Origin of the sequence: Aquimarina sp. MMG015, assembly GCF_018100855.1 — a bacterium.
Classification (GTDB): Bacteria; Bacteroidota; Bacteroidia; order Flavobacteriales; family Flavobacteriaceae; genus Aquimarina; species Aquimarina latercula.
The window spans coordinates 691,478-749,148 of sequence record NZ_JAGJEB010000001.1; the positions used below are offsets into that span (position 1 = coordinate 691,478).

Genomic DNA, 57,671 nt, shown 5'->3' on the forward strand with positions numbered 1-57,671 from the left:
CTGGAGAGGAATGTTGCATGATGCCATGCCTGGAACAGAAGAATACCTAATGGAACAGATGAGAGCTGCATATGTTGGGTTTGATCCCACTGCAGATTCTTTGCATATTGGGAATTTAGTTCCAATTATGTTGTTAGCACACTATCAACGAGCGGGTCATAAACCATTTGCTTTAGTTGGAGGTGCTACTGGAATGATCGGAGATCCATCTGGTAAATCTGCAGAGCGTAATCTCTTAGACGAAAAAACATTACGCCATAATCAAGAGTCAATAAAAGGACAGCTAGCACAGTTTTTAGATTTTGAAAGCAATGCCGCTAATGCTGCCGTTTTAGTAAATAACTATGATTGGATGAAAGACTTTTCATTCCTTGACTTTATTAGGGATGTAGGTAAACATATCACGGTAAACTACATGATGGCTAAGGATTCTGTAAAGAATAGAATTTCTTCGGAGTCTTCTGATGGAATGTCTTTTACAGAATTTACATATCAATTGGTACAAGGATATGATTTTTTACATTTGTATAAAGAACATGATTGTACACTACAGATGGGAGGTAGCGATCAATGGGGTAATATCACTACAGGTACCGAATTAATTAGACGTATCGGTAGTGGAAAAGGATATGCTTTGACCTGTCCATTAATTACAAAATCGGATGGATCTAAATTTGGTAAATCTGAAGGAGGAAATGTTTGGTTAGATGCTAAAAGGACATCTCCTTATAAGTTTTACCAATATTGGCTAAATACCAGTGATGAGGATGCAGAGAAGTACATTAAAATTTTTACATTTTTGACTAAAGATGAAATTGAAAATTTGGTTACTGAACATGCCGAAGCACCACACCAAAGAATTCTTCAGAAGAAATTAGCTGACGAAATTACAATTATGGTGCATTCTCAGGAAGATCTTGATAATGCTATTAAAGCTTCTAATATTTTATTTGGAAGATCTACTTCTGAAGATTTAAAAGGGTTAGATGAAGCCACATTTCTAGACGTTTTTGAAGGAGTTCCACAAGCTGAAATTTCTAAGAGTATGATTGCTGATGGATTGGATGTAATTGGTGCGCTAGCTGAGCATACGGGTTTTTTAAAATCTAATGGAGAAGCTAGAAGAGCGCTTAAGGAGAACTCTATTTCCGTAAATAAAGAAAAAATCAAAGAAGGGTATTCAATAGCTACTGAAGATCTCATTAATGATCAATTTGTATTATTACAAAGAGGAAAGAAAAACTATTTTGTGATTAGAGCAGTATAAGCTTTTTGAACTCATATTAAATAACATAAAAAACAAAGCCTACCAGAATTTCTTCTTAGTAGGCTTTGTCAACTAACCAATCAATTATTGAAAAAAACTTAGCGTTCTATATTGTTTATCGAAACTTATTCGATTATTTTTTCGTTTTTATTTTTTGCCAATTCACATCGGCTTTTTCTTTTAATACCACAGCACCTTCTTCATTCCATTTTGTCAATGTATTTATTCCCCAAGAATTGTAGAATAAGTACAGTTTACCATCTCTAATTTCATAGGTTTCAGGATCAATGTCTACTTTTTCTGCTTTTGCTCCAACCGCATAAGCGCAGTATCCTCCGTATTGTGGGATAAACTTTTCTGGATTGCTTTTAAATTTCTCCAGATTGGATTGACTTACAAATTTATATTTTGCATTATCATAGGTTGCCGTATATTTACTATCACCCTTTGTCGCTTTATTATTAAAGTATTCGGTAACATCATATCCTTCGGCTACAAATCCCTTTTTTACATTATAATCAACTTGCTGTGCTGAGACCGTTGTAGCTAATCCTAAAAACAATAAGACTATGAACTTTTTCATTTTATGCAATGTTTTTTTGTTGTTACATCCATTCAGTCGTTAAAAAAACAGAACATTACAATTTTAACATAATTATAAGTTTTTTAGTATAGTTGAATACAAGTTCTATGTATTCTCAATCTAAAATTTCTTTCACTTATAAATACGTTTCATAAAAGTGAAAGTTGCATAAAAAACAAAAGTTTTTTAAAAATTGTTCTTTGTGATTTTTTAAGTAAATAGATGATCTATAAAAGAAACCAGGTTATAGCGCCATTAAGTTGCAACCTCTAATATCACTGTTGTCAAATCGACCGAGAATTTCAAAACTTCCGTCATCATAGGTTTTTCCGAGGTCTTGTGTAGCAATAAACGAACATGAATTTATGTTTGCCAAGTCAATAATATTAATTCCTCCTGTTTTATTCGTTTCTAGGGGAGTAAGTGCGTCCTCAGGATCTCGTGTAGAAATGTTCATCCATGGTGGACAACGAAAAAGACCATCACCTTTAGAATATGCTTGAGATAATAACTCTGTCATGCCGTATTCACTATGGATTTTAGAAATACCAAATCCTTTTTTTAGAATTTGATGCAGTTCTTCACGAATGATCTCTTTTCGTCGACCTTTCATTCCTCCCGTTTCCATAACAATAGTATTCTCATTAAGTTGAATATCGTTACTTTCGATAAGATCTAATAAAGCAAAAGAAACACCAATCAATATAATTTTTTTATGTTCTTTAGTAAGTTCTTTAAGGGTCGTGATAAGCTTTTTAGTTTCATCAAGGTAAAAACCACTATTCGTTTGTTTACTATCCTTAATTAATTTATCCGCCATATATACTAGAGAGGAACCTTCGCGTTCTAGATATGATGGTAATAGTGCCAATATTGTATAGTCTGTTATATCTCCATAAAAGTGTTTGAATCCTTTAGAGAAGCTGTTTTCATAAATACCTAAATTGGTTACATAGTGTTTACTTGTAATACTACCAGTTGTTCCACTACTAGTAAAAACTTGTTGAACGTTAGAAGGTGAGCTAGTAATTTTTTCTTGTTTAAAAAACTCTACAGGTAGGAATGGGATTTCTTTACTTGTGGTAACAGCGCTTTTGGTAATTCCAAGAAGATTACAAAAACGTTGGTATACCTGACAATTAATATATTGATGTTGAAATACTCTTATCGCCATTTTTTCAAAATCCTCATTATTTCGAATCGTAAAAATTGTCTCAGAGAGCATATAGGCGTATGGAGGTTATTTTAAAACAAAGGTATAAAAAAACACACTACATAAAATAGCGTGTTTGTATGTTATAAAAACTGGCTTTATTAAATATTTTTATTACTACTAATAAAATATTACCAATTATTGTCTAATTAATTTTTTAGAAAAATCTTCTTCTCCGATCTTAATTTTTAAAACATAAACACCAGGAGGTAGTGATGAAATATCTAACTGCTCTTTAGTTGTGATTACCTTAAATAATACGGTTCTACCTAAAACACTATAAACTCTACAAGTCATTGATTTCCCAGATTTAGAGGTAATATTAAGAATATTACCAGAAACCGGATTTGGAAATACTTGAACTTCTTCTTGATCGTCTGTTTTTATAGTGGATTGTGCACTAACTCCTGTAGAAAAGGAGAGTACAAAAAGGCCAGTAAGTATGAGTAGTAAGTAGATTTTTTTCATAAAACTTTATTTTGGGACTATAAAAGTACAATATTTTATTAATAATTGAGTTAGGGTTGTCGTTTTTAAATGTTAAATCTCTACAAAAAAACCATTTTATTTTCATAATTACGGTTTTACCATTTTTAAATCCTTGTTTTGATTTTTGTAGTTTCATAAAAAAAGTAGATATTTGTTTATTATGAAGTTATAAAGAATTATGTACGTCTTTTTGGAAATATCGGTCTCGATATTATATAGCTAGAGAAATCTTCTTTAGCCAGTTTCCATTTATATCTTTTTTTCAACGTAATTCTTTTATTCATGACACAAAATAAACTTACTCCCACCAAACTGTTCTCATATTTTAAACTAGCCGTTAGCGGCAAAGAACAACAATTTACGTCCGGAAGTATCCGTAAGGCGGTTTTTATGCTTGCAATTCCTATGATCTTAGAGATGATGATGGAATCTATTTTTGCTTTAGTTGATGCATACTGGGTTTCTAACTTAGGTGCAAATGCAATTGCTACTGTAGGTTTAACAGAATCCGTGATTACTTTAATTTATGCAGTGGCAATTGGACTCAGTATGGGTGTTACAGCTATCGTTGCTCGAAGAGTGGGAGAAAAGGATATTGAAGGAGCTTCACAAGCGGCAGTTCAATCTATCTTTTTAGGAATTTCTGTAGCGGTAATTATTAGTATAATAGGGGTGCTTTATCCGAAAGAAATTTTAGCTCTTATGGGTGCTGAGGCAGATTTAATAGCTGATGGATATGGGTATACTCAAGTTTTATTAGGAGGAAATATAACAATTATGTTATTGTTTTTGATTAATGCGGTTTTCCGAGGAGCAGGAGATGCTTCTGTTGCTATGAAAGTTCTAATAGTTTCTAATTTGTTAAATATTATTCTGGACCCACTTTTTATTTTTGGTTTTGGACCAATACCAAGTTTTGGTGTGCAGGGAGCTGCTATTGCAACAACAATTGGTAGAGGTAGTGCAGTATTATTACAACTTGCAATTCTTTTCTTTGGGTGGAGTAAAATTAAAGTAACTTTTAAGGATGTTGTTCTTAGATCGAAAGTGATGATTAATTTAATTAAGGTGTCTCTTGGCGGGATTGGTCAGTTCATTATAGGTACTTCTAGTTGGGTATTTTTAATGCGCATTATGGCGGAGTTTGGGAGCGAGGTACTTGCAGGGTATACTATTGCAATCAGAGTATTGATGTTTACATTAATGCCATCATGGGGAATGAGTAATGCGGCTGCAACATTAGTAGGGCAAAATCTAGGAGCGGCTAAGCCAGATCGAGCAGAACAATCAGTATGGAAAACTGGGAAATACAATGCTTATTTTATGATTGTTGTATCTGTACTATATTTAATTTTTGCAGAGGTAATTATCAAAATTTTTAGCAGTGAGCCTGAAGTGGTAAAATATGGAGCTTTAAGTTTACGAGTAATTGCAGCAGGTTATGTGTTTTATGCATATGGTATGGTGATTATTCAATCTTTTAATGGAGCAGGAGATACCAAAACACCAACTATTATTAATTTCTTTTGCTTTTGGGTGTTTCAATTACCATTCGCCTATTTGGCTGCAATAGTATTGGATTGGGGAGCTATGGGAGTTTTCTTAGCAATTACATTTGCAGAAGTGTTAATTGCTGTTGTTGGAATTATATGGTTTAGGAAGGGCACTTGGAAATCAGTAAAAGTATAAACAAAAAACACCCTCAAATTTGAGGGTGTTTTCTATATAAGATGAGATTTTATCTCTTTCTTTTATAATTTAGTTCTATAAAGAAGTTGCCCAAGCAAAATCAGCTGCTACTGTCGTAGAAGTACTATATGTTGTAGCTTCTGCTGCATCAGCACCATCAGCTTGTAGGTTAGAAGCTGGCGCGCTATCTCTAAAATCAAACTGAGTATCAAATCCAGTTAATGAAAGACCAGTAATAGTTGCTCCAGAGTTGTTTTTGATTTGTATCCCTGTTCCTCCCATTGTAGAAACTGCAGTAAAGTTAACCAGTGTTGGGTTGTTATTTACACCATCAGCTTCGATGGCAGTAGAGAAATCAGCGATGGTGATGTTTACGAATGTGTTCGTAAGTGTACCGTTCCATCCTTCAGTCCAGTCTACAGCATCATCTTCAAGATTTTCTGCATAGAAATTAGTCATGTTTACAGTTCCTCCGAAGAATTCAACTCCGTCATCAGAACCTCCGATAACAGCAACGTTAGTAATTGTAGTTCCACTACCTACTGCATAAAGAGTTAAACCATTGAACTGAGAATCAGCATTGATCTGAGCACCTGTATTTTTAAGAACTAAGTAATTAATAGTACCAGAATTATCTGTATCGTTAGTACCACCATAAACAAGACCACCTACTTCAGCAATAGCGTTTACTCCTTCAGTAGTAGTAGCGTCACCACAAATAAGCAATCCACCCCAAGCTTGACCGTCATTTGACTCCATTACTACTGGATTAGCCATTGTTCCCTGGATATCTATAGAAGCTCCTTTTAATACAGCTAAGTAGTTTGCAGTTCCAGACTCAGAAGTAATTGTAGTTCCAGCTGGAATTGTTAAAGTAGCACCATTACTTACTAAAACAGGTCCACTTATTTCGTATGCTACAGAAGCATCAAGCGTAAGATCGCTAGAAATAGTAGCAGGAAGTACATTACCAGAACCAGTTCCTGCATCAATTACCCAAGCAAATAAACTAGCGTTTGTAGAAGATGTACTAAATACAGCGTCATCAGCAGTATCTGCATCAGCTCCGTCAATTTGTAAGTTAGAAGCTGGAGCGCTATCTCTAAAATCGAAAGATGTATCAAATCCAGTTAAAGTTAAACCGTTGATAGTAGCACCAGAATCATTTTTGATTTGGATTGCGGTTCCTCCAGTAGAAGAGATTGCAGTAAAATTAATAAGTGTTGGGTTATTATTTGCACCGTCTGCTTCGATAGCAGTGGAGAAATTTGAGATAGTGTTTAGAACATATCCGTTAGTAAGTGTTCCATTCCAACCTTCTGTCCAGTCTACAGCATCATCTTCATTGTTTTGTAAGTATAAGTTATTTACATTTACGGTTCCTCCAAAAAATTCAACACCATCATCCGTACCATTGATGATACCTACGTTGTCGATAGTAGTTCCAGAACCTACAGCATATAATGTAAGGCCATTGAATTGTGAAGTTGTAGTAATTTGTGCACCAGCATCTCTAATGATTAAATAATCGATATTACCAGAACTATCAGTGTCATTATTTCCTCCATAAATAAGACCTCCAACTTCCGCTATTGCATCTGCTCCTTCTGTAGTCGTAGCATCACCACAGATTAATAAACCACCCCAAGCTCCTGCTGTACCATTAGAACGCATAATTACTGGATTAGCTGCTGTTCCTTGAACATCAATATCAGCTCCTTTCAATATTGCCAGATAATTATCTACTCCTGGTTCTGATACGATTTCAGTACCTGCAGGTATAGTAAGAGTAACTCCTGATGCAACAGTTACAGTTCCTGTAATTGAATATTCAATACTAGCGTCTAATGTGCGATCTTCACTGATAAGGCCATTTAGGATAGAATCATCAGTTGGAATTATTGGTCCACCATTGTCATCATCACTACCACAGGAAACTGAAAGTAATCCTGTGATTAGTGCAAAGCTTAATAATTTACTTAACGTTTTCATCATTGTTTATATTTAATTAAAATAAAGTTTTAAAATTTATAACTAACACTTAAAGAAGTGTTTACTCCTGTAGAATATGATAAGATGGTATCTTCAAATTGATCCCCACTTACAACTTCCTGAATAAATTGTGTTCTTTCTATTGTAGGATTTAATAAGTTTTTAGCAGTTAATCCAATGCTCCAATTGTCATTTATCTGTTTGTTAGCGATAAAGTCTAACGTAACAAACCCTTTTTCTATAATTTCACCATTGAAGAAAACATCTGGTTGCTGTTGGTTTCTAGGAGCTCCTAAAGCAAAAATCTTATCCGATGTATAGTTTCCTGTAAGTGTAAGTTCATATGGGAATTCTTCACCAGAGTTAAAAGTTAAGGATAGGTTAGAGATCCAATCAGAAGCTCCTTCTAATCCAATTTCCGTTCTGTTCCCATACTTAAAGGTCTGTTCAAGAGTTCCGTCTTCTCTAATAACATCTTTTAAATCCTGCACGTGATCTAAATAAGATATGTTTCCACTAAGTCTTAAATTAGGATTTGATTCTCGTTTCTTAATTATATATACTCTTCCTTCTAGTTCGAATCCTAAAATACGAGCTCTATCACCTGTATTGAAGTAAGAGAAAATATCCTCTCCTCCTCTTTGTAATCCACGGTTTATAGGGTCTTCTATTCTCTTATAGAAGGCACTGAAGGATATTAACTCATCATTTTCTGGAAAAAATTCTACTTTAAAATCTACGTTATAGTTCTGAGATCTTTCTACATTAGGATTTCCTTGAAATACCTGACCAACTTGAGATACGTACTGGAAAGGTGCAATTTCTTTAAATTCAGGTAATGTTTGTCCTAAACTTCCTGAAAGACGTAATGCTAATTTTTCGTTTACGGAATACTTTAAGTTCAAGTATGGGTAGAAATTATCGTATTCTTTATTTGAAGATCCAATTCTTGCTTGTCCTGTAAGAGGATTTACAAAGTTTCCTACATCAAAGTTAACATCGATTTCATCTTTCTGATAACGAACACCAACTTGTGCCGTGAACTTGTTAAATGTTCCTGTAAAGTTTGCGTTTCCAGAGTAAGAAAGAAGTTCTGCGTCATAAGTATCTATTGGCTGCGTATTAAGTTGTAGTGCACCAGTGTCAAAATTTTGTTGAGTGAAGATATCACCTAAAGCATCTATTGAGGTAGGGTTGATTTCTACATTACCTTCTTCAACTCCGAAAAATTGAGATAAGAAATCTCTGGTTTTATTTCTAAAATCTCCACCTACATTTAAGACAAAAATGTCTTCTTCATCCTCATTTTGCTTAAGAACCCATTTATCAGAGATTCTAGCATTAATTTCTTGATCGGTAATTTCTTGAACAGATTTTCTTTGCTGAAACCCTCCGGTAAATCCAAGTTCTATAATCCCATCTTCGTTCTCAGGTGTATTTGGGTTGTCATTAAGAATATTTACCTCATTACGAATTCTATTAGGTTCATTAGCTACTAAATAATTAAATCCCGCTGCCCATTCTAAGTTATTCTTTTCAGAAAGTCTATGTTCTCCAATAAGCTGCGTTGCGGAAAGAAAAGTATTCTTTATATTTTGATCTCTAAGAAACTGAGATCCTTCTTCAATATTATCTAGTTCTTCGAAAAACTCTGTAGTACGTTCACGCCCAGCTTCTAAGGTTTCTTCAAAAACTTTGTTAATGACAAAACTGTTAAAAGATAGTTTATGATCATCACTAATCTTATATTGACTGTGTAACATTGCTGTGGAGTTAACAGTACGTAACCAACGTCTTAAATCATCTTCTGGTACGATATCTCTTAAGTTCCCTTGATCATATTCTCTAAACAAACCTTCTCTATATTCGTGATCAACGGATTGACCTCCACTGAAATAAAGTTTAAGATTTCTAGCTTCACCTAATATTCCTCCAATATTAAATCCAAATCCATAGTTAATAGGTGCAGTTGATTCTGTTGTGTTCCAAGACTGTTGGGTTAAAGCGTTTACAAGATTATTAGCTTCAAATTCACGGCTATATATTCCTAAAGAAATATCATTGTTATTAGCTGTTGTCTTAAAATTGCTAAAAATATCACTATCTGCAGCATTCGAATTAACTCCTGCACTAACACTTACACCAATATCTTTGGTTTTTGTAACCTGTTTAGAAACGATGTCGATATTTCCAGAAGCAAGATCCGCCGAATTAGAAGGAGCAAAGGTTTTACTTATGGAAACATTTCCAATAAATCTTGTTGGGAATAATTCTAAGTCTATATTTTTTTTGTCGATATTGTCGGAAGGTATCGGTAATCCATTAAGAGTAGTGCTTAGATAACGATCACCTAAACCACGTACATAAATATCTCCAGATCCTTCTGCTTTAGATACACCAGATATTTTGGTGGTAGCTGCGGAGGCGTTAGATACTCCAAGTCGTGTTAGTTGTTCTGCTCCTATACTCTCTTTTATTTGAACTGCATTTTTTTGTTCTAATAATAAAGCTTCTTCTCTTTCTCTACTTGTTTGCACTTTTATCACGACTTCTTCAAGCGCTGCTGCAGTAGCGCCAAGAGCAGTGTCAATTACAGTTACCTTATTAGGCTCTATAACTACATCAGGAATACGTAACGTTTCATATCCTGTAAAACTAAATTCTAAGGTGTATGTTCCTGGAGTGATGTTAGTGATTTCATATTTTCCATCAAAATCCGAGGATGTACCTTGAGTTGTACCTACAATAACAATATTGGCAAATGGTAATGGTTGGTTGTTTACTTCTTTATCTAGAAGTGTTCCGGCAATGGATCCGGTTTCTTGTGCAAAATTTAATCCAAGATAAAACAGTGCGATAACTGTGAAAAATTTTCTCATTTCGTGTCCTTAAAAAATCTGATACAAATAAATACGGTTTTACAGTAAGAAATTTTATCCTACTATTATCCTTAGTTTAAGGGATTGTAATTTGGTATAAATGAGAGAAAAGTTGTTTTTAGTACTCTTTTTTGTTTTGTTTTACCGATTAAATATTAAAAATAAAATACTTATAATCAAGTAGTTAAAATATATTTCGCTTTACCTGCTAAAATTGATTTTGTTTTTTGAAAATCACAGGAGCAGATTACGTTAATTTGTATAAAACTTTACAAAAAGATTATCTTAGTGTTAAATGGGGGCTATTTTAGATTTTTGGGTTAACAATCAGATAAACTCGTGCTAACTATACTTAATATATTTTTGTATTTTTTTAGGAATTACCTTAAAATTCTCTAGCATTTATAATAGTCTTATTTGTAAACTCTTAAAAAAGCTTCTTTTTAAGAGTCTAATAAAAAAAGAGAAGGCTGAAGAGAAACATTATTGTTGTTGGATAATAATGATCTTCCAGCCTTCTACGAACACGTATCTTTATATCAATCGAATATCTTCTGATTCTTAAAGAAACTGAACTGATAATTTTGTATTTGTTTAAATATTTTTTTGGGATAAAATCTGAAAGCAAATTACAGGAGTTTAGCTGTGATTTGTTTTAACTTATTATTATTCTTGAATTAAGGAAGTGTAACTTTTACCGAAAAGTAATAGATAGGTTTGATTTAGGTTTTTAGCACTGTGATTTGTTTTTTTTAGATTGCATCGAGAATTAATTGTTTGTTTTTCAGTAGGTTTTGTTGCGTTTACTGGTTTTGAGCGTGTTTATTATGATATTTTAATAATAGACTTTTTTATTTTTAATTATTAAAAAAGTATTATCTCAACGTTAAATGGCATTAAACTTTCAGAAGTGCTTTACAGTTATTTAAAATAAGATCTCGTAAAAAAAAGCATCTTGAAAATCTTCAAGATGCTTTTAAATAGCTTATAATTAGCTGAATTCTTATTTCGAATTAGTTACGAGTCCATCCAGAATTCCATGAGTTGTAATCTGCACCGGTTCCATTACCAACGCCAGTGATTACATCTGCTTCTCCAAAAGTGGCTCCAGTATCATTTTTAAGAGTAAGAGTAATATCATCAAAAGTGATATCTGTAACAGAAGTTTCATCACTTAATACACCGTTTCCAGTCTCGGTATCATCAAGGTCAAAACCTTCTGCAAAACCTTCTAATAACACATTGGTAAATACAGCTCTTGTTCCCGCACGTAATCTGATAGCTTCATTCTCATTAGAAGAACCAAGTCCATTAATGGTTAGGTTTGTAACTGTAGGAGCAGACCAAAATACAGGGTTAGAGTTGTTTCCGATATCTGTATTAAAACCATCACCTTCTATTCCTTTGTCATGAGATTGTCTGTGCTCGATATATACATTTGTTAAAGTTCCTGTAAATCCTTCAGTCCAGTCTACAGAATCATCCTGCGAACCTACAACAGATATGAATGAAGCGTTAACCGTTCCTCCAAAAAACTCTACTCCATCATCTGCTCCTTCAAAAGCTTGTATGTATTCTATTGTAGTTCCATTTCCTACTGCGTAGAATGAAAATCCATTATTTTCTGAAGCTGCATCCGCTGCACCACCAGAATATTCGATACGAACGTATCTAAGGATCCCTGAGTTGTCATCTACTACACTACCACCGTATGGTAATCCTCCAATTTCGGAAGTAGAAGTTGCATCTCCTCCAACAACGGAGTTTATAGGTGCTTTACCTAATAAGATTAAACCTCCCCAGTCTCCAGGATTAGGAGTTGAGGTAGCAGAAGTAAATACAATTGGGTTAGAAGAAGTTCCTTCTGCGTTGATTATTCCTCCTTGTAATACAGCGATGTATACATCAGATCCGGTTGCTGCACGTACAACTACACCAGGCTCTACAGTTAATGTAAAACCTTCAGGAACTATAAGTGCGCTAGTAAGCGAGTACTCAGTATTTGACTCAAGAGTAAGGTCTTCTGTAAGAGTACCTCCTATAACTTCACTCGTAGGATCAACTGGAGAACCATCACCATTGATGTTAATCGTTATGTCTGATGTATCGTCACTTGCACATGCTGCGAAAAGCATTGCAATGACAGTAATTTTTAAAAGAAATATGTTTGCTTTCATGATTTTTATTTTAATTAATTGTATTCGTGTTCGTTTTAATTGGGTTAAAATGTATATTTAAATTGTAATCCGATATTCACTCCTCTTTTATAACTAGACAGCGCAAATTCATCTATTGGATTGATTTCATTAGTTGCATTTCTACTAAATGGAATGCCTAAAGTGGTAAGTACATCTTCAGATATTGTAGCGTTTTCTCGAACTCTTTCAATCGTTGGGTTCAACAGGTTTTTAATACTAAGGTTAATTTCAAAGTTGTCACGTACTTTGTTTTTCCAGACGAAATCTAATGTCGGCACTCCCTTTTCAACTATGTTTCCTAATTGCCCTGCTCCTAATGCATCGATACGATCAGAAAAATAAGAAAACACAAGGTTTGCTACAGGCTTATAATCTCCAAAAGTTGGCGTATAACTTACATCAGCATTGATCAAAAATGGTGATGCACCTTGTAGTTGATCAGAATCTCTATTAAAATTGGTATTGAAGGTTCCTGAAACAGTTTTTAAATCTTGTTTTGTAGCCGTATACGTAACATTTAGACCTGCAGAAAGAAGACTTTCTTCTTCAGTGTTTACTAACAAAGCTTTGCGTGCTTCTAATTCAAGACCAAAAACTTCTGCTTTGTCACCTGTTCTAAAGAAACGTTGTGTTCCTGTAGCATCATTCGCAGATACTAAGTTTACAGGATCATTAATTTGTTTTGCAAAAGCAGCAATAGAAAATATCTGCCCTCTATTAAAGAACCATTCGTATTTTAAATCTAGATTGATAATAGAAGAGAATGCAGGATCATTTAATAGGTCTGGATTACCACCGATACGATCAGTTACATTTTCATATACAAATGGAGCAACCTCTTTAAATTCTGGATTAGAAACGGTTCTACTCACAGAAAAACGTAAATTTTGATCCTCGTTTAATGCATATTTTACATTTAAACTAGGTAATAAAAAAGTCTCTGTTGCCTCATTACGTCCAGGATTGTTAAATGCAAGGTTGATTACATCGTATTCAATGCTTTGTTTGAATGATTCTACACGCAATCCAGGAACAAATGTCCATTTCTCTCCGTATTTATAGATTGCATTAGCATATAAGGCGTGTATATCTAAGTTTCCAGTATAAGTGTTTTCTGGAAGTCCCGGAAGGTTTGTGTTTCCTAATCCGGCTGAAGGATCTAAAGCATTTATCACTACTGTGTTATAGGTAACACCTAGATTATCAATATTAAAAATTGAATTGAAATCATTAACATCAGTAGCTTCTGTTCTAGGTTCAATAATACTTAATCCAAAACGTTGATTATCAAAATCACGTTGTTTTATACGTCCATTGTATCCAAAATTAAAGGACAGATTTTCTGATTGCTCGTACGCTACGTTTATACGACCGTTCCATTCTTGGTCTTCAATATTTTGGAAATAACGTTGGTTATCGAAATCTACATTACGGAAAAGAACAGGGTTTGTAGTTGGGTCATTATCTAATGCCAGGTCAAACTGCTCTAATGCAATACGCTTTCTGTCTGGTTGACGAGCAAGAACACTGTTAAAACCAATTCCGTAATCTACTTTTATCTTTTCATTAATATTACTAACCCCAGATAGTTGATTCACATATATCATGTCTTGTTCGAATTGAACATTCTGTGTAAAAAAACCAAAATCGTCAATGTCTGCAATAGTATTTCTGTTAAATCCATTACCGTCGATTCCAAAACGACCTACTTCATCTGTTGCATCATTAATAAATAAGGAAGTAAACTTTACTCTATGATCTGGATTAATTCGATATACGATATTTGCCATTGCAGTAGTAGTTCGGCTATATTCGAAAATTTCAGTATCCCTAAATATTTGATTTTCTGCAGCGGTTACATTTGCTGCTTCCCCTCTTTTATATTCATAATTATTACCAAAAGATGCGGTTCCGAATACACTTAGTTTTGATTCCTCACCAATTTCCCAGGATTTTCCTGCGGTTATGGATCCAGAAAGCCCAACGGGTCCTTCTGATGAAACAGGGTCAATACCGTGAGATAGTACAACAGCAAATGGATCATTTTTATATCTATTGTAAAATCCAAAGAATCCCGTTCCTTCACTCTTAACGAACTTTTCTCCGATTGCAGCTGTGTTTATTGTATTACCTAGATCTACATTAATATATGCTTTTCCGACATGTTCTTTGGCAATAATATCTACATTACCTGCTGCAAAATCACCATAAAAATTAGCAGCATATGTTTTGCTTACACCGATGTTCTGAATAACATCAGATGAGAAGAGACCAAGATCTATGTTTTTCTTGTCTACATTATTTGCTGGTAATGATAAACCATTAAATGTTGTGTTCAGGTATCTGTCTCCGAGACCTCTAACATAAACATTACCTCCACCTTCTTGTTTTGAGATTCCAGAAATTTTGGTAACAGCTCCAGCAGCGTTACTCACACCTTTGTTCGAAAGTTCCTGAGCTCCAATACTTTGTTTCTGAACTACGGCACCTTTTTGATCTAAAAGAAGTGCTTGCACACTTTCTTTTTTTCTACTAGTTGTCTTAATAACAACTTCATCTAAGGCTGCTGCACTAGCACCAATGGATGCGTTTACAGTAGTAGTTTCATTTGGTTTTACGATAACTTCTTTTTCAAGTGTTTCGTATCCAACAAAACTAAATTCTACAACGTATGTTCCAGGTTCTAAATTTTCGATAGTGTATAGACCATCAAAATCTGTAGTAGTACCTTTACTAGTTCCTTTGATTAAAACATTAGCAAAGGGTAATGGTTGACTGTTTGCTTCTTTATCAAGCAAAGTACCGGCTATAGAGCCAGTTTCCTGCGCACTAACTATTCCAACAACGAATAGTGCACAGAGAATAACAATATTTCTCATAACGTGTTCTAAATTCGGTGCAAATAACGTTAGCTATTGTTACCTGTGCGTTACTTAGAAATTAAATAAGAGTAATTATAGTGTTATGTAATTGTTACCTAAAAAGGATTGATAAGATTATTGTGATTAGTTTTTAGGAAAATGATTTTTGTATAAAGTGTTAATTTATAAGGTGTTTAGAGGTGATTTGTTTTTGTTTACCTAATTGTTAAGAAGCGTGCTATTTGTAGTTTATGTAAATTTATTTTTAAAAAATGAATTTTGAATTCTGTCTATAAACTTCGAAAAGGAAATGTTTTTTTTAGTTTTATTGAGATGTGTATAATAAAAAAACGCCCAGAATTTCTGAGCGTTTCATATTAATTATATTGGCAAATTTTAATTATTGTTCGTAATTAACAACAACGTCGCTTTTGTTAGACCAAGTTGTTACAGAAGCGATAGAGTTATCTGAATAATTTACTTCTGATAGTTTTTCACCTTTCCAAAAGAACCATTTTCCAGTTTTCACTCCATTATTATATTGTCCCATAGCGATTTTCTTTCCAGATACATCGTATGATTTCCATTCTCCGTGTAACTTTCCTTCTTTATTGTAAAATCCTTGTTGACGGATTTCACCATTGTCATAAAAGTAAGTTCCTTTTATTGAGTTTCCTTCTTTTTCGAAAGTAGGTTTCGCATCTTGAGCCATCATCACTCCAGAAAAAAGGATCGCAAATGTTAATAATAAATTCTTCATAATATATTTTTTAATTGGGGGATTCTTAATGATTACATTACAAATATAACACTAATTTTACTTTTAAGCAACATTTGCATAACATTGAGTTAACATTAAACTCATAAGTATTTGAAAAATAACAAATTACAATGTAAACAATATTATATTTGTTAATATTCGAAGTTGTAAATTGAAAAAAATGAGTGGTTTAATTAAGTTATATGTATTGGGGATATATAAAGTTAAACTTCGATAAGGTCAATTTTTTGAAGTGTTGATTTCTATAAAGGTTTCTCAAAACTAGTATATAATAAGGCCTGAAAAAACATTGCTTTAAAACTGATTAAAGTTTTTAGTAAGAAGGTGTTTTTTAAAAGTTGATTTGCATAAATGATATTCGTCTTGAGATGATTATGATTTTAATCATAATCAGGATGCACATCATTTTTAGAATAGAGAAAAAAGATAACATTTCAATAACATACGACTAGATTATTAGTAACATTTTTGTGGTTTATAAGATTGTAAGAAAAATATGAACGACATTTATATTTTAATGATTGTTGCGCTAGCTATTTTAGCTATCGCTGATTTAGTGGTTGGGGTTAGTAACGATGCGGTTAATTTTTTAAATTCTGCGATAGGATCTAAGGCGATTTCTTTTAGAACTATTATGATTGTTGCTAGTATAGGAATAGCTGCAGGAGCAATATTTTCCAGTGGATTAATGGAGGTTGCTCGTAAAGGTATTTTTGTTCCTGGCGAGTTTTATTTTGATGAGATCATGATCATTTTTATGGCGGTTATGATTACCGATATCTTGCTATTGGATTTTTTCAATACTTTAGGTATGCCAACATCAACAACGGTTTCTATAGTATTTGAATTGTTAGGAGCTGCAGTTTGTGTAGCTTTGATTAAGATTGCTGCGGATGCCGATCTATCCTTCGGAGATTTAGGGGATTATATCAATACTAAAAAAGCAGGTGAAATTATTGCAGGGATTTTACTCTCAGTAGTGGTTGCATTTTCTATAGGAGCAATTGTTCAATATGTGTCCCGATTATTATTGTCTTTTAATTTTGCTAAAAAAGCAAAATGGGTAGGAGCATTGTTTGGAGGAATTGCATTAACGGCAATACTTTATTTTATTTTTATTAAAGGTATTAAAGGTACCAATTACGCTAAATTAGTAGTTGATACATTTTCTAATGACACCAAACTAGGGTTTTTAGAATGGGCTAACTTGTATTTTGAAAGTTCTTATGAGACGGTTAAGGAGTTAGCAAAAGCAAAGAAAGACTTGTTTCTCATAAATGCAGAAACTGGAACGATATCTACAACACTTAGAGGTTTTTTAGAAACTAATGTTTTGTCTATAGTAGTAGCTGGATTTGGATTATTATCCTTGATCTCTTATGTGTTTATGAGCTTTTTAAAAGTGAATATATATAAGTTGATTATAATAGTAGGAACTTTTGCGTTAGCGCTTGCTTTTGCAGGTAATGACTTGGTTAACTTTATAGGTGTTCCAATAGCTGCTTGGGAAGGGTATCAAATGTGGAGTTCCTCTGGAGTGCCAGCTACTGAGTTTTTGATGTCTTCGTTAAGCGGTAAGGCAGAAACACCAACCTTACTTTTATTAGGAGCAGGACTTATTATGGTTCTAACACTTTGGTTTTCTTCGAAAGCAAAAAATGTTGTGAAGACATCGATTGATTTATCGCGTCAAGGAGAAGGAGATGAGAAATTTAGTCCTAATTTTCTTTCAAGAGGTGTGGTTAGAGGAACGGTTTTTATTTCTGAAGTTATATCATCAATTACACCTGCTTCATTTAAGAAGTTTTCGGATAAACAGTTTGAACAAGTAGCGGCTCCTGTAGTTGCTAGAAAAGAAGATCTTCCGGCATTTGATATGGTAAGAGCTGCTGTAAATCTTATGGTTGCAGGAGTACTGATTTCTATAGCAACTTCTATGAAACTACCGCTGTCCACAACCTATGTAACATTTATGGTGGCAATGGGTACCTCATTAGCAGATAGAGCTTGGGGAACGGAAAGTGCCGTGTATCGTGTAGCAGGAGTGTTAAATGTAATTGGAGGTTGGTTTTTTACAGCAATCAGTGCATTTTTGGCAGCTGCATTAATAGCATTTTTGATCAACTTTAATCAGCCGATTATGACCGGTATTTTATTGTTGGTAGCAATTATACTTTTGGTAAGAAATACTATTAGATATCGCAATAAAACCAGAGCAGATAAAGCAGAAGATAGCCTTAAGAAATCAGAGAGTAGTTCTATCCAAGGAGTGATTGAAGAAAGTGCTGGTAATATTAAATCTTTTGTAAATAGAGGGAATAAAATTTATAGTAGTACCGTAGATAGTTTAGCAAAATATGATCTTGCATCTCTTAAAAAGAGTAGAAAAGGAATTGCTAAATTAGAAACTGAGGTCGAAGAATTAAGAGATAGTATTTTCTATTTTATTAAAAACCTTGATGAATCAAGTGTAGGAGCTAGTAGTTTTTATATTTCTATTTTAGGTCATTTAGAGGACATTACTCAGTCTTTAGATTATATCTCTAAAAACAGTCATAAGCACGTAAATAATAATCACAAAAAACTACGATTTAACCAAATCAAGGATCTTAAAGAAATCGAGGATCAGTTACAAGAATTTTTTGTTAGTATCAAGAATATTTTCGATAGTAGAGAATTTAATGGTCTAAATAGTATTATTGAAGAAAAGCAAGGATTGTTTACATTAGTAAATGATAAAATTAATAAACAAGTAGAACGAACAAGAACAGAAGAAAGCAGTCCTAAAAATACAACGCTTTATTTTGGACTTCTTATGGAGACGAAAGATCTTATAACGGCTACTATGAATTTGCTAACTACTTATAGAGATCATCAAGATTAATTATTGAATCAATTTTATTAAGTTAACTTAATGTTATGCTTATGAAATTTTTACGTTAGTTTATTGTTTCCTGGATAAATGTTTATCAATACTTCATTTTAACCTTAGTATATTTACGAGAGTGAAGTAATTCAATAAGAAAATGAATAAAAAAGATATTACAATTTTACTAGTAGATGATGAGCCGGATATTTTAGAAATAGTTGGCTATAACTTAACTGCCGAAGGCTATAACGTCTTAACGGCAGAAAATGGTAATGAAGCTGTTAAAATTGCTAAGAAGAAAAAACCGCATTTGATTATCTTAGATGTGATGATGCCAGAAATGGATGGTATAGAGGCTTGCGAGCAGATTCGTAAAATACCAGATTTACAAAATACAATTATTACTTTTCTAACAGCTCGTGGAGAAGATTACTCTCAAGTGGCAGGATTTGATGCCGGGGCAGATGATTATATAACCAAACCTATTAGGCCAAAAGTATTGGTTAGTAAGGTAAAAGCATTATTGCGTAGATTAAAAGAAGATGACTCTAATGATAATGTTGTTAAGATAGGAAATCTTGTTATTAATAGAGATGAGTATAAAATTGTAAAGGATAAAAAAGAAATAATATTACCAAGAAAAGAGTTTGAATTACTATCTTTATTAGCCTCTAAACCGGGTAAAGTCTTTAAAAGAGAAGATATACTTGATAAGGTTTGGGGCAACGAGGTAATTGTAGGCGGACGTACTATTGATGTTCATATCCGAAAATTGAGAGAAAAATTAGGAGATGAAAGTTTTAAAACAATAAAAGGAGTCGGCTATAAGTTTGTAGTATAATGGCAGAAAATTTTAAGAGATCGTACAGGTTTGCATACCTGTCATCTTTGTACATAACGTTATTATTAACGCTCTTAGTGAGCGTTTTTTTATATACCCAAAATCAATTTAATTTACTATTTATAGCAGGTTTTATTTTGCTGTGTTATGGGATATGTTTTCTTATTATACAATATCGTGTTCAGAAATTTATTTATCGAAGGGTACGAAAGATATACGATGATATTGAAATGTTGGATATGGATACTTTAGGCGAAAGTCCAGTTACGACGGATATGAAAACGTTAATTAAGGAAGTCGAAAAATTTGCTCAAAAACGAAAAACAGAAATAGAAAGCCTAAAGGTTAGAGAAGATTATCGTAAAGAGTTTATGGGTAATGTTTCTCATGAGCTTAAAACTCCATTATTTACAGTGCAAGGATATATTCTAACACTGATTGATGGAGCGATGAATGATCCTGCGATTCTGGATAAATACTTAAACCGTGCCAATAAAGGAGTAGAACGACTTATCTATATCGTCAAAGATTTGGATATGATCACCAAATTAGAAGTGGGAGATTTAAATCTTAACTATACTAATTTTGATATTATAGAATTGGTGCAAAGTGTTTTTGATCTATTCGAAATGAAGGCATCAAAAAAGAACATTGCTTTGACGTTTGATATGAATTATCAAGATCCAATAATTGTTCATGCAGATAAGGAAAGAATCCAACAGGTACTGTCCAATCTGATCGTTAATTCTATTAAGTATGGGAAAGAAGATGGTACAACAGAAGTAAGTATAGAAAATCTAATTAAAAATAAAGTAATCGTTAGAGTAACGGATAATGGCGAGGGTATTGCCCAAGCGCATATTCCAAGATTGTTCGAGCGTTTTTATCGAGTAGATAAAAGTGGTTCTCGTAAAGAGGGTGGTTCTGGACTTGGCCTAGCGATTGTAAAACATATTATCGAAGCACATCATGAACGCATTTATGTAGAAAGTGATTATCGAATAGGAAGTGAATTTTCATTTACTTTGGAAAAAGTGAAAAAGTTCCCTGTAGTCGATGTCGGTGCTAAAACTACTTAACCCTTTATAAGCATTTAAATCATACAATTTCTTTAGTGTAAACTCATTTTGTTTGCAACTGGGAACCAGCTTATTGTTAGTAAGTCGTTCTGCCAGGTATTCTTGTTCAAATTGACCCGGCGTAGGTATAAAAAAGGCTTTTTTCTTTAATTTAGCAAGATCCATTACGGTTGTATATCCTGATCTGGAAATTATGATGTTACTACTGTTAATAGTGTTTTCTAAGGCTATTCCGGTAAGGTAATTATGTATGGTGATATTGTTTTTAATATAGGTCTCTTGATTTTCTTCAATAATACCTCTTACAAAAACTATTTTCTTATCACTACGTTCAAATTCCTGAAACAGTTTTTCTTCTAACATGGTACGTTGCGGTTCCGGCCCAGATAATAGTACCATAATATCATATTTCTTAGGTAAATTTTGATAATTAAATCTACTTAAAGGGCCTAGGTAAGTAACAGGGATGTTACTGTGTTTTGGATGACCTAGTTCTCCACTTAAACTTGGATCATCCGCCATATCAGGGACCCAACAAACATCAAATTTCTTAATATATTTATTATGGATTTTTGTACTAATGGAGGTTGTTTTACCACTTAGAACCGTAAGCTGATGGGTAATAAATACAGATGGTAGGCTTTTATATCTAACTCCCATTCTATTATCGGATATAATACCATAAAAATCATCAGATTCTACAATACGTTTAGTCGCTTTTTTTTCGGCTGTAATTGCATGGGCAATTTTCGGACTATTAAGCAACATCTTTAGTTTGAAATTACTAGCTTTTTTAGAATATTCTATATTATAAGAAGGAATCTCTTCTGTTCTTAATTCTGGAAACTCTTTTCTTAATAAAGCTAGTGCTGCTCCATCAGAGGCTATAACAGGCTCGAAACCTTCGTGAATTAAGGCATGAATTATCGGAATACAGCGGGTTGCATGACCTAAACCCCAATTAAGGGGTGCTACAAGTACTTTTTTACTCAAAATCTAAGGTTTTGTAAGTTAATCATTCAAAAATTGCTAGTGCTATTTTAAAATTAATAGTATTCTTCTAAGTATATATTTCCTTAATTTTACCAAAAAATTATGTTTAGGTTAGTGCAATAATCTTTTCATAATATTAAAGATGTATAAAAAGGGTGAAATCAACAATACAATAGCGTAATGGATGTATTGTATATGTTTTTAGGTAGTTAGGATTGATTCTTTTTAATGAAGAAAAAGAAATCAAGACTTATATGTAACATAAAACAAGTTAAATAGTCAAATACATATAGAAGAAGATAAACAGGTGGGAAGTAAGAATAAATTAAAAAGGTTTAATGAGAATAGGAGTTTTCAGAATGTAGTGGAGCCTACAAGAGAGGAAGTACTTAGTAATTCTCTGGGATTTAAAGGGAAATGGAGAGAGAAGTTTTTCAAAAACGAAAACCCGATTATATTAGAACTAGGATGTGGTAAAGGGGAGTATACTGTTGGATTAGCAGAAAAATATCCTGATAAAAATTTTATTGGAATAGATATAAAAGGTGCTCGGTTTTGGAGAGGAGCCAAAACAGCTATTGAGAAAGAGATGAACAATGTTGCTTTTATTCGAACTCAGATAGAATTGGTGGATCATATTTTTGATACAGGAGAGATTGATGAGATTTGGATAACTTTTCCTGATCCACAGATTAAATACAAGCGTACAAAACATCGAATGACCAATCATGATTTTTTACAACGCTATAAAAAAATTCTTAAAGAAGATGGAATAATGCATCTTAAAACTGATAGTGAATTTATGCATGGGTATACGCTAGGATTATTACATGGAGAAGGTCATGAAGTGTTGTATGCTAACCATAATGTATATCATCAAGAAGGATCTCCAGAAGCAGTAACTTCCATTCAAACTTTTTATGAAAAACAATATTTGGAAGAAAATAAACCTATAACTTACATTCAGTTTAAAATTACCTAATTGCGTCATCGATTTGGAAACTACTAAACTCTTTCTCGTTACTTTTTTTGCATCCCTGGTGGGAGTTATTCCTCCAGGATTAATTAACATGACTGTAGCCAAGACATGTTTAGAAAGAGGTAAGAAAAATGGTATCTTAGTGGCAATCGGTGCTTCTGCGGTGGTTTTTATACAAGCTTTACTAGCTATTTTACTCGCAAAATATATATTTTTTAATCCTTATGTAAAAAATATGTTGCTCAGAACAGGAGCGGTAATATTTTTCTTAATGGCTATTTATTTTTTTGTAAAAGCAAAACAAAGAAGAACCAAGATTAAAGTATATAAACATGCGGGTTCGCGTAGTCTTTTTAAAGGAATGATGATGTCTCTTGTAAATGTGTTACCAATACCCTATTTCTGTACTATAGCAGCAGCAATGAGTGTTAGTGGAAAGATACAATATGATGCATTGAGAATCGTAGCTTTTGGGATTGCGGCGGGAACAGGAACTTTTGTAACCTTATATTTCTATGTGCTTTCTTTTCTTAAAATAGAAAAGAAGACAGCTTCTATAACTAAGTATTCTAATTATTTTATGGGAATACTAATGTTGGTTTTGGTTATGCTAACTTTAGCTAGAATAATTTATACTTGGGATGAAGGATAAGAATGATAATTTTTTTGATAGAGTTTACGAAGTAGCAAAACTAATTCCTTATGGAAGAGTAACTTCCTATGGTGCTATTGCAAAATATCTTGGAGCAGCAAGAAGTGCGAGAATGGTGGGTTGGGCTATGAATGCTTCTGGTAAACAAGAAGATGTACCAGCGCATAGAGTGGTAAATAGAAAAGGAATTTTAACTGGAAAGCATCATTTTGATGGAACAAACTTAATGCAACAGTTATTAGAAAATGAAGGTGTTGAAGTAATTGATAATCAAATACAGAATTTTGAAAAGTTATTTTGGGATCCTATGGAAGAATTATAAATTTCGTACTACTTCCTATTTCTTAAATAAAAACTCCTAAACCAACAGAAAACGTAGAAAAACCAATACCACCAATTCGTAGGTATTCATATCCTCCATTAAATTTAAATTGGTTGATATGATAGTTAAGCAATGCATTGAACTTATCCGAAGAACGTGTGTTAATTAAAGATTGGTTATAATTTAGTTCTATACTTAGTGGTTTTGCAAAAAAGTATTCTGCTCCGATAGCATAGGTAAATCCTAATTCCTTTACATCTCCCGCAATATAGGTAGCACCCATACCCCAATAGGCATTAAATTTTTCTGTACGAACTCTATGATATTTTGCTAGAAATGTAAATGTAGCAAGAGAATTATCTCCAAAAAAAGTATTGTTCTCCCATAATTGCAGGTAATCCGCTTCAATACTAACTCTCTTTAAAAATCTAAAATCCGCATTGATATGATTACCATATAGTTCATTGTTTTCAGCGACAAATCGATTGGTTAAGGTAATTCTAGAAAGGTTAGTGTCTCCATCCCAATTATATGCATAGTTTCCTCTATTAGAGCTGTGATAAGGATATTTAGTAATAAATGCATTACTAGCAAGATGTTCTTTTTCTGTAGGACTTTCAATTAAACCATAATAGGTTGCATATAAACCCATTTCTATAAAAACCATAGCTAATCCGCCCCAAAGAGAATTATCTTCATAAGAGGAACTGGACGATGTTCTAGATCTGGAAGATGATGAGTAATAGTTGCTGCTTTTAGTCAATCCTTTTTCTGCTTTTTCTAGTTTTCCTTGACCAAAGGAATGGAATGAAATGATGATGCATAGTAATGAGAAAAAAAGTGTTCGTTTCATAAATAATGATTGATTTAATCTAGAAATTCTAGTTTATCACAAATCATACCATTAAAGCATATAGGTATATTGTTACTCATGATATAGCCATAGGAGATTCCAATGTTTATAGGTTTTAGAATCTTAACTTTTAGACCTATCTTTGCCTTCAGAATCATTCTATATTGATTCGTTTTTAGAAAAAGGAAAAATACACATGAAGTTAGAAAAATCAGAGATATTAAAAGCTTTGGAAACGATTACAGTTGCTGGAGAGGGAAAGAATATGGTGGAGAGCGGTGCCGTTAAAAATGTTATCACTTTTGGAGATGAAGTAATCGTTGATTTAGAATTATCTACTCCTGCATTGCATATTAAGAAAAGAGCAGAAGTTGATATTATGAAAGCTATTCATGAAAAGGTATATGAAAAAGCTAAAATAAAAGTAAATATTAAAGTAGAAGCCCCCACTCCTAAACAATTAGAAAAAAATGTAATTAAAGGAAAAGCAATTCCTGGTATTAAAAATATTATTGCTGTTGCTTCTGGTAAAGGAGGTGTTGGTAAATCTACTGTGACTTCTAATTTGGCAGTAACCTTATCAAAAATGGGATTTAGCGTTGGGCTATTAGATGCAGATATCTATGGACCATCTGCTCCGATTATGTTCGATGTAGAAAGAGAGAGACCATTATCAGTAAAGGTTGGTGATAAATCCAAAATGAAACCTGTAGAGAATTACGGAGTAAAAATATTATCGATAGGATTTTTTACGCAACCCAATCAAGCCGTTGTTTGGAGAGGTCCAATGGCAGCAAAAGCATTAAATCAGATGATTTTTGATGCCGCTTGGGGAGAATTAGATTTTCTATTGCTGGATTTACCTCCAGGAACAGGTGATATTCACTTATCGATTATGCAATCTTTACCGATTACAGGAGCAGTAGTAGTTAGTACACCTCAGAATGTAGCACTTGCCGATGCTAGAAAAGGAGTAGCAATGTTTCAACAAGAAAGTATTAGCGTACCTGTACTAGGTATTATAGAAAATATGGCATATTTTACTCCAGAAGAGCTTCCTAACAATAAATATTATATCTTTGGTAAAGAAGGAGCTAAACATCTTGCAGAAGATATTGAGGTTCCGTTTTTAGGAGAAATACCCTTAGTACAAAGTATACGTGAGGCAGGAGATGTAGGTCGACCTGCAGCATTGCAAACAGCAACTCCTATAGAAAAGGCTTTCGAAGAATTAACAAGAAATGTTGTTCAGGAAGTTGTGGATAGAAATGAAAACCTTCCACCAACAGAGGCGATAAAAATAACAACAATGGCAGGGTGTTCTGCAGTAAAAAAATAGAAAATGACATCTGAAGAATTAAAGATTAATGTAGAGAAAGCACTAGATGAAATTCGTCCTTTTTTAGAAAGTGATGGGGGTAATATTTCATTAGTAGGTATTGAAGATGATAAAAGAGTCAAAGTTCAGTTGGAAGGAGCTTGTGTTGGTTGTAGTGTAAATCAAATGACTTTAAAATCAGGAGTTGAGATGACTATCAAAAAATATGCTCCTCAAATCGAGGAAGTTGTAAACATCGAATAAAGGTAGATGTAATAAATTTTATAAGTATATGCTCAAGAAAAATAGTTTTCTTGAGCATATACTTTTTAGTTTCAATTCTAAAAACCTAAAGAGGGATAGTAATGAAAAAATTAGTTTATCTACAGATTATTAGTTTTGGATTAATTTTTTTAATTACAAGTTGTAGATCAAAAACTACAGAACGTATCGATATAACAAATACGTTATTAGGAAATGATACGCATTTAGTAGTCGAAAAGACTAATAAAAGTACTACTCATAGAGGTATTATAACAAATTCTAATTACGGTACTACTCATAGTTATAGCTATAAGCTTACCGTTAATAATGGAGATGTTAATTGGAATGGAGGAACAGCAGAGCCCAAACATCTTCTTTTTTGTAAAGATTCTACATATATTCATTATCTAAAAGAAAAATATATCTCTATAAAATCTAAAGATTCAGCTGGTAATATAGTAGAAAAAGATGGTTATTATGAGGTTCAAGACGTGTTCGAAGTTCATGTAGATAAGCGTTATTTTTTCAAATTCTTTGGAGATGAATATTGGATAGAAATCCCATTAGAAAGCTATAATCTTAAAAAAGGATCGTGCACAGAATACACGGTCCCAAATGACAATGAACTAACAATACCTAATACCTCAATAGACTAATGATTATCTTTTTTTTAGTCCAAAAAGTGTTTGTAACAAAGGAATCTTCAATATTAGGAAGTGATAGATTATCCAACTTCCTAAAAAAGTTCCTAATACCATTACAATAAATTTTGGGAGTATATTCCATTCTAAATTCATTAAATAATACCCAATTATAATCGTGATTGTTTGATGCAGAATATAAAAAGGATATACTGCTCTATTGCAATAAGATAGAGTTTCACTCTTTCTATTTAAATACTTTGCAGCATAACCAAATAACACTAATATCCAAGACCATAAATTAGTTACTTTAACCAACGCTTCAGTAAAGTGAATAAGAAAACTGTCTTTTCCTTGTATCCATATAAAAAGCTGAATGGAAAAGGCAATAATACCAATAACTAGTGCTTTAGATTTTATATTCTCGATCGATTGCCAGAATTCTTTACCAATAGCTATTAATATAAAACCAAATAAAAACAAGGTTATAGAGTTAATAAAATTGAACCAATCATCAATTAAGGCATGTGTAATATCAAAGAAAGGTTCTATTAAAGATTCTATTAGATATAATGGTATAATAAATAAATATAATCCATAGGGTTTTTGAATTTGTCGTCGTATCCAATTAATGAATCGTGATGGATTTCTCTTAATTCTTATAAATAAAGGAGAAAGAATAATGGAGAATATTAATAGGTACGGTAAAAACCAAAGATGATGCCAGCTGATATTTCCTTCTGGATAAACTCCAATAAAAGCTTCTGTTGCTAGATAATAAAAATAAGATCCAGTAAATTGATTTGTAACCAATCTTTCGAAATAAATCTGAGGAGGTACTATTACCAGCATACCAAATATCAATGGAATACCAAGTCGTAAGCATCGCTCTAAGTTGAACTTTGATAAACTTCGTTTAGATAATGCGTAATAAGTTCCCATGCCTGATATGACAAATAGTATAGGTAAACGCCATTGATTTAAAAATAGCATTGGCCAACGCATTCCTTCAGAAATTTCATTGTTTTTAATATGCCATCCCCAAGGAACAAAAAACATCCCAACGTGATAAAAAATTAGTAAACCAAATACAATAACTCGTAACCAATCTAGGTCATAACGACGAATATTTTTGTCCATATCTTTTGAAAAATTTGTTTTTCCAAAAGTGAAATATTTCTTTTCTAATTGGATTGAAAATTAATCGAATTACGTGCAGAATTGTAATTTTAGACATTTTATTCTACGGTCAAGTAGCTTTTTTTAGTGTAACAAATGCTTTAGGAGACATAGCTACATGTTTTTTGAAAGAATTGTAGAACGTTGATTTTGAGTTAAATCCAACAGAATTTCCTATAGCTTCTATAGTTAAGTGACTGTAATTAGGGTCTGTTAAACGTAATTTGGATGTTTCAATTCTGTACTGATTAATAAAATGATTAAAATTAAGTCCAGTAGATGTATTGATGACTTGAGATATATAATTAGAGCTTGAATTTAGCTCTTCCGAAAGTTTTTTTAATGAAGCGGAACTTTGTAGGTAAAATTTATCCTTTTCTATAAATTCTTTGATTTCCTCTATCGAGATCTTTTGATCTTTAAAACTAGAAGTTTCGTATTTTTCAGCAATCCATGTGTTTTCAAAAAACCTAGATTCGGACACCATAATTAAGGCAATTATAATAACCGTAAAATTTACAAAAACAGTTATGTAGTGATCTCCCGAATCATCTTCATAATTCAAATAAATTGAAAAAATTATAATAAAAACGATCAGAAATGAAATAACTAGATTACGAGTAAAGGAGTATTTATTATGAATCGTTTTTCGACTAAGACTTGTGTTTTGTTTTCGTAAATAAAAGTAAAGGATTCTAAATGATAACAAGATGTATATAGTAAAGCTTGCTAGTATTAGCCATCTAAACTCATCTTTGATCAAAAGGTAACTATAGTCTATGTTGTCGGGGACGGACGCTGTTTTTAATTTTGGAAAATATGCGTTGAGATAGGCATTGAGTTTAATCGAATCAGGTTGAAGATAGTATTGCAGCTGAGAAATACCATACAAAATAGCAGGAATTAGATGCAATCCACTATGTTTTAATGCGATCCTTTTTCGCTTTAATAACGTATAAACAAATAGATATATGCTTGGCCCTAGAATAAGTACTAGAGGCTCACTAGAATCATTAAACCCAATGGTATATTTCATTAAACCGGTATAACATAAAAAGTTATCTAGTGTAATAGTGCCTTGTATAATAAGGAATAGTGCAAGAAACCGAAATGCGATGTTTTTTTTATAGCTTCGCAAAAGAATTACAAAACCCAACAGGAAACCTATAGTGATTCCTAAAAACATGATATAGGAAAAAACGTCGTGCCGAATTGGAATCTGATCGAATATTTCGTTTAAATCCTGCATTATTAACTATGTTAATCTGTAATAAAATCTGTCAATTTTTGAGGTCCTTCCAGCGGAACTCTAATTATTTTTAGAGAGCCATCTTCTGTAGTAGCAATTTGCCATTTTATCAAGGTGATACAACCGTTTTCTATTTCGATTCCAGTAATTGATCTTGGATGTACACAACTACCATCATTAAATAGGGCTAATTCACCCGCTTCAGGAAAACGAGGACGATGCGTATGACCAATAATAGTAAACTGATTTTTTTGATTAGCAATCCATTTCTTGATTCTTCGCTCTACCTTGATAGTTTCTTTATAATTTTTGGCAGGACTTGTAGGGTCTGCTATTCCTACTACTTGTAGAGGTTTCCATAAAAAACGAACCAAAAATCTATTAATTCTCCAACCTACATAATTCATGAAATCTGCTTGATGTCCGTGTAATAAAAAAATCTCTTGATTGGATGTTGTATGTTTTAATATAATAGCTTCTTGGAATATTATATCCGGAAAAAGTGGTGTTTCTTTATTTGTTTTTCGATCAAAATAAGAGCTTAAATATTTTTTCACATATTTTGGATCTCGATATACCATATCATGATTTCCCCAAATCATTTCTAGTCTATTTTCAAAAAAGAATTTCTGTAATAACTCATAGACATTTTTATGAGCTCTAAGAATGATTTCGAAATTAAGATTTTCCCATAGTTCATCTCCATCTCCTAATTCGCAGTAGGTATATCCTTCATTATAATAGTGCTTTAGTGCGTGAAAATAGATGTTTCTATTATTAGCAAAGTCATCTGCAAAACTATTGTCGCCTCGATGACAATCGCTAAATAAGATGAACTTAGAACTGTCATCAAAAGAAATAACTTTTGCATTTTTATAAGCACGATCCAGACGGGATTGGGATGACATATACAGTACTTTTTGTATAAATATACAATACTATATGTTTTTATGGGATACTATTTAATAAATATTAAGGATGACTAAGTACTTGTTTTTTCTTTAAATGAAAATTACTTAGAATCATTAAAAAAGCAACTATATATAACCACCACGTTTGACTGTAGTTGAGGTAATAGGTAAGAAGTAAAATAGATAGTCCAAAAGTGTATAGAAGAATATTAATCCAAGATTTATTTTTGTAATGTCTCCACATTAAGACTATACTTCCTGATAAAAATATAGTAAGAATAACATACTTCCATTTAGAATTATAGTCCAATTTGCCGAGTCCAATAAAACTAAAGAAAGAAGCATAAGCTGCCCAACAGAAAGCGCATTTTGGAAATAAAAAAAACACAACAGCAGATAGAATATTCAAAACATTAATTTTCTTAGTATGTTTACCAACTTGCTTTGTAGAAACTTCTGTATTACAAGAACAAGAGTTTTGTTTAGAATAGTACATTTGCTGCTGCGTTTTTAAAGTTAAACTTGATTTTGGGCAAAAAGGGTATTTAATTTATTAGAATAAAGTCTTATGTTTTTTGATATAATTTAACTTCAGTATATATTAGATTAGTTAGATGGTTTTTTAGGTTTTCCTTCTTCCCATTTCGCTTTGCCTAGTAGCCAACTAAAATCACCACTTAATTGATCTCCCGATGTCAATTTTCCATTTTTGTATTCATAGATTCCGGCGCTAGAATGACATCCCATACAACTTTCTGTACCAAAAATGGTAATGTCACTAGCGGGATTTCCCTCCATTAGGTTAGAGGCTGATTGGTTTCCTGACTGAAAAAAAGTTTCCATAGTAATATTAGTCAGCAAAGCCAGATTCGGATTGCCACCAGGTTTATTGACTACAGAATTTGGGACCTTGTATCCACTTTCTGTATGATTTCCAGGGAGTACATTTTGATCTGTTGGATATTGAGTGTCAATTAACTGATAATATTGCCAAACACTCTTTTGTTGTTTAAAATAAGCTTGCATTTTTTCATTTACTCGAGTTACTCGCACAGGAATATCTACCATACGTTTAGCTTGAGTTTTCATAACATCGCTATTAGCAAAATACTTACTAGTTTTATTATTCGAAATAGTCCAAAAATCACCGTGTATTCCTTTGTTATGTGTATAGGTTGTACCACCATTTGTCACGTCGATATTTACAGGACAAATCTCACAGTTAGGATTTGTAAGAGAAGGAGGGATTACAGTTGTTTTTCCATCTTTTTCGATGATATTTTGATCTAAATTATCAATATGTTCAAAAGTAGACCATACCCATTGCTTTCCAGTTGGAGTTTTTTGACTAATATGAAAACCGATCATACCCAAATCCTTTTTGACTAAAGAAGAACCATCTGGGCCAATAATATATCCTTCTTCCTGATAGTATCGATCTTTATGATCGCTATCGGTAAGGATTTTCCATGCAAATTTAATTTCTATAGCACCAAGTTGTTTCTCGTCATAATTACCTTTAGGAAAATCTGCGATTACTCCATTTTCAGAAAATTTGGTTTGTCCATTAATATTATAGAGCTTATTTGTAATAATATAATCAAACTCTTCCTTATTCATTAATACTTCATATACCACTACATTCCCATTTTGATCAAAAAGTTTTCCTGCAAAAGCCTGGTCTACTTCATCAGCGATATCGAAATTTTTTGGGGTTGTTGGTGTCCTAGAAGAAAGTACTACTCTAGCGTTTGAATTAGTAAGAACATCATTAGATAATCCTAATCCTGAAGCAGTTCTTGGACTCCCCCAAGGTGCAGGTGTTTTGCCGTCTGCGCGGTATACCTGAAAAGCTTCTTTCCATCCTAACCAAGTTGGTTCCCCTTTGTCTGTAAATTTTGGTGTTGGAGCTCCCTTGTCATTTCTAGGCCACATAATTGCTATAAAAGCTTGCCAACTGTATTCATTAAATTTTTCGTTAAGCTTAAATAGTTGGTTTTTGTCTTTAAGCTTTTTTTGAACTATTGGATTTACATCTACAGGGATATCAGCAGAAAATTTTACTGGAGGGGGTATTTTTTTGTAATCATCATTATTTATGGTTATTTCTGCTGTATCATTATTTTCTTCCACAGTTACTTTATCGTTACAGGAAAATAATATAAATGAAATACATAAAATAGCTATGACTCGATTTGTATTCGATTTAAGAAGTTGTAATGCATGTTTCATAATATGAAGGTTTAAGGTTAATTAGTTATAGTTGATGTTTGTGTGTCTTCTTCTCCAAAAAGGAGATGAGGCAAATCGACTTTCCTGGTTATAGTATTCCTGTCTCTTTTTCTGGTATCCTAGATAATCATTTGTTATGATTTGTTGATATTTATGTAATCCAGATCGGTTACCTTTTAAATCATCTAAAGTTGCGTAGGCAGCAAATTGACTCATAGCTAAAGATTTAAAAATTCCTAAAGATGAAATAGGGTCATAACTAGATGCTGCATCACCTACTGCTAGCCAAGAGTTGCCTACTACAGAACTTAAATATTGTGTGTGTGCTGCGACCACTCTAGGTTCCGAAAGTTTTTTTGTTTTGAGTGTCCTAGAATAGGTGTAACGGGAATTATAAAGCAGTTCGTTAAAAACAGTTATTTTTTTTAATTGCATTTCATTGGCAATGTCAGTATCTGTCATGTATCCAATTACAAGTGTTTTATTTGGTAAAGTAGCGCTGTACCACCAACCGTATGGATCAGATTCTACGCAAGTTCCATTTCCTAACCTAGATTTATTTTCATTTTGATTAGAAATATCGTAAAAGCGATAAATCCCAACCATTTGATCTTCCTTTATTTTAAAAGTTTTTTGAAGGCAAGAAAAAGCAGCTTTTTTTCCTGTGGCGTCAATTACGAAGCTGGATTTTATGGCAGTTTGTCTTTTCTTAGTGTTAATTTGTAGGTGCCAATAGTTTGAGGTCTTTTCTGAAGATATTACGCTTGTCTCGAAATAGGTAAAGACTCCTTTTTTTTTAGTTTCTTTAATCATAAATTGATCAAAAACTATCCTATCTAAATGCCATCCATATCCATAAGGAGAATATATATATTCATTATGATATAATTCTGAAGAACCCCAAGCTGCAGAAGTTCCGTATGCATTGATGAAATTACATTTTAAAAAGGATTTCCATATGCCTAAATTTTGTAATTGTTGAGATGCGTGTGGCGGTAATGTTTCTCCTATTCTATAGGAGGTTGGGTCTTCAGTTTTTAGTTCAGAAGCACGCTCGATAATTGCAATGTTTAGGTGTGGAGCTTCATTTTTTAAAGAAATAGCGGTAGCACATCCAGCAACACCTGCGCCGATTATAATTACATCATATGTGATAGCGTCGTTGTTCATTAACTTGGGTCTTGTTTTACAGCGATCCATTGAGCAACTACTCCAGCTGGAGCTGTTGATTTTCCGTTTGGTCCCGTTGGATGTGGTATTTCTCTAACAATTGATCCAACAATAGCCGGTCGCTGATCTATACCGTTCATCCAATTTGGTACATAGTATCCCAAATAATTATAGATCCATTCGGCACCACCTACAATTCCTTTTCCTTGAAACTGAAGTGTAAAAGGATTTCCATATCCAATACTACCTGTTAGTTTAAGTTCCCATCCAGGACCGTATATTAAACCATCTAAGGTCTGCATAGGCGCTTCGTTTATTTTAATATTTCCTCTTCCAAATTCTAAAGAATCAAAATCTGCATCTAGATCAGGATTGCTTAGAAAACTTCGATACGTCCATGTTCCGGTTAGGATTTCAGGAACTGAATTAATTGGTGTGTTCATAATGTCTTAATTTCTGTTATTTTCCTTATTAGATTCTCCAAAACTTTGCCCTAATACACGATCTCCTGGTTTTACAGGTTCTCCTAAAGCTTCATTATTACGTTCTATCTGATAAAATTGTCTTGTAATTCCGGTTCCTTCAGTTATTAAAAACCCTAGGTCTTTCCAGGCTTGAACCATTTGTAAATCTCCAGCATTGTTATTAGGGATTCCAGATGCCCAATAAACCTGTGAACCATTTAGGGATTCAGGCACTACAATAGGCCTGTGAGCAGGCCACCAAGGAATGTTATACGCTATTTGCTGTTCTACCGGATCTCCAACGGATTCAGGATAAATAGTATTCCATTTTTCATAGGTGGTATTTATATTCTGAAATGTACATTCATGAAAATCTGCTTGCCAAGGAATTCCTATATATTTGGTAAGATCCCCTGGTTCTAGACCTTTAGAAAGGTTTGGAGCTGCACTGCCATCTTGATTGGCAATAGGTTGAGGAAGGCTTAGTCCTCCTGCTATATATGTAGCGTGTTTGATTCTATACGGTTCACTGTAGATGGCAGGATTATCTACAATCCAAGAGAGTTCTCCTCCTGGACAAAAAGCACCGCCTAAAACATTACTCAGTACACCTCTGTCAATTCCAATCCCAGTTTTAGGCGGACTAGACCAAGGATTGGTGCATTTTTTATTATTTTCTCCCCACTCAACACATTCATTTACAAATTTTCCGCTAGCCCATTGTTTTAAAAAGAATAATTGTGTTTCTGTCATGGATAGAAACTTTTGAGGAGCAGTATTACTAAGTGGATTATCACCACAAAGCATTGGCATTAAACGTGGTTTGTTTGAAGTAGAATTATAATTGCCTTCCACTTCATAATCGTTTAGTTGATCGGTTTGCCTCATAATCCCTAAAATAAATTGCCTTAATCTGTAATAAGGATCTTTTCCATTTTCTGGAGGAATAGAAAGTGTTTCATAATTCAAATTTCCTCCAGTTCCTCTATTATGTGGGTCTCCACCTCCAAAAAAATCAAAAACAAAAGTGTATTTGAAGTCATCAGGCCTTCGTAATTGAGGCCATAATTCTTTGTAAAATTTTGGATAATAATCTGGGTTGTATCGGGCTTCGTTTCTCCAGATGTCTAGCTCTTCTGGAGTTTGTGGGTTATTGTTTTCTTTGGTGAATGGAGGTACCCCGAAGACTTGTGGATCATATGCCATTTTACGAACAAAAAGATCATACATCTTTTCGTCCATTGTGATCATATCTTCCATTTCAGGAACATATCGTGGATAACCAACCACAACCCAAGCAGGAACCTGTACATCCATAGTTCCGGTAGTTTTGGTTTTTATTTCTTTATCACCTTCATAAGTAATATCTGTGAAGGTGTACTCGATTTTTGCAGTCACAGGTCCATCTGAAATATCATCAAACCAGCCATTGTTATTAACAAAACTTTCTATAACAGGAGTTTTTGTGGAGCCTGAATTTCCATTTCCTCCTAATACAATCAATCGGATGTTTTTTTCTTGCTCATTCACTAATAAACTACCTAATGTTTCTATAGAATTTGGTTGTATATCCGAAGGAGGAAAAGTTTGTGGATATGATACTTTTTTATATTTACTAATATCCATTTTTTTACTTTCTGAACCGAATTTGGCAAAAGCACCTTTATTATTTTTAAGGTTTACTGTTAGCGGTCCTGGATCAATAATCAGTTGTCTTCTTAAGTCTGGTTGCGTAACTTCAGGATTTCTAAGAGGATGATTAGGTGCATATCCTTGCTGTCCATTCGTTTCTTGAAACTCATACCAAGAAGCTTTTTTGTTAGCTAAATGTACTGTCCAATCAATGTCGGTTACTTTTCCTTGGACTATCCGAGGAGCTGTTACAGCAGTTTGATATACAAAATCATAAGTTCCTCCTATTTTAATTTCTTCTCCTTGAGTACCTTTTTCGCTTTTATAAGCAAATACTCTAAACCTTGCAGCTTGTTTTTTAATTTTAGAGAGATCACTACTATCTTTAAAAGAGCTTACTCTTATCGGATTTCCTTTTGAGTCTTTTTGTTCTCTTCCCATTTCATCACAGGCAATAGGTAATGTCCCAGGTTGCTCTGGAGTAAGGTAGAAGTCATCCTCTGTATTACCAAGTCTTGCAATTCCAATACTTGGATGAATTTTAAAAGTAGTATATGTGTTGTCCATTATATGTTGCTTTTATTTAGTCCATGAAGTTTAAGGATACACCATCGATATATACCGCATTATCAATCTGTTTTCCATCAATACCTAAGATCACTAGTTGTATTGTTATATCTTTATCGCCATTGTTTAAGACGCGTTGTACAGCATCGGTAGCATTAATTTTATAGTTTCTGGGTTCATGGTGGTGTAGTTGTCTATAATCAAATTGTCTTGTTTTGTCCAGAGGTAAATTACAATGTCCTGGACCTCCATAACAGCTTCCGTGAAACGTAGAAATTTCTTCTACAAAGTGTTCATTCCCATTAGTAGGAGTGTCGATAGTAGCCTCAGGTGAGTTTAAGAATACTCTGATATGAGCATTTTGTAGATTTCCTCGTTGTACTCTATGAATTTTAATTTCTGCTTTACGATGCGTATCTAATGTATTTGAAGAAACTTTAGTCGGTGCGCTATTAAATTTTATTAATCCTACTTTACTTGATACATCATAAAAAACAGAATCTTTCATATAGGTATATCCTAGTTTTTGAATACTCATAGTATCCTGAACTGTCATAGACCACGGTGCTAGAACCGCATTCATTTCCTGAGGAGTTCCGGTATGTAATTCCTGCCATCTAGCCCATAATCGATCAACATTAGAATGATGTGCCCAAAACAACGGATCAAAAGCCGTTATTCTATTGTCTGTCATCCATCCATATATTGGATTTTCCTTGCTTTGAGGATCAGGAGTTAGCTTTAATTTTTGGTATATTTTTTTCCATTCATTACTATTATCCGGATAGGTGGGATTAGTACCACCGGAGAAGTTATGCATACCATTATGTACTTTTTCCAAAGATCCGTAGTGATGATCGTATGATGGTCCTCCTCCAAAATCACCAAAATTATCCAAAGAAAGAAGTAAATCGATGTCATCTTTTGTTGGGTATTGAGAAAGCGGCCCCATAGATCCTGGCCATCGATTTGGGAACCATAATGGATTGGTTTCTTTTAATGTGTCGTAAATGATTCTTATTTTGTCTGACCATACAGCTACATTATTTACATTGATAATTTCATAAGGGATTCTGGCAGCTTTTAAAAAACGTAGACCAGAATTGTATATGGTACCTTTTTTTACAATTTTTTCTAATGCAGAAACTTCTTTTTTATTTAGTATGGATTTACCTTCAGAATTTTTTTGATCTTTTAATTTGTTTAATCCTTTTTCGGTAAGGTAACAACCATAGGCTTCTGGGAGTATTCCTAGATCGTATTCCTTATTATTAAAGGTGTTTTTGTTCTGATCTGCATAGTCAGCCCATGACCAATATGGCAAAGCAATATTTGGGTCATAATCTTGTAGTTTCTGCTCGAAAAAATATAAATATAGTCGATGCCAAGTGGTAAATTGCTCCCATCCATGCTGACAAGAATCTGTATGAATCCTTGCCCAATAGTCAAAACTTCTTTCATCTTGCCAATAATCCGTATATTGAAACATACAGTTCAGCGCTTCTCTAAACGTTTTTAGCTCGTCAGGAGTTAGTGAACTTACTTCTTTTCTGATCGTTAACCCTTTGTTATCTCGATGATCTTTATTGGTTTTATTTGTAGATACTTGATGCAGTAATTCTCCCTTAGCAAGTGCTACATGATTATTGTTAGTAGAAGCTCGTAGTATTTCTGATTGATTATTTTTCTCTTCCTCTAGAGTTAAGGGACAATCAGCATCTATCCAGTTAGCAATAGTCTGTATTTGATCCGTTGAAGCAGAGGCATCTGCATCCCATAATAGTTTTGGGAAAATACTATCATCAAATGGATATTGACCTTTAAGTCCTATAATAATGGCAGAATGATCACTTCGTTTTTCAGTGGGATTATTGCCACCGCCGCTAGAACCTCCCGATGGCCAGCAATCTCCTATCGATTCTAATGTAGGCGGCTGTTGCATAGCAGTTACGGCTGGTTGTAATGAAGCTGTATCGGAGGCCTTTTCTTTTGATCCACAGCATCCAGTATTATTATTAGCAGGTTGTTTTGATGAGATTGATGAGGATGATGAACTCTTAGTTCCACAACATTCATTAGGATCTTGATTAGAGTCATTACCAGCTTTAGGCGCAATTAATCGTTGTCCATATAAGGAGGCCGTCATAAAAGTTTCTGGATCTAACCAAAAAGCATGTAACCCTTGATAACTAGGAACTGTTTTTCCTTGTAATAAATTAAGGATTTCTTTTACCTGTTCATATTGAGATTTTATTTTCTTTTTACCAGACATAATAGTGAGTTGTATTTTAGTTAAGCCTTGCTTCTCAAAGCTATATAATTAGGGGAATTTTTAGTATAGGTAGAAACCCCTGTTTTATTGTTTTTAATTTGTGTTTAGTTTTAAAAACAGGGGTTTTTACGCTTTTTATTGTTTGAAATAATGATGGAGATTTGAGGAAACACCTCCTTATATTTTTTTTAAATTCTAAATAACAGGTCTAACTAATATTCCATTTGAGAAACAAAAAACGAATGTAATTGACTATAGCGCGAATTACTGGTTACAGGCATTTGCGCAAGGAAGAAAATTTACACAGTTATCCTATAATCAACAATTTTGATAATAACCAGATTAAATGTCCATTATTAAGTTTCCACATATTTATGTGGCTTTTTTTACACTCCTTTTCTAAGAGGCGTCAGAAGAGAGTATGTTTTTATTAATCAATAAATTTATGTTTTATATTGTAAGTTATAAAAAAACCACCTGTTTTCAGGCGGTTCGAATATTATCAAAATGATAATCAATTAGTTGAGAAAAGTGTTTTATTCTTATTGTGGCTAATTACAGTTTTGAACAAATTCCCATGGTTTTCCGTTTCCGGTGTTGGATACTGGAATATCTCCTTGAGTCCACCATTTTGCTTTATAAATAACATTGTCATAGAAAACTTCATTATCTGTTACATATGCAGTGGATGAGTTCCATTGGTTTACATTACAATTGTCATTTCCATCTCCGCCATCAGTATCGCCATCGCAGTTTTCTATAAATTCCCATGGCTTTCCATTTCCATTGTTAGTTTTTGGGTCATCTCCTTGAGTCCACCATTTTGCTTTGTATAATGAAGTTTCATAAACAACCTCATTACCATTTGTATAAGCCACAGATGAATTCCATTGACTAGAAGAACAGCCGGAGCCATTTCCACCTCCATCTCCACCATCACCATCTCCGGTATATGGCGATTCGGGATAATTTTCAGCATTAGCAATTGCTTGTGATTGAGAAGTTCCATTTAGAACTTGACTTGACACATATAAATACCCATAGGCAGATGATGAATTTTCTTCAAGTAACATTTGCCAAATCATAATACCATCTGTCGTACTTTTTGAAGAAATATGATCAGATAAGTCAGCCATATTTTGATAATTGTAGGTATAATAGGGGCCCCAGGGTTCATTGGGATAATGAGTACCTGCCGCAATTGAGAATCCATATTGATCTGCATAATGTTTATAAGAGTCGTACATAATTGTTCTGTTGCTAGCTGCTCCTGTATTATAACCTTGATAAGCAATTAAATCAATTTTATCACCTACTGCTTTTATTACGGGGATCATGTGACCTGTAGAAGCAAAGCCAAATAAACTTATTGCTTGATTTGGTGATGTGGCATTAAATAGGTTAGTATCGGATTCTCCAGTTACTGTATTTCTTTTACTATGAGCAAAAGGAGAAGAGGGATCATCATTGTTAAGGCCTCCTAAAGCTCCTGCACCTGCAGGTGCGCAGGCAATTACATATTGACCTTTAGGCATCAGTGCTCTAGATTCATTAAAAAAACTAATAAATCGCTGCACATTAATTGATTCCCCAATAGTCTGAAATCCGCCGTTAGGCTCGAAATCCCAGTCGATACCTTCAAAACCAATATCATCTACTAAATCTTTTATTTGTTGATAATTGATGTCGTAAGCAGCATTTGTGCCCCAGTAAGTTTCTCCACCTATAGAAAGAATTACTTTAATTCCTTTAGTTTTAAGAATAGATACAGATTCTTTTAGAGTTTGGCCATCATAAGGAGTTTGAATTCCGGTTCCTGTAATATCTAAAGATCCTTTTTGATATCGTAAGTTTGGTCTGGCAAAAGCCAGAAAGACATGAGTGACATGCTCGGGAATATCTCTAAGTTTGGATCCTTGTCCAGTTGTAGTCCAACTTTCTGACCAGGATGGGAAGTACCCTAAAATAATAGGTTCAGTGATTGCAGACCGATCGATTACCGGAGTGATTTCTTTAAGATTTTCCTCGTCAAGAAAACTTTCATTAGTGCAAGACAAGAATAGTATCTGAATTAAGAAGATACATCCAATGATTTTTTTAAATGGTGTCATAAGAGTTTGTGTTTATATTGGTTTTAATTTGAAAGTGTTTTTAACTATTTAAGGGAGAGACTTCTATTAGAATTCTCATAAAAAATCATTTTTTCATTAACAGTTTTATATTCTTTATCTAATTCCTTTCGATATTTTAGTTCTACAGTATTCCAATCAGATGCCCATCCTTTCTTGATATTATTTAGATATACAATTTTAAGTTTGTGTTTTCCTTTTTTAAGAGCAATAGAGCTCTCTTCAGGATGTTTTTTTATTGCTTTTTTGTAATCGATCACTAATTGATTACCAATCCATATTTGATCTTGCGTACTAGAAAAATAATATATTCCATCTTCTGGGATGTCGATATATCCTTCTAGAAATACTGCTTTAAAATTTTCTTTTTTAACTTCATGTCCCCAATCGAAGGTCGTATTTGCCTCTTTAATACTTTGTACGATTGATATTTTTGATGGAGTTTCTTTCCTGATATCATCTACACTTGAAAAGTGACCTTTTATCGTTTTTGTTTTTAAACCAGGAGATAAATCCATTGATTCTGATATAGGCGATAGATAGGATTGCTTAACAATGTCAATAGTTCTTGTTTTACTAATTTTTCCGTGTGGTAATATGGATGCAATTTTTAGAATAGATGTCTCATTAAATGTGAGTGTTTTAGAGTATTCTTCACTTTTGTTGGTAGGATTAGACCCATCTGTTGTATAGACCATTTTAACAGGATGTGTGGTGTTAAATGGGATGGATATACTATCAATGAATACTATCCGATCAGAGGAAGGACCTTCTGGTAATGGAATGTGGTAATTTATTTCATGATGATCAAGAATTGGATATAAGCTGTTTAAGCGATTTAAGAAATTATTAAAATTCTTGTTTTTCTCTATAGTCCATCCTGTTTCTGCAATAGCAATTAATCTGGGGTATAATTGATATTCTGCGATTTTATCATTATCGGTTTGTTCAGCCCATAGATTTCCTTGTAATCCAAGAATATGATGTCTTCTGTGTTCTTTTATTGCTTGGGGTATTGGATTGTACGAATATGTTTTTTTTAATGGAGTATGTCCCCCAAATGCCATTGGCTCTACTTGTTTATTACCCTGATAAAAATTAAGATATACATAGTCCAATGGAGTCATAATTACATCATGACCTTCATTTGCAGCTTTTATACCTCCTTTTTCTCCTTGCCAAGACATAATGTTGGTAGTTTTTGTAATTCCTCCTTCTAGAATTTCATCCCATCCAACCATTGTTTTATTATACTTGTGTAGAATTTTTTCTACACGAGTCATAAAGTAACTTTGTAATTCTTTTTCATCTTTAAGTCCTTCTTTTTTGATCAGTTTTTGACATAATTCAGATTCTATCCAACTACGTTTAGGAACTTCATCTCCCCCAACATGGAAGTATTTATAAGGAAATAGAGCTACCATTTCTGTAATTACATTTTCTATAAAAACATATACCTCTTCTTTTCCTGCACATAGGATGTTATAATCCACACCCCATATTTCTCTTATTTCAAAAGACTTTTCTTTACAAGCTAATTCCGGGTAAGATGCAAGAATTGCTTTAGCATGTCCTGGCATATCAAATTCGGGAATCACATCAATAAATCGTTCCTTAGCATAGGCAACAACTTCTTTTATATCCTCTTGTGTGTAAAATCCATGATAAATGGTGCTATTTTTATTACCCCTTTTGGCACCTATTTCTGTTAATTTGGGATATTGCTTTATTTCTATACGCCAACCTTGATCATCGGTCAAATGCCAATGGAATTTATTGATCTTTAATGTTGCCAAAAAATCCAACTGTTTTTTTATAAACTCTACTGTAAAAAAATGCCTAGAAACATCAAGTAATACACCTCTCCATTTAAAAGCCGGTTCATCTTTAATATCTATTGAAGGAATTATGACTTGTAAATTTTCATGGGAGTCGTCATCAGAGACAAATGGTAGTAATTGCATTAAAGATTGGGCTCCGTAAAATAGACCTTTCGCTGTTTTTGAAATAATTTCAATATGATTTTCATAGGTTTTTAATAAGTAACCTTCTTCGGTTAATTCGACAGAAGGATCTATAACTAGATAAATAGAATTGTCTTTTTTTTGATCCGATGTACTAAGATATAATCCTGTTTTTTCATAAATAACATCGATAAAAAACAAAGCAACTTTCTGGGTTTCATTGGTCTTTACAATGAAAGAAGTTTTTTTGTCAATTGTAAAAGTTCCTTGCTTTTCCAGCAATGATAAAGGCATTGGAGTAATTATGGGATTTGTATTTACAGCAGTTGTTGGTGTGTTTTTTTCATGACAAGAAATAAAAAAGATAATGATTGATAGTATATAGAAAATGGATTTCTTCATTTGTTATATTGTTTTTTGTAGTGTATTCCTAGTAGAGATAATGTGATTAATAAGATTGTTTATAGGTTTTTTGATAAAACTTTTTGCCGTAAAACCTTTCTCAAGCAGTATTTTATTAATGATGTCCTGGGAATAGTATGCAATAGAACCAACAAAATGTATAGGGTTGTTTTCTAATTCTTTGGAATAAAGTGTCAAATAGTTGTCTATAAAAACTTTGATTCCATAGTATAACATTCTTTCTATAAAGGGATGATTTCGATGTTGAAACATGAAAAATGCATATGAGGCTAGGTATGCATTAGGTTGCCGAAGATCATATAAATTATAAAAGAGTTGCTCTAAATTGGAGCCAAACTTGGTTTCAAATTCTTTCGCAAGGCTTGAAGGCATTTTTTGTAAATAAAAACTTTTAAGCAATTCTTTTCCGAAGTAATTACCACTACCTTCATCCGCTAGTAAATATCCTAATGAAGGGGCATATTGTATTATTTTTTTACCGTCAAAGTAGCAGCAATTAGAGCCGGTTCCTAAAATAACAATTACGGCTGGTGTCTTTGTGGTAGCGTGTACAGCAGCAATAATATCCTCTTCAATTTTTATTACCGTGAGATTTTTAAAGATAGATTGAAAAGATGATTTGACTTTTTGATTTGATGCTTCTGTGTTACATCCAGCTCCGTAAAAGTGTACTTCATTAATCAAATTTCTTTTTTTCGAAACTTCGGAAATCTCTAATAATATGCTTTCAATTTTGTTTTGTGATGTGTTTAATGGGTTGATTCCTATTGTTGTCTGTGAGAATACTTGTTTTCCTTGTGAGTCCATTAGAATCCAATCACATTTTGTAGAACCACTATCTGCTATTAATATCATAGATTCTAATCTTTATGGTTTGTTTTATAATTAAGAGCTTCTTGTTCATGATTTTTAACACACATTTTTAAAGTTTAAGAGTTAATAAAGTCAATGCTACGTGTTAAAAATAATGTCTTTTAAAAGCCTCAATAGCTTCATAATCAGCTAGCCCTAAATTATCGTATCGTTCCGCAGTATCTTTATTTCGTTCCTCTGCTCTCAGCCAAAATTCTCTCGAGTCTTCACCTTGAAACATTACTTTATCTTTTTGAGATTGGTGAAAAAGAATTGCATTTGTTTTTCGATTTACTTCATCTGGGCTTAATGGTACTGCCATTTCAATATCATGGATATCCCACTCATGCCAGGCTCCTCTGTATAGCCAAAGCCAACAATCATTCATGAATTTTTCATGCTTTATTATTGATATTGTTTCGAGAATTGCATCAAGACAAAGTTTATGTGTTCCGTGTGGATCTGCCAGATCACCGGCTGCATAGATCTGATGTGGTTTTATATGAGTTATAATATCCTTTACAATATTAATATCGGGAGTGTCAATAGGGTTTTTTTTCGCTCTGCCGGTTTCATAAAAAGGAAGGTTTAAAAAGTGAACTTTATGATCAGGAAGCCCCAAATATCTAGTAGCACCGTAGGATTCCATTGTTCGAATAAGACCTTTAGTTAATCTTACTTCTGGAGAATCAATATCTCCAGTATTTTTTGATTTTATAGCGTCTATTATATTTTTAAATATACTATTACCATCAGCTAAACGTTGTGCTACTTCTCCAAATTTTAAGGCTTCTTGATCAGTTACAGCAATATTCCCAGAGGTTTGATATGCAACATGTACATCATGACCCTGATCAATAAGCCTAGAGAATGTTCCTCCCATAGAAATTACATCATCATCAGGATGAGGACTGAAGATTAGTACTCTTTTTTGAGCAGGATTGGCTCTTTCCGGACGTTTAGCGTCATCAGCATTTGGTTTTCCACCAGGCCATCCTGTGATGGTGTTTTGTAAATGATTAAACATTTTAATGTTAAGTTCATATGCAGATCCTTCTAAAGTTAGAAGACTGGACATACCGTGATCATTATAATCTTTATCAGTTAGTTTTAACAAAGGTTTTTGCACTTCCTCACTTAACCATGTAACTGCTTTTAGTTTAAGTTTCGGTGTCCAAATACACTGATCTACTAACCAGGGAGTTTTAATTCTAGTAAGATCGGCTGCTGCTTCACTATCCAGAATAACGGTAATGTTTTTATGATCCTGTAAGAAAGAAGCTGGAATTTGAGAGGTCATTTCGCCTTCAATAGTTTTTTTTACGACAGATGCTTTTTTATGACCCCAAGCAAGTAAAAGAATACGTTTAGCTTTTATAATAGTGCTTATTCCCATAGTTATGGCTCTTTTGGGAACATTTTCTAAACCATTAAAATCTGATGCTGCATCTCTTCTAGTTATATGATCCAATGTTATAATCCTTGTTCCAGAATTACGATGAGATCCAGGTTCGTTAAAGCCAATATGCCCTGTTCTACCAATACCAAGTAATTGAAAATCTAGTCCACCAAGTTTTTTTATTTTCATTTCATAATCGATACAGTATTGATCAATTTCTTCTAGATTAATATTTCCAGAAGGAATATTGATATTTTCTGGATTTATGTCAACGTGATCAAAGAGATGTTGATGCATAAAGTGATAATAACTTTGTTGATTATCTGTATCCATAGGATAATATTCATCCAGATTAAAGGTGATCACGTTATTGAAACTGAGTTCTCCTAATCTATATAATGTAACTAGTTCTTCATATACTTTTATTGGAGAAGATCCAGTAGCCAATCCTAGTACACAAGACTTACCTTCTTTTTGTTTTTGTTTTATTAAATCTGAAATTTCTAAAGCTGCCAATTTAGAAGCATAAGAAGAATCCTGAAATATTTCATTATGGATTTTTTCGAATTTGGTATCTTCAAATTTGCCAACTTGTCTGAATTTAATTTCTTTAATCATTTTTCTTTTTTAATAGTACCATATTGATTTATGGAAGGTTAATAAGAGTTTTTATTACATACTTATTCAATATCCCACCAGATAGAAGTTGTCATTGTATCTGGTCCTTGTCTATCTATAGCTTCTTTTACTTTTGTTTCATTTGCGACTAGTTCTGTGGTTGAATATTGTAATCTTTTTGGGACTGTTCCATTATTAGGTTCTGAGACAAAGAAAATAGCGTTGTCTGTTAATGTTGGGATAAGTTCTGTTCTTCTTACTAGAGACCAAGCCTCATATCCATTCATTAATAGTGCTAACCATCGTTGATTCCAGACAGCTTCTAATTGTTGTTCTGTTGATCCGGATAAAGTGGCGATAGGTTCGTTAATTATAAAAGTTTCGATATCACCAGCATCTACATCCCAAAACTTCATACTCGCTCTAATTCCTTCTTCGTAAAGTCCTTGTGGATTTCCAGAATACCCTAAAAGTGCTGCTTCTGCTTGTAGAAAGTAAGATTCTGCAGCAGTTAAAATTTGAGTTGGTACAACGTTAGCTACATCAGTTGTCGAAGTCCCGATGATTTTTTGAGATGGAATTGCAAGATTATCTCTTGGGATAATTCCTCTCATTGAAATTGCGGTACCTTCAAAAGTGTCATTTGGAGAAGGATCTGCTATCTGTGGGAGTCTAGGATCATTATTATCATTTAATAAATTCAAGTAACGATCTGAGAATACCCATTTAGAACCTAGTCCTCCAAATCCCCAGTAAACATCTTCGAAACTTCCATCAAGAAATGATAGTATCAACGCAGATTCGGATTTTTTTAATAGTGCTTCATTAGAGCTATCTATGAGGGTATTACTTAGACAATCATTAATAACTGTATCTATAAAGGATTGCTCACCTGCTTGTATAAAAGCATCTCTGGATCGTATTGCGATACGTAATCGCAAGGTATTAGCAAACGCCTTCCATTTTTGAGGGTCTCCATTATAAATGAAATCGCCATCTGCTCCAGCAATTATTTCTGATGAAGTGCCAATCTCATCCATTTGTGCTTTTAGGTCATTTAGGATACTGGTATAAATTTCTTTTTGAGCGTCATATGTAGGTTGAGGATTAGTCAAAATTAATTCGTCACCAATTACATCACTATAAGGGATATCTCCATAAATATCTGTCATTTTTTGATAAAACCACGACATCATAATTTTGGTAACTGCTGCACCATTAGTATCTTCAAGATCATTATAAGTACCTAGTAAATTTCTAATATTGAGGGAGACTTTTTGATATGATGCATCAAATATCGCATTAGTCCAACCTTGATTGTTTTGATAAGCATCTCCAGCAAACCAAGATCCTTCTGCATTGTAACTAAATTGATTTGCAAATTGGCTAGTATAGATTAAATTTCCTCTCCAGGTTAAGAAACGAGGTTCAGCAAATTCAAAATATTGTACTCCAGCCATAATACCTTCCACAGTTGCAGTTTGCGGGTCAATAGGGTTGGTATTTATTTCTTCAAAATCTTCAGTACAAGAAATAGTTGTAATAATTAGTATAAGAAAACCAACAAATAGTTTTATGATGTGTTTTTGAGTTTTCATAATTCTTTGTTTATTAATAACATTATTTATTTTAAAAAGTAAGATTTACTCTAAGTCCGTGGCTACTGGCAGAAGGAATTCCAAAAAATTCAACTCCACCAAAACTTGTATTGAAACCTGTTTCAGGATCAAAATTGTCAGTATTACTATGAAGTATGGCTAAGTTTCTTCCTACATAGCTTATAGATAGATTAGATAGATGTAGTCCTTTAATTGTTCTCTCAGGAAAAGTATACCCAAACGTTAGTTCTCTAAATTTAATGAAGCTTCCATCGTAGACCCAGTTTTCTGAAATTTGACCGACTCTACCCCAATATGTTTGAGGGTTTACACCTCTTTGCTGTACATTAGGATCTAATGTTCCATCAATCACTGCATTTTGAGGTAAGGAGATACCTTGTCCGCCAGAAAAGAATTCTCTTCCTTCTAATGTTTCGATCGCCGTACCTTGTGTATGTCTTTGTATTTCTGATAAGGAAAATACATCCCCACCAAACCTTGCGTCGAATAAGAAACTTAAAGAGAATTGTTTATAAGAAAAAGAGTTTCCCCAGTTTAAAAAAGCATCTGGAGCAACATCACCGATTTGAGATATTTCAGTATTAATTACTGGTAATCCGTTAGTATCGTAGATTACATTTCCATTATCATCTTTCGAGAATGTAGTACCAAATAATCCTTGAGCGCTAGAGCCTACTTCGGCCGCTACTTGAACCACATCATTAAATTGACGTATTAATATGTTTCTATCCACTCCTTGAGCTAATTCTTCAACTTTATTTTCGTTAGTTGTGAAATTTATGGTTGTAGACCATTTAAAGTTATCGGTCTTTATAATATCAGCGTCTAAAGAAAGTTCAAGCCCTTTATTTGTTACTAAACCAGCGTTGATTATTTGATTTGCTGCTCCACTGGATGGAGGAAGCGTTAATCGTAATATTTGATCTTCGGTTCTTATAGTGTAATATGTCGCAGAAAGCCCTATTCTGTTGTTTATAAAACGGGCATCTAAACCAAATTCAAGAGCATTTGATATTTCAGGAACTAAGTCGGGGTTGTTAAGTTCTGGCCCAGTTCCTGCCCCTTCTTCTGCATTTCCGAAAAAGAAAAAACGCTGGCCGTTAAAAAGATTAGATGATACATTATAGGTATTTACAAGAGAAAAAGCACCTGTGGCATTACCAGTCTGCGCAAAACTACCTCTCAATTTTAGATTAGAAAGTATTTCGTTGTCCTGTAATGATGGGAAAGCATCTGTTGCTACAAAACTTAATCCAACAGATGGATAGAAAAATGAAGCATCGTTTATTGGTAATGTAGAACTCCAGTCATTTCTCGCGGTAAATTCTGCAAATAAATAATTGTTAAATCCTATAGTCATAGATCCGAATATAGAATTAGAAGAATTTTTGGCATTACCAGGAACTACGCTAATACTCTCAAAATTGTTAAGAGAGAAAAAGTTAGGAAGTAAAAAAGTTTCTCCAATAGCTTGTAATGATCTAAAAGAGACATCAGAGTGACTAAACCCAAGTGTAGCTCCCAAGTTAAAATTATTACCTATGTCTGTATTGTAGGTAAAAATTAAATCATAATTATTGGTTCTAGCAGTAGAGTTGGTATCAGAAAATCTTCCGTTACCAGCAATGTCAAAAGCACCGAAAGGATTGAATATCTGCTGACTACTTGTGATGTGGTCTTGAGAAAGTCTCATTAATCCCTTTAGGCCTGGTGCGATATCAATATTTAGTTCTAATAGACTGATATATCGATCAACCTCATCTTCATTGAGCAGTGTATTAGAAGTGTAATATGGATTTGTAATGAAAGCTCCTGCCCAGTTATTGGGAGTACCATCCGATTCTAAAAAGTTATCTCTTAACAATGTATTAGAAATATTTCTGGGCCTTAGAGAAAGAGCGCGAGTAATATTGGTTTGACCTCCTGTTAGTTCAGGTCGATTTCGTGCATCTTGATGGATATAATCAACTTTTCCGAGGATCTTTAACCAACTTGTGATAGAAGCACCAGCTTTGATACTAAAGTTTTGACGTTTTAAATTACTTCCAGGGACTATGGACTCATCATCTAATCTGGAATAACTAAACCTATAATCAAATTTTTCTGTTCCTTGCGAAACTGCAACTGAATTTAGAAAGGAAAACCCACTCCTGAAAAAATCTTTAAAATCGTTGTCATTCGCAGAATAGCTGGCAGTTCCAACTCCATCAAAACGCTCTCGTTGTGTTCCATCTAACCTCGGTCCAAAACTACTACCATTGGTGATATCGTATACTAGTTGATTTGTTGAGGTGTCAAACAAACCTTGACCATATTCATTTTGAAATTTAGGGGAAACCAATATAGAACTTGCAGTAATCGAAGAGTTTATTTCTACAGTGGGCTTGTCAGAACGTCCTTTTTTAGTGGTAATTACTAAAACACCATTTATTCCTCTAAATCCATAGAGTGCTGTAGCATTTCCACCTTTTAGTAAGGATATGTTTTCGATATCATTAGGGTTTAGATTAGATAGTGTGTTACCATAATCAAGTCCAGAAGCAAAATCTCCCTGACCACCTTGATTATCATCTATAATAACACCATCCAATACAATTAGAGGTTGATTGTTAGCTCCTAAAGAACTGATTCCTCTAATATTAATTGATACAGATGAACCAATTCCACCTGAGTTAGAATTGATATTTACACCCGCTAATTTCCCACGAATCGCTGATCCAATATTAGGATCTGCTGTTTGTGTAATTGTTTCAGATTTAAGTTGTTGTACTGAATACCCTAGTTTTTTTGATTCTTGTCGTATACCAAAAGCTGTTATTACTACATCCTCTAGTTGTTCTGCATCTTCTTCTAGACCAATATTTATGGTGTTTGATGAGCCAATAGATTTTTCTACGGTTTTAAATCCGATATAAGAAAATACCAGAATATCACCTGTAGAAGCATTAATTGTATATGCACCATCAAAATCGGTTTGTGCTCCGGTAGAAGTTCCTTTCACAATAACATTTACTCCAGGTAAGGGTGTGTTATTTACCGCATCAGTTATTATTCCAGATATTTTTTTTTCCTGAGCGAGAACTCCGATTACTAAAAATAAAAATGAAATTAAAGTTAATTTTTTTTGCCTCATGTTTTCCTTTTATTGATTATTTGTGTTGTTCTAAATTAATAGTTTGAAGGTTTTCTTTTTTTTTTTTTATCCCAACAACAGCATTTTGATAATGAACGACATATAACCATAGATAACCGTTGCTACAGGTTTTTGGAACCAAACATTTTTTTGTTTTTTATGATATTTAATGATACTTTTTCACAGTTTTTTAATAAAATTAACACTGTTCTGTGCTAAAAACTGATAAAAATGTAATCCACGAAGATGTGGAAGAAAAAACAATTAAAACGAAGTATCATATCTATTTTTGGATGACATACTTTCTTTTTAATGTGATAAGATGGGGTAGTTATTTTAATGATTACTGGTATTCTTTTAAATCCAATTTAGTAGAATTTCCATTACACCTTGTAATTGTTTATTTCAATATAAATTACCTTATCCCAAATTATTTATTGAAGAAAAAATATACGATGTATGTTACTTTTTTGCTTTTAAGTTTAGGGGTTCATTATGTGGTAAGGTCAGGGTTGAATTATTGGCTAATTACAGAAAATATTTGGCCTGAAGCCCAAGGAGAGAATGCCCCCTTCGGTCTTAATCACATCATAGCGGTAGTATTAGGAGAATTATATGTTCTTGCATTAACTTTTTCTATAAAAATCAGTGTTGATTTTATTCTGGAAAGAAACAAGACTCAGCAATTAATAGCATTACAATATAAAACCGAGTTACAATATCTTAAGGCACAAATTCAACCACATTTCTTTTTTAATACGTTAAACAACTTATATGCGTTAACAATACAAAAGTCTTCGAAAGCATCAGACGTAGTTGTTAAACTATCAGAATTTATGCAGTATATTATATATGATGCTAGTAAAAAGAAAGTTTCTTTAATACAAGAGATACAGTATATTGATAATTATATTGAGTTAGAAAATATAAGATATGGAAACGAGATTAAGACGGAAATTAACATCGTTGGGTGTATAGATGATGTATTAGTAACTCCGCTATTATTCCTGCCATTTGTAGAGAATGCTTTTAAGCATGGTTTTAAGGATACAGGAGAGATGAGCCTATTAGTTTCATTTGAAGTAAATAACGATACATTGATTTTTGTGTCTGAGAATAGCTATGGTAAAGAGGTTTCTTCAAATTCTAAGAATGGAATCGGAATAAAAAATGTCGAAAGAAGATTACAACTTTTATATAATGAAAATTATGAGCTAATAGTATCTAATGATAATAACCTTTATAAGATTACCCTTAAAATCCCAACCACATGACCATAAAAAGTATCATAATTGATGATGAACATTTGGCAATAAGTATTATTGAATCATACCTTAAAGAGTTCAAAAACATCGAAGTTATAGGTGTGTTTAAAAACCCTTTGGAAGCGCTGCCCTTGCTTGAGAATGGTGGTGTTGATGTAGTCTTTTTAGATATAAACATGCCAAGAATGAATGGTTTAGAATTCTTAAAAACACTTAAAGAATATCCACAAATCATCATTACAACTGCATATAAAGAGTATGCAATCGAAAGTTATGAATTAGAGGTTCTTGACTATTTAGTAAAACCCATACCTTTTAGCAGGTTTTTAAAATCAATAAATAAGCTAATGGCTAGATTAATAACACTGGACAAAGGCAAGCCTTTTGCTGAATTTGAACAAGCCCCTCATGTTTTTTTGAAAGTAGATAAAAAACTAATCAAGATTTTTCTTCGCGATATTCTTTATATAGAGAGTTTAAAAGATTATATAAAGTTGCGTAGTGTAGAAGGAACCTATATTTCTCATAAATCTTTAGCAAGTATAAGTGAGGAACTACCCTCCGAAAATTTTATTAGAATACATAAATCATATGCCATAGCAATTGATAAAGTAAAATCTGTAGAAGGTAATCTTGTGGAGATTGGCGATAAGAGAATTCCAATCGGTCGTAACTACTCAATTCACGCTAAAAAACAAATATTAAAAAACAAAGGGAACTTACTCAATGGATAAGTATCTATATTGCACAAAAAGAGACTTTTTAATAATAAAAATACATCTGTAATTTTAATACAACTGACATAACCAATAATACAGTAAATATATTCACATGAAACTAAGCACACTTGATTACTCAATTATAATAGTTATTCTACTGACCACACTTTTTATAGGAGTAATAGTATCGAAAAAAGCAGGAAAGAGTACCTCAGAATATTTTTTATCAGGAAGAAATATGCCTTGGTGGTTACTAGGGTTCTCTATGGTAGCAACTACCTTTTCTACCGATACTCCTAATTTTGTAACAGATATTGTTAGAAAAGATGGAGTTTCTTCGAATTGGATGTGGTGGGCTTTTTTGATTACAGGTCTTTTAACTGTTTTTATATATGCTAAATTATGGAGAAGGTCTAACGTAAGTACGGATATTGAGTTTTATGAATTAAGGTATGGAGGAGCTCCTGCCATTTTCCTAAGGTCTTTTAGAGCTTTATATTTAGGTCTTGTATTTAATGTTTTCGCAATGGCTGGTGTCACTCTTGCTGCGATTAAGATTGGTAGTATTATGCTTGGTCTAGAACCATGGGAAACTATAATTTATGCAGGGGTAATTACTGTAGTATTCAGCGCGTTAGGAGGTTTTAAAGGAGTGGTTTATACTGATTTTTTATTATTTTTCATAGCAATAGGAGGTGCAATAGGAGCAGCATATTATTTAGTAAATATTCCTGAAGTTGGTGGACTTCAGAATTTAATAACACATCCCAATGTAGCGGATAAACTATCATTATTACCAGATTTTAATGATAAGGAAGCACTTATTACACTATTAATTATCCCCTTAGCAGTTCAGTGGTGGAGTTCTTGGTTTCCGGGAGCAGAGCCTGGAGGAGGAGGTTATATTGCACAGCGTATGCTAGCTGCTAAGAATGAGAATCATGCAATAGGTGCAACATTTTTCTTTAATATTATGCATTATGCTTTACGCCCCTGGCCATGGATATTGGTAGCATTAGCTTCGCTTATAGTTTTTCCTGATATAGCAAGTATTCAAGAGGCTTTTCCAAATGTAACTGAGGATAAATTAGGACATGATTTAGCGTATTCAGCAATGCTAGCAAAATTGCCAAGTGGTCTTTTGGGATTGGTATTTGCTTCTTTGATTGCAGCATATATGAGTACTATATCTACACATCTTAATTGGGGGTCGTCTTATATTGTAAATGATTTTTATAAGCAACAAATAAAGAAAGATGCATCAGAAAAAGAATTGGTAATGGTAGGAAGAATTTCGACTGTTGTGCTTATGATATTAAGCGCATTATTTGCATTGTATCTTAAAAATGCAAAACAATTATTTGATATTATAATAATGTTTGGAGCTGGAACTGGACTTATTTTTATTCTTAGATGGTTCTGGTGGCGCATCAATTCTTGGAGTGAGATTTCAGCGATGATTATTTCGGGAGTGGTATCTTTAATATTCGCTTCTCCTGTTGGAGATTATTTTTTTGGTGATGATGCAATTATGTCAAGCTGGGCAAAACTTCCGAGTATAGTGTTTATAACTACAGTTGTTTGGATAAGTGTAACATTTTTAACAAAACCAGAAAGCGATAGTGTTTTACAAAATTTTTATAAAAAAATACAACCAGGAGGACCTGGTTGGAAGAATGTTATTACAAAGGCAAAAGAAAATAATATAGATATTGTAAATAGTTTAGAAGGATGGAGTGTGCCGTCTGGAATTCTGGCATTATTATTAGGATGCTTCTTAGTTTATGGAGTATTGTTTACGACAGGACACATAATTTATGGGAATTTACAAGAATCATTAATTCTTGGATCAGGAACCATAATTGCAGGTGTTTTATTGGTAAGAGTTTGGAGGAAAATAGGTAAAGACCTTATTGTCTAATCCTAATAAATATTGAACTTAATTTTAAGAGAGGAATAGCATTTAGATATCTAAATGCTATTCCTCTTTTTTATACAAACCCTATTGATTTTTTCTAAATATATCAAAATTACGGTTATAGGATTTTTGCTTCATAATATCTACAAAATGATGTCATTGATCCAATTAGTTTTTTGGCCTATATAGTTCTTTATACTTTAAGATCAGTTTAACATAAACTGTTGAAAACTTAAAACACAAATCATCATGAAACTATTAAAACCTTTACTAAAGAAAAACCCTTTTCATTTTGGCTCTTGGAAAGTGCCATTACTAATCTTATGTTCCTTTTTCGTAGGCTTAACCTGGGGACAAGTAAATACAGGAGGAACCGCAACAACATCAAATCATCAAAAGCAGGTGATTGGATATATCACAAATTGGGATGCCTGGAAAGCCGCTAGTGCAGGAGTTCCCTCTGCAGGTGCATTAACACAGCTTAATATCGATTATTCGAAATATACGATCCTTAACTATTCCTTTTTTGGTGTAGCAGTTGATGGATCTTTACACAGTGGAGATTTAAGAAACAAAAACATATATCAACCTGGAGCAATTCAGGAACCAGGAGACATTCTATTTACGGATATATATAGTAGCTGGGATATGTATTTGTTGTTTGGAGAATTAGAAGTAATACAATACATAAGCCCTGATGTAAAAGAAAGAGCAGAGGCTTATGGATTTGAAGTTGAGGTGGGTGGAGCTACGTGGAATCATCCTGGATGGGGATTGAGTGGCCAATTACCATTACCGCTTCCTAAAGAAGGTGGAGCAAAAGGATTGTTAGAATTGGCAAAAGAAAATGGAGTAAAAGTAATGGCTTCTATAGGGGGATGGAGTATGTGTAAGCATTTTCCTGAAATGGCGGCGGACCCTGTTAAAAAAGCTCGATTTATTGAAGATTGTAAAAGACTAATTAATATGGGGTTTGATGGAATAGATTTGGATTGGGAATATCCAGGTCCTTATCCTGGAATGAATTTTACGGGAACAAATGCAGATTACCCAAATTTTGCATCCTTGGTAGAAGAGATTAGGGCAGCAATAGGTCCTGATAAATTGATTACCGCTGCGATGTCTGCAGATCCAAAAAAGCTAGAAGGATTTGATTGGAACCGACTAGATAACTCTATGGATTACTTTAATATGATGACCTATGATTTTAATGGAGGGTGGTCTAATATAGCAGGTCATAATGCTCCAGTATATCCATATGATGGTGCAGAAGTACCAGATTTTAATTGGCAGTCTACGTTAACTGCAATGCAATCCATGGGGGTGCCTTCAAATAAAATCAACTTCGGGATACCATTTTATGGAAGAGGAGTTGTAACTGATGGTAATGCTACGTTAAATGCGCCAACAGTTAAGAGAAATGTGACAATACAACCAGATGGTCCTGTTAGTACAGCTGCAGATTATACCAATTGGCCACAGGATGTATATGATGGTACGCCAAATCATTTTTTTATCAAACAAAAAACAGAAGGCGGAAATGGCTGGACAAAAAAATGGGATGACCAAGCAAAAGTCCCTTATATGACTAAAGGTAATTTTTTTCTTAGTTACGATGATGAAGAGTCTATTGGGATTAAAGCACAGTACATTAATGACAATAATCTTGCTGGAACAATTGTATGGACGGTGTTCGGAGACTTGGAGATAAGTGGCTCTTTTCAATCATTTGGAACTAAGTTGAAGAGATGGTCTAACGTGAAGTCACCATTAATAAATAAAGTGAATGAAGTATTTGCTAATGGAGGAGATCCAGATCCAAATACAGCACCATCGGTAGCTATTAGTTCTCCCTTAGATAATGCGAATTTTGAAGAAGGGAATGCTATTACAATTGAAGCCAATGCTAATGATATTGATGGAACAGTAACTAAAGTAGAATTTTATGTTGGAACTCAGAAAATAGGTGAAGATATATCAAGTCCTTATCAAGTAGTTTGGAATGGAGCTAATGAAGGTAGTTACTCTTTGACAGCTAAAGCTTACGATAATGATAATGCGAATACAACTTCTTCTTCGATTTCTATTTTTGTGTCCGGTGGAGATTGCTCCGATAGCCAAAATAATTTTAAAGTAGTTGGATATATGCCAAGCTGGCAAGGAAGTGCAAATACAATACAGTACGACAAATTAACACATATTAATTATTCGTTCTTACTCCCTAATAGTGATGGTAGTCTACAACCTCTTGATAATGTTGCAAAAATGCAACAAATCGTTAGTCTTGGACATGCACAAGGAGTTAAAGTGTTGATTGCTGTAGGAGGATGGATGGATGGTAATGATTCCCCGTTTAGCACATTAGCCGCAAATCCAACGACGAGAACTACTTTTATAGACAACCTGGTGAATTATGTAAATCAATATAATTTAGATGGTGTAGATATGGATTGGGAATATCCCCGTGAAGGTAATGAACCTCAAAATTTTGAACTTTTAATGCAAGAACTTGGTCAAGCAATGCATAGTAGAGGGAAATTATTAACCTCGGCCGTAGTCGTTTCAGGTTGGAATGCAGATGGGATTCTTAGTGGAGTTTTTGATGATGTAGATTTCTTAAATATTATGGCATATGATGGTCCTGATCATGGAGCTATGACTCAAGCTCAAGGTGGATTAGATTATTGGCTTGGTCGTGGATTACCAAAAGAAAAAGCAGTATTAGGAGTACCTTTTTATAGCAGACCGCAAGCACAAAGTTATGCTTCATTGTTAGCTCAAGGAGCAAGCCCTAATAGCGATTCTTTCCAAGGAAATAATTATAATGGTATTCCTACTATAAAAGCTAAAACCGAAATGGCGCTGAATCGAGCTGGAGGTATTATGATATGGGAGTTGTCTCATGATACAACGGATCAACAAACATCTCTTTTAGCAGCGATTAACCAGGTTGTAGGAGATCCTTGCGACCCAGGTAATATAAAGCCGGTAGTTAGCATTACATCACCGACTAATAATGCAAATATCGAATTAGGAACTATAAACCTTACCGCTACGGCTTCTGATCAAGACGGAACAATAAGTAGTGTCGTATTTACTATTGCAGGTAAAGATATCTCAGCAACTGCTTCTGATAATATATATTCAGCTAGTTGGATTCCAGATTCTGAAGGGCCATATACTATTGTAGTCA

Annotated in this window: 40 protein-coding genes (2 of these 40 running past the window's edge); 15 read left to right on the forward strand and 25 right to left on the reverse strand. The window is 33.4% G+C overall.

Features of this window, described 5'->3' with window-relative positions:
- Nucleotides 1-1,267, forward strand: partial view of a tyrosine--tRNA ligase gene (tyrS, locus tag J8L88_RS03055; RefSeq protein WP_211059904.1) — the 3' portion only. Its footprint begins 29 nt before the window's first position; the window shows 1,267 of its 1,296 coding nt (coding positions 30-1,296); its start codon lies off the left edge, out of view; the stop codon is at nucleotides 1,265-1,267.
- A gap of 133 nt (nucleotides 1,268-1,400) precedes the next feature.
- Here tyrS and J8L88_RS03060 read toward each other — a convergent pair whose 3' ends face one another.
- The 3 genes from J8L88_RS03060 to J8L88_RS03070 form a co-directional block, all read right to left on the reverse strand.
- Complete coding sequence (locus J8L88_RS03060) at nucleotides 1,401-1,850, reverse strand: YHS domain-containing (seleno)protein (protein ID WP_118387883.1); 450 nt, start codon at nucleotides 1,848-1,850, stop codon at nucleotides 1,401-1,403.
- A 244-nt stretch (nucleotides 1,851-2,094) separates the two neighbouring features.
- Nucleotides 2,095-3,075, reverse strand: a complete 981-nt coding sequence (locus J8L88_RS03065) for an acyl transferase (protein ID WP_211059905.1) — start codon at nucleotides 3,073-3,075, stop codon at nucleotides 2,095-2,097.
- A gap of 126 nt (nucleotides 3,076-3,201) precedes the next feature.
- Complete coding sequence (locus tag J8L88_RS03070) at nucleotides 3,202-3,531, reverse strand: T9SS type A sorting domain-containing protein (RefSeq protein WP_118387879.1); 330 nt, start codon at nucleotides 3,529-3,531, stop codon at nucleotides 3,202-3,204.
- A 303-nt stretch (nucleotides 3,532-3,834) separates the two neighbouring features.
- Here J8L88_RS03070 and J8L88_RS03075 point away from each other — a divergent pair, with 303 nt between their 5' ends.
- Nucleotides 3,835-5,241, forward strand: a complete 1,407-nt coding sequence (locus J8L88_RS03075) for an MATE family efflux transporter (protein WP_211059906.1) — start codon at nucleotides 3,835-3,837, stop codon at nucleotides 5,239-5,241.
- A 75-nt stretch (nucleotides 5,242-5,316) separates the two neighbouring features.
- Here the strand turns inward: J8L88_RS03075 and J8L88_RS03080 are convergent, their stop codons facing one another.
- The 5 genes from J8L88_RS03080 to J8L88_RS03100 all read right to left on the reverse strand — a co-directional run bounded on the left by J8L88_RS03080 (nucleotide 5,317) and on the right by J8L88_RS03100 (nucleotide 15,931).
- Nucleotides 5,317-7,236 (reverse strand): hypothetical protein, encoded by a 1,920-nt coding sequence (locus tag J8L88_RS03080; protein ID WP_247666400.1) that lies wholly within the window; start codon nucleotides 7,234-7,236, stop codon nucleotides 5,317-5,319.
- Nucleotides 7,237-7,262: 26 nt separating this feature from the next.
- Entirely contained in the window at nucleotides 7,263-10,112 is a 2,850-nt protein-coding gene (locus J8L88_RS03085; protein ID WP_118387875.1) for a TonB-dependent receptor, read from the reverse strand.
- Nucleotides 10,113-11,125: 1,013 nt separating this feature from the next.
- Nucleotides 11,126-12,289 carry a hypothetical protein gene (locus tag J8L88_RS03090; protein ID WP_027394871.1) on the reverse strand — a complete coding sequence of 388 codons (1,164 nt, stop codon included), beginning with the start codon at nucleotides 12,287-12,289 and terminating at the stop codon, nucleotides 11,126-11,128.
- Between the two features lie 44 nt (nucleotides 12,290-12,333).
- Complete coding sequence (locus J8L88_RS03095) at nucleotides 12,334-15,189, reverse strand: TonB-dependent receptor (RefSeq protein WP_211059907.1); 2,856 nt, start codon at nucleotides 15,187-15,189, stop codon at nucleotides 12,334-12,336.
- Nucleotides 15,190-15,571: 382 nt separating this feature from the next.
- Nucleotides 15,572-15,931: a toxin-antitoxin system YwqK family antitoxin gene (locus J8L88_RS03100; protein ID WP_027394873.1), complete on the reverse strand. Its 360-nt coding sequence runs from the start codon at nucleotides 15,929-15,931 to the stop codon at nucleotides 15,572-15,574.
- Between the two features lie 517 nt (nucleotides 15,932-16,448).
- On the opposite strand from J8L88_RS03100, the gene J8L88_RS03105 reads away from it, so the two are divergent.
- From J8L88_RS03105 to J8L88_RS03115, 3 genes are all read left to right on the forward strand, one after another.
- Nucleotides 16,449-18,836 (forward strand): inorganic phosphate transporter, encoded by a 2,388-nt coding sequence (locus J8L88_RS03105; protein ID WP_027394874.1) that lies wholly within the window; start codon nucleotides 16,449-16,451, stop codon nucleotides 18,834-18,836.
- 142 nt (nucleotides 18,837-18,978) lie between these two features.
- Entirely contained in the window at nucleotides 18,979-19,662 is a 684-nt protein-coding gene (locus tag J8L88_RS03110; protein ID WP_027394875.1) for a response regulator transcription factor, read from the forward strand.
- Nucleotides 19,662-20,741 (forward strand): cell wall metabolism sensor histidine kinase WalK, encoded by a 1,080-nt coding sequence (locus J8L88_RS03115; RefSeq protein ID WP_027394876.1) that lies wholly within the window; start codon nucleotides 19,662-19,664, stop codon nucleotides 20,739-20,741. Before J8L88_RS03110 ends, J8L88_RS03115 begins: the two co-directional genes overlap by 1 nt.
- Here J8L88_RS03115 and J8L88_RS03120 read toward each other — a convergent pair.
- Nucleotides 20,679-21,734 (reverse strand): glycosyltransferase, encoded by a 1,056-nt coding sequence (locus tag J8L88_RS03120; RefSeq protein ID WP_027394877.1) that lies wholly within the window; start codon nucleotides 21,732-21,734, stop codon nucleotides 20,679-20,681. The genes J8L88_RS03115 and J8L88_RS03120 overlap by 63 nt on opposite strands.
- A 307-nt stretch (nucleotides 21,735-22,041) precedes the next feature.
- On the opposite strand from J8L88_RS03120, the gene trmB reads away from it, so the two are divergent.
- From trmB to J8L88_RS03135, 3 genes are read left to right on the forward strand one after another with little or no spacing between them, the layout of a single operon-like run.
- Nucleotides 22,042-22,716, forward strand: a complete 675-nt coding sequence (trmB, locus tag J8L88_RS03125; RefSeq protein ID WP_027394878.1) for a tRNA (guanosine(46)-N7)-methyltransferase TrmB — start codon at nucleotides 22,042-22,044, stop codon at nucleotides 22,714-22,716.
- A 13-nt stretch (nucleotides 22,717-22,729) separates the two neighbouring features.
- The gene (locus J8L88_RS03130) at nucleotides 22,730-23,365 is read left to right on the forward strand and encodes a LysE family translocator (RefSeq protein WP_027394879.1); all 636 of its coding nucleotides are present in this window, start codon (nucleotides 22,730-22,732) and stop codon (nucleotides 23,363-23,365) included.
- Nucleotides 23,355-23,687 carry an MGMT family protein gene (locus tag J8L88_RS03135; RefSeq protein ID WP_027394880.1) on the forward strand — a complete coding sequence of 111 codons (333 nt, stop codon included), beginning with the start codon at nucleotides 23,355-23,357 and terminating at the stop codon, nucleotides 23,685-23,687. The genes J8L88_RS03130 and J8L88_RS03135 overlap by 11 nt, the downstream gene beginning before the upstream one ends.
- Before the next feature lie 22 nt (nucleotides 23,688-23,709).
- On the opposite strand, the gene J8L88_RS03140 is transcribed toward J8L88_RS03135, so the two are convergent.
- Nucleotides 23,710-24,540: an outer membrane beta-barrel protein gene (locus tag J8L88_RS03140; RefSeq protein WP_211059908.1), complete on the reverse strand. Its 831-nt coding sequence runs from the start codon at nucleotides 24,538-24,540 to the stop codon at nucleotides 23,710-23,712.
- Between the two features lie 196 nt (nucleotides 24,541-24,736).
- On the opposite strand from J8L88_RS03140, the gene J8L88_RS03145 reads away from it, so the two are divergent.
- The 3 genes from J8L88_RS03145 to J8L88_RS03155 all read left to right on the forward strand — a co-directional run bounded on the left by J8L88_RS03145 (nucleotide 24,737) and on the right by J8L88_RS03155 (nucleotide 26,778).
- On the forward strand, nucleotides 24,737-25,879 hold the full coding sequence (locus J8L88_RS03145) for an Mrp/NBP35 family ATP-binding protein (RefSeq protein ID WP_211059909.1): 1,143 nt from the start codon (nucleotides 24,737-24,739) through the stop codon (nucleotides 25,877-25,879).
- Between the two features lie 3 nt (nucleotides 25,880-25,882).
- Complete coding sequence (locus J8L88_RS03150) at nucleotides 25,883-26,122, forward strand: NifU family protein (protein WP_027394883.1); 240 nt, start codon at nucleotides 25,883-25,885, stop codon at nucleotides 26,120-26,122.
- A 101-nt stretch (nucleotides 26,123-26,223) separates the two neighbouring features.
- Nucleotides 26,224-26,778, forward strand: coding sequence for a hypothetical protein (locus J8L88_RS03155; protein WP_211059910.1), 555 nt, complete (start codon nucleotides 26,224-26,226; stop codon nucleotides 26,776-26,778).
- A 3-nt stretch (nucleotides 26,779-26,781) separates the two neighbouring features.
- On the opposite strand, the gene J8L88_RS03160 is transcribed toward J8L88_RS03155, so the two are convergent.
- From J8L88_RS03160 to J8L88_RS03230, 15 genes are all read right to left on the reverse strand, one after another.
- Nucleotides 26,782-27,903 (reverse strand): acyltransferase family protein, encoded by a 1,122-nt coding sequence (locus J8L88_RS03160; protein ID WP_211059911.1) that lies wholly within the window; start codon nucleotides 27,901-27,903, stop codon nucleotides 26,782-26,784.
- A gap of 109 nt (nucleotides 27,904-28,012) precedes the next feature.
- Entirely contained in the window at nucleotides 28,013-29,191 is a 1,179-nt protein-coding gene (locus J8L88_RS03165) for an AraC family transcriptional regulator (protein ID WP_211059912.1), read from the reverse strand.
- A gap of 11 nt (nucleotides 29,192-29,202) precedes the next feature.
- Nucleotides 29,203-30,099 (reverse strand): metallophosphoesterase family protein, encoded by an 897-nt coding sequence (locus tag J8L88_RS03170; RefSeq protein WP_211059913.1) that lies wholly within the window; start codon nucleotides 30,097-30,099, stop codon nucleotides 29,203-29,205.
- Between the two features lie 64 nt (nucleotides 30,100-30,163).
- On the reverse strand, nucleotides 30,164-30,598 hold the full coding sequence (locus J8L88_RS03175; RefSeq protein ID WP_118387858.1) for a hypothetical protein: 435 nt from the start codon (nucleotides 30,596-30,598) through the stop codon (nucleotides 30,164-30,166).
- Nucleotides 30,599-30,708: 110 nt separating this feature from the next.
- Entirely contained in the window at nucleotides 30,709-32,334 is a 1,626-nt protein-coding gene (locus J8L88_RS03180) for a hypothetical protein (RefSeq protein ID WP_211059914.1), read from the reverse strand.
- A 21-nt stretch (nucleotides 32,335-32,355) separates the two neighbouring features.
- A complete protein-coding gene (locus J8L88_RS03185; protein ID WP_211059915.1) occupies nucleotides 32,356-33,504 on the reverse strand; it encodes an NAD(P)/FAD-dependent oxidoreductase in 1,149 nt (382 codons plus the stop codon).
- Nucleotides 33,504-33,947 carry a hypothetical protein gene (locus J8L88_RS03190; protein ID WP_108804918.1) on the reverse strand — a complete coding sequence of 148 codons (444 nt, stop codon included), beginning with the start codon at nucleotides 33,945-33,947 and terminating at the stop codon, nucleotides 33,504-33,506. The genes J8L88_RS03185 and J8L88_RS03190 overlap by 1 nt, the downstream gene beginning before the upstream one ends.
- 6 nt (nucleotides 33,948-33,953) lie before the next feature.
- Nucleotides 33,954-36,167 (reverse strand): LodA/GoxA family CTQ-dependent oxidase, encoded by a 2,214-nt coding sequence (locus tag J8L88_RS03195; protein WP_211059916.1) that lies wholly within the window; start codon nucleotides 36,165-36,167, stop codon nucleotides 33,954-33,956.
- 16 nt (nucleotides 36,168-36,183) lie between these two features.
- Nucleotides 36,184-38,439 carry a tyrosinase family protein gene (locus tag J8L88_RS03200; RefSeq protein WP_211059917.1) on the reverse strand — a complete coding sequence of 752 codons (2,256 nt, stop codon included), beginning with the start codon at nucleotides 38,437-38,439 and terminating at the stop codon, nucleotides 36,184-36,186.
- A gap of 551 nt (nucleotides 38,440-38,990) precedes the next feature.
- Nucleotides 38,991-40,550 (reverse strand): carbohydrate-binding protein, encoded by a 1,560-nt coding sequence (locus J8L88_RS03205; RefSeq protein WP_211059918.1) that lies wholly within the window; start codon nucleotides 40,548-40,550, stop codon nucleotides 38,991-38,993.
- A gap of 44 nt (nucleotides 40,551-40,594) precedes the next feature.
- Nucleotides 40,595-42,934, reverse strand: coding sequence for a family 20 glycosylhydrolase (locus J8L88_RS03210; RefSeq protein ID WP_211059919.1), 2,340 nt, complete (start codon nucleotides 42,932-42,934; stop codon nucleotides 40,595-40,597).
- Between the two features lie 3 nt (nucleotides 42,935-42,937).
- The gene (locus tag J8L88_RS03215; RefSeq protein WP_211059920.1) at nucleotides 42,938-43,810 is read right to left on the reverse strand and encodes an N-acetylglucosamine kinase; all 873 of its coding nucleotides are present in this window, start codon (nucleotides 43,808-43,810) and stop codon (nucleotides 42,938-42,940) included.
- Between the two features lie 103 nt (nucleotides 43,811-43,913).
- Nucleotides 43,914-45,824 carry a glucosamine-6-phosphate deaminase gene (gene nagB / locus J8L88_RS03220; RefSeq protein ID WP_211059921.1) on the reverse strand — a complete coding sequence of 637 codons (1,911 nt, stop codon included), beginning with the start codon at nucleotides 45,822-45,824 and terminating at the stop codon, nucleotides 43,914-43,916.
- Nucleotides 45,825-45,886: 62 nt separating this feature from the next.
- The gene (locus J8L88_RS03225) at nucleotides 45,887-47,422 is read right to left on the reverse strand and encodes a SusD/RagB family nutrient-binding outer membrane lipoprotein (RefSeq protein ID WP_027394120.1); all 1,536 of its coding nucleotides are present in this window, start codon (nucleotides 47,420-47,422) and stop codon (nucleotides 45,887-45,889) included.
- Nucleotides 47,423-47,453: 31 nt separating this feature from the next.
- Entirely contained in the window at nucleotides 47,454-50,576 is a 3,123-nt protein-coding gene (locus tag J8L88_RS03230; RefSeq protein ID WP_211059922.1) for a SusC/RagA family TonB-linked outer membrane protein, read from the reverse strand.
- Between the two features lie 212 nt (nucleotides 50,577-50,788).
- Between J8L88_RS03230 and J8L88_RS03235 the strand changes: the two genes are divergently transcribed.
- From J8L88_RS03235 to J8L88_RS03250, 4 genes are all read left to right on the forward strand, one after another.
- Nucleotides 50,789-51,850, forward strand: coding sequence for a sensor histidine kinase (locus tag J8L88_RS03235; protein ID WP_371813611.1), 1,062 nt, complete (start codon nucleotides 50,789-50,791; stop codon nucleotides 51,848-51,850).
- A complete protein-coding gene (locus tag J8L88_RS03240) occupies nucleotides 51,847-52,575 on the forward strand; it encodes a LytTR family DNA-binding domain-containing protein (protein ID WP_027394123.1) in 729 nt (242 codons plus the stop codon). The genes J8L88_RS03235 and J8L88_RS03240 overlap by 4 nt, the downstream gene beginning before the upstream one ends.
- Before the next feature lie 97 nt (nucleotides 52,576-52,672).
- Nucleotides 52,673-54,481 (forward strand): sodium:solute symporter family protein, encoded by a 1,809-nt coding sequence (locus tag J8L88_RS03245; RefSeq protein ID WP_211059923.1) that lies wholly within the window; start codon nucleotides 52,673-52,675, stop codon nucleotides 54,479-54,481.
- Nucleotides 54,482-54,727: 246 nt separating this feature from the next.
- Nucleotides 54,728-57,671, forward strand: the 5' portion of a protein-coding gene (locus J8L88_RS03250) for a glycosyl hydrolase family 18 protein (protein WP_211059924.1). It continues 2,690 nt past the right edge of the window; 2,944 of the gene's 5,634 nt are visible here — the first part of the coding sequence; its start codon is at nucleotides 54,728-54,730; the stop codon falls past the right edge of the window.

Excerpts from the sequence above, each read along its gene's own strand:
- J8L88_RS03060 (WP_118387883.1), bottom strand. The coding sequence starts at position 1,850 with ATGAAAAAGTTCATAGTCTTATTGTTTTTAGGATTAGCTACAACGGTC.
- J8L88_RS03065 (WP_211059905.1), bottom strand. The coding sequence starts at position 3,075 with ATGCTCTCTGAGACAATTTTTACGATTCGAAATAATGAGGATTTTGAA.
- J8L88_RS03070 (WP_118387879.1), bottom strand. The coding sequence starts at position 3,531 with ATGAAAAAAATCTACTTACTACTCATACTTACTGGCCTTTTTGTACTC.
- J8L88_RS03075 (WP_211059906.1), top strand. The coding sequence starts at position 3,835 with ATGACACAAAATAAACTTACTCCCACCAAACTGTTCTCATATTTTAAA.
- J8L88_RS03080 (WP_247666400.1), bottom strand. The coding sequence starts at position 7,236 with ATGATGAAAACGTTAAGTAAATTATTAAGCTTTGCACTAATCACAGGA.
- J8L88_RS03085 (WP_118387875.1), bottom strand. The coding sequence starts at position 10,112 with ATGAGAAAATTTTTCACAGTTATCGCACTGTTTTATCTTGGATTAAAT.
- J8L88_RS03090 (WP_027394871.1), bottom strand. The coding sequence starts at position 12,289 with ATGAAAGCAAACATATTTCTTTTAAAAATTACTGTCATTGCAATGCTT.
- J8L88_RS03095 (WP_211059907.1), bottom strand. The coding sequence starts at position 15,189 with ATGAGAAATATTGTTATTCTCTGTGCACTATTCGTTGTTGGAATAGTT.
- J8L88_RS03100 (WP_027394873.1), bottom strand. The coding sequence starts at position 15,931 with ATGAAGAATTTATTATTAACATTTGCGATCCTTTTTTCTGGAGTGATG.
- J8L88_RS03105 (WP_027394874.1), top strand. The coding sequence starts at position 16,449 with ATGAACGACATTTATATTTTAATGATTGTTGCGCTAGCTATTTTAGCT.
- J8L88_RS03110 (WP_027394875.1), top strand. The coding sequence starts at position 18,979 with ATGAATAAAAAAGATATTACAATTTTACTAGTAGATGATGAGCCGGAT.
- J8L88_RS03115 (WP_027394876.1), top strand. The coding sequence starts at position 19,662 with ATGGCAGAAAATTTTAAGAGATCGTACAGGTTTGCATACCTGTCATCT.
- J8L88_RS03135 (WP_027394880.1), top strand. The coding sequence starts at position 23,355 with ATGAAGGATAAGAATGATAATTTTTTTGATAGAGTTTACGAAGTAGCA.
- J8L88_RS03140 (WP_211059908.1), bottom strand. The coding sequence starts at position 24,540 with ATGAAACGAACACTTTTTTTCTCATTACTATGCATCATCATTTCATTC.
- J8L88_RS03145 (WP_211059909.1), top strand. The coding sequence starts at position 24,737 with ATGAAGTTAGAAAAATCAGAGATATTAAAAGCTTTGGAAACGATTACA.
- J8L88_RS03150 (WP_027394883.1), top strand. The coding sequence starts at position 25,883 with ATGACATCTGAAGAATTAAAGATTAATGTAGAGAAAGCACTAGATGAA.
- J8L88_RS03155 (WP_211059910.1), top strand. The coding sequence starts at position 26,224 with ATGAAAAAATTAGTTTATCTACAGATTATTAGTTTTGGATTAATTTTT.
- J8L88_RS03160 (WP_211059911.1), bottom strand. The coding sequence starts at position 27,903 with ATGGACAAAAATATTCGTCGTTATGACCTAGATTGGTTACGAGTTATT.
- J8L88_RS03165 (WP_211059912.1), bottom strand. The coding sequence starts at position 29,191 with ATGCAGGATTTAAACGAAATATTCGATCAGATTCCAATTCGGCACGAC.
- J8L88_RS03170 (WP_211059913.1), bottom strand. The coding sequence starts at position 30,099 with ATGTCATCCCAATCCCGTCTGGATCGTGCTTATAAAAATGCAAAAGTT.
- J8L88_RS03175 (WP_118387858.1), bottom strand. The coding sequence starts at position 30,598 with ATGTACTATTCTAAACAAAACTCTTGTTCTTGTAATACAGAAGTTTCT.
- J8L88_RS03180 (WP_211059914.1), bottom strand. The coding sequence starts at position 32,334 with ATGAAACATGCATTACAACTTCTTAAATCGAATACAAATCGAGTCATA.
- J8L88_RS03185 (WP_211059915.1), bottom strand. The coding sequence starts at position 33,504 with ATGAACAACGACGCTATCACATATGATGTAATTATAATCGGCGCAGGT.
- J8L88_RS03190 (WP_108804918.1), bottom strand. The coding sequence starts at position 33,947 with ATGAACACACCAATTAATTCAGTTCCTGAAATCCTAACCGGAACATGG.
- J8L88_RS03195 (WP_211059916.1), bottom strand. The coding sequence starts at position 36,167 with ATGGACAACACATATACTACTTTTAAAATTCATCCAAGTATTGGAATT.
- J8L88_RS03200 (WP_211059917.1), bottom strand. The coding sequence starts at position 38,439 with ATGTCTGGTAAAAAGAAAATAAAATCTCAATATGAACAGGTAAAAGAA.
- J8L88_RS03205 (WP_211059918.1), bottom strand. The coding sequence starts at position 40,550 with ATGACACCATTTAAAAAAATCATTGGATGTATCTTCTTAATTCAGATA.
- J8L88_RS03210 (WP_211059919.1), bottom strand. The coding sequence starts at position 42,934 with ATGAAGAAATCCATTTTCTATATACTATCAATCATTATCTTTTTTATT.
- J8L88_RS03215 (WP_211059920.1), bottom strand. The coding sequence starts at position 43,810 with ATGATATTAATAGCAGATAGTGGTTCTACAAAATGTGATTGGATTCTA.
- nagB (WP_211059921.1), bottom strand. The coding sequence starts at position 45,824 with ATGATTAAAGAAATTAAATTCAGACAAGTTGGCAAATTTGAAGATACC.
- J8L88_RS03225 (WP_027394120.1), bottom strand. The coding sequence starts at position 47,422 with ATGAAAACTCAAAAACACATCATAAAACTATTTGTTGGTTTTCTTATA.
- J8L88_RS03230 (WP_211059922.1), bottom strand. The coding sequence starts at position 50,576 with ATGAGGCAAAAAAAATTAACTTTAATTTCATTTTTATTTTTAGTAATC.
- J8L88_RS03240 (WP_027394123.1), top strand. The coding sequence starts at position 51,847 with ATGACCATAAAAAGTATCATAATTGATGATGAACATTTGGCAATAAGT.
- J8L88_RS03245 (WP_211059923.1), top strand. The coding sequence starts at position 52,673 with ATGAAACTAAGCACACTTGATTACTCAATTATAATAGTTATTCTACTG.